Below are 57,671 nucleotides of genomic sequence, written 5' to 3'. Positions count from 1 at the left end.
CCGACGGGAACACTTCGGTGCTTGTAAAACTGCAGCGCGATTCCTCATCCCTGCAGGATGTGGTGGTTACCGGTTTTCAGCGTATTGACAAACGCCGGTTTACGGGGTCTGTAAGCCAGGTGGATAAAAACCTGATCAACCGGTCGGGGTATATGGATGTATCCAAGATGCTCCAGGGCGCTGCTGCGGGGGTAAGTGTTTCAAGTCCTTCGGGCACGTTTGGTGCTACGCCCAAGATCCGGATCCACGGGAATGCCTCCATCAGTGCCAACCAGGAACCCTTGTATGTATTGAATGGAGTGCCTATCAGCGCACCGGCCAATGTAAGTGTAAACCAGCTGTATTCCGGTGATCCGGCCAGCCTGCTGAGTTCTGTGATCGCTGGATTAAACGCCAATGATATCGAAGATATCTCCATTCTTAAGGATGGTTCAGCTACCGCCCTTTATGGTACCCGGGCGGCTAACGGGATCATTTCCATTACAACGAAAAAAGGAACAAAGGATGCAATGAATATAAGCCTGAGCTCTGCGCTGAGCGTGGGTTTGAAGCCGGATATTACCCGCTTTAACCTGATGAACTCCAAGCAGCAGATAGACCTGGCACGGGACCTTTATAACTACGGGTATCTTTCTGTTTTAAACTATCCTACCTCAACGGGCGCCTTCACTGATCCGTATTTCCGGTATGCCGAGAACCTGATCAGTAAAGACCAGTTCAATAAAGAAGTAAATGATGCTGCCTACCGGAATACCGACTGGTTTGATGTGTTGTTCAAGAATAACATCACGCAGGAACATTCGCTTTCCTTATCGGGTGGCGGCGGAAAAGCTACCTATTATCTGTCGGGAAGTTATGCCGGAGATAACGGTGCCTCCATCGGCTATAATTTGAAGCGGTATACAACGGATCTGCGTACCATTATCAACCTTACGAGTAAGCTGGACCTGGATGTGGATCTGGCGGCCAACTTCAGGAACCAGATGGCACCCGGTACTTATAATAGTACAGAGCCCAACGGTGAGGTATCCCGCCCTTTTGAATTGAACCCCACCCTTTATGCCATCAACACCAGCCGGGCAATGACGCCTTACAATGAAGATGGCAGTTACAAATATTACCGCAGAAATTATGCGCCGTTTAATATCCTGGATGAGTTGAACGAAAATTTCACCAAGGTGAATGCGCAGGGTGTGGCGATTACGGTAAAGCCCACTTATAAATTTACCAAGGACCTTACGTTTGAAGTACTGATGTCGGCAAGAAAGAATATTGCAGAAATCAGCCACGTAATGACCGAATATTCCAATGTGGCAGCTACCTATCGTACTACCTATCCCGATCCGGTAAGAACTGCAAACCCCTACCTGTTTAAAGATCCCACGGATCCTTTGTCGATTCCGGAGACGATTCTTCCCCGCGGTGGTTTGCTGGACCGGTATAGCAGCCGCGGCATGGAATTATATGGCAGGGCCACGTTGAATTATGTAAAACGCTTTCATGAAGATCATCGCGTAACCTTCTTTGGTGGTATGGAAATCCGTTCCAACAATTATACCAGCGACAGTACCCGGGCTTATGGATACTTGTATTACGGAGGAAAGATCATTTCTCCAACACAGCTGGCAATGAAATACGCAATCCTGAACGATCAACGTTATTACAAAGAAGCCTATGTAAACGAAAGGGCCGTTGGCGGTTTTTTAAATATCCAGTATACGTTAAAGAACCGGTATAACCTGGATCTGATGGGCCGTTCGGACGGCAGCAATATTTTTGGAACCCTTACCCGTTCCCGTTTCCTGCCCAATTATAATGTGGGTGTGTCCTGGAATATTGACCGGGAAGCCTTCTTTACCAATACCAACCTGGGCCGTATCTTCGATCATGCTACCCTGCGGGCAAGTTATGCGTTAAGAGGAAATGCCTACAATACTTCCCCGATGCTGAATGGTCAATTTGTAAATGCCGTTCGGATCGATGATATAAACAGCCAGATTGGTCTGCGCATCTATTCTCCCGAATTGTACAACCTGGCCTGGGAAAAGGATTACGTTACAAACGTGGGACTGGATGTGTCGTTCCTGAAACGCTATAACGTGGTGGCTGAATACTATACCCGTAAAAATATGAACCTGGTGGCGCCCAGCAGCATGCCTTTTGAGGAAGGCTTTGCCAGCAAGGCCATTAACTGGGCTTCGATGAAGAATCAGGGTGTGGATCTGACATTTAATGCAATCAACTGGTTGAACAATTCCAAGCTGCGTTGGGGTACCACGCTTATTTACGGCTATGTGAAAAATACCATGATCGACGGAGTGTTACAATCGCCGCTGTTGGTGAACGTTACCAAGCCTACGGGCTATGGCGTAATTGGTAAACCACTATATGGATTGTATGCGTATAATTTCGCAGGACTGGATGCTTCGGGGCAGCCAACCTTTGGCATTGGCAATACCGGCCGTTCTGTAAACATGATCGTATCCTCGCTTACCAATGATTCGCTGGTTTCTTATATGGGACCAAGAGAGCCCACCACAACCGGTTCTTTCGCCAATACCTTTGGATATGGACCTTTCGAGCTCCGGATCTTCTTTACATATAGTTATGGCAATAAGGTATTCAGAAATCCTATGGTACAGCGTACCTACGCAGATGCGCAGGCGGTGGCCCAGGATATCGATGCCCGCTGGAGATCCTCCGGTGATGAGCTGATCACCAATATCCCCGGATTGGTTTCCAATGTGCAATCTGCTTATCTGGGTTCCGCAGGTTCCTTGAATGAGTTTGCCTATAACCGGAGTACTGTAATGGTGGCCAAGGCCGATTTATTAAGACTGAGTGAGGTAATGCTTTCGTACGATGTGAATCCAAAAGTATTGAACCGTACGCATGTGGTAAAAAGCCTGCGCTTCCTTGCATCCGCGAACAATATCTATTTCTGGGCCGATAAAAAACTGCGTGGAATCGATCCGGAAAGCCTGATCACGGGTGTGGCGCTGCCAAATCCTAAAAGTTATTCCTTAAGAATCTTAGCGCAATTTTAGACTATTTAATAAGAGAAAATATGAAATCCAGATTTACTTATATTTTATTATTGGCATTGCTTTTTTCTGCAGGGTGTAAGCGTTTCCTGGACACGCCTTACGATAACAGGGTAAGGCCGGTACTCACGGAGCAATTTGCGCAGGTATTAACCGATGCGTATCCGCTGCGCCATGAAATGTTTACCGATATATTAACGGACGATTACCAGTACTATGCCACCCTGGCACAGGCTTCAATCAACGACCGCTTTTTGCCGATGTATTTGTACAAGGATGATTATCCGCAGAACATTCCTTCAACCGGTCCGGAAAATGCCTATAACGAATTTTACGCAAAAATTTACCGTACCAATCTTGTGATCGAAGGGGTGATGGGCTCCGAGCGTGGAACAGAGCAGGAGAAAGCAGCGGTAATGGGAGAGGCCCTGATGTTGCGTGCTTACTGTCATTTCATGCTGGTAAATCTTTTTGGACAGCACTATAATGCAGCTACCGCCGACAAGGACCTGGGTGTAGGCATTATTACTGCAGTAAGCCAGGAAAATAAAGCACTCGTAAAACGCAACACAATTAAGGAAGTATATGACCAGGTTGAAAAGGACGGTGTTGAAGGAATTGCGCAGCTGAAAAAAGGCGGCAATGCGGTTTCAAAAAATCCTTACCACTTTTCCCTGGCAGCGGCCAATGCGTTTATGGCGCGCGTAAAGCTTTACAAGGGCGAATGGAATGAGGCGGTGAAATATGCGGATGCAGTCATAGCAGAAAAAGGCCGTATTACCCGGAATCTGCAGGCCGACCTTGCACTGATGAGCCAGTTTAACCGGGAGTATTATGCAACCATGTTTATGGATCCTCCTACGCATCCGAACATCCTGATGAGCGTATATGCGGGAGGACTTACCTTTCTGACCCCCACCGGCTATACCCTTTGTGGGTTCTTTCCCTCGGATTCCGTACGGAAAATGTATACGTCCGTTGACCGCAGGGCCAGCATCCTGATCAGCGTAGGTACGGTGATCGATAACCAGGCGGTGTGCACCAAATATAATACGCAGCCGAACAACCCGAATAGTTTTGTACGGGCCGCTTATTTCACCACTGAAGAGGTGTTGCTGAACCGGGCGGAAGCCGTGTTAAGAAGCGACGGTGGTACCGTTAGTGATGCATTGGCAGATGTCAATGCCTTACGCAGTACCCGGTATACCAACTATGCGCCGCTGCAGGAAAGCGATTATACCAGGGAAACGCTTTTGAAACTGGTTATGGATGAGCGAAGAAAAGAATTGTTAAACGAGGGGTTCCGCTGGTTTGATGTGAAACGCCTGAACATTCCGGTGGAGCATGTATTGGGACGGGGATTGCCGGTGGCCGCAAAGCTTGACGCAACCGATCTGAAAAAGGCACTGCAGATTCCGCTTACCGAGCAGCTTGGAAACCCGGGTATTCAATTAAACCCACGCTAAACAACGATTATCTGAATCATATAATACATCGCATTATGAAAAAAGTATATTACGGGCCGCTTTTGTTTTTAATGAGCACGGCGCTGATATTGACCTTCAGCTGTAAGAAGGAGCGCGCGCTGGAGCGGGAGGCCCCTGTGGATTACCTGGAAGAAATTAAATCGACCGTTAAAAATCCGCTGGATTCCATTATTGATACGGTGCAAAGGGATTATGGGGTAAAGGTGTTTTACCAGTTTACCCCCCGTATCATTGATCCTACTACATTCTTTACGCCTACATCCTATAGCCAGGCCCTGGCATATACCAATACCGTGGTACGGAAAATGTGGCTGGGACCATTGAAGCAGCGCTTCCCCAAATTCTGGGCAGAGCAAAAACCCATCGAATTCCTGGTAGTGGGAAGTGCCATTAAATTTAACAGCATCTCTTCCGGCGGGGCAGCCGGCGCAGGCTTAAATGGCCAGTTTTACCGACTGGGTATGGGGGCCGTGGACAATATGAATTTTGGAGCGGCCATCGGTACCGTACGGAATATGGTCCGCGAGCATATGTGTATCCTTTTCCATGAGCATGCCCACCAGATGGATCATAAATATGGTAGAGGGTATGAATATGACCGTGTTTCCCGGGGCGACTACTATGGTACACCCGGGTATGCCAGCAGAACGGATGCACAGGCGCAATTGGATGGTTTTTTCAGGAACTACGGCGGCTATGCGCCGGAGGAGGATTTTGCTACAACGGTGGAAGCCTGTCTGCGTTTTTCAAAAGATTCCATTATGAAGATCGTAGCCAAAAATGCCAAACTGCGTACCAAGTATGATATGATCTACAAAAAATACCTGGACATGGGTATGGATCTGCACCAGATGAAAGTTTACCTGGATTCTGCGGCCATTGCACTTCAATAAAAATTATTAAAAGAACGTAATGAAAAGAAAGAATATACTATTGGGAGCCTTTGCGTTGCTGCTGGTGCTGGGATTCGGATCCTGCCAGAAAAGCGACTTACCGCTGGATGGAACAGTTTCGAAAGAACGGATCGCAGCGCTTCAGAGCAATCTCAAAAAGGCGTTGCATGATACCACGCAAGGCTGGGTGATGATGGTTCAGGGATTGAATGCGAATGTAAGGACCGCCATGCCGGTGTTATTAAAGTTTGATACATTAACCGGGGATGTAACTACCCGGACCCTGTTTTCAAAAGATAAACAAAGTTCCAAGTTTGTATTGTCTGCAAGTACCGGAGTGCCGTTGTTATCCTTCTCCACGTTTTCATATATCTCGCAAACATATACCGCGGCAAATACAGCCATTACGGATTTCTTCTTTAAAGTACTGGATGTAACGGCGGATTCGATCACCATTCAGCCTTTCCGCAAAGGGAATATTTACCAGTCGGAGGGAGGGGCCATCATGAAGCTGTTCCGTGCCAGTTCCGATAAAATGAAATGGGCACTCGACCTGCTCAATGCACCGGGCAATACCGGCAATATCTTTACTCAAACCTCCCTTTTTGGAAGAGATCTGGAAGTGCGGCTGAAAGCCAGTTTTGCTACTGATTCCATCAGAAGCCGTACCGGATTTTATTCATGGGGAGGCAGCCTTAATGTGGTAAAATCCAATACACCCATTACACGGACGTATCCGACCCTCAATCCGATCGTGATTGAATTTTATACGACCTTCCCGATTCCGGCCAATGCTGTGCCGCTGGATGTAAATACGGTGGTAGGCGATGGTTTGATCTACTGGCAGCCCACTACTGCATTAACACCGGCAGACTATTTCTTGAACGGACCGAATGCAACGATTAATTTTCTGAAAACAGACTATCTGCTGATAAAGTCGATGACTGCAAACAGTGTGGAAGTATACGCGGTAGATGCAAGCGGCAATGTCTGCATTACCGGGCGCATCGGCGATTAACATGATCGTTTATCTGATTTATATAAGGCTGTCTCCCGGGACAGCCTTTTTATTTAGCCCATTTATTTAATAAATCAAATTGCCGCATCAGGTGCTGTTGAGAAGGGGCGGGGGCGATGGCACACTTAAATCAACGCCTGGTCAATAGCTGCCGCCGTAGCCTCCGTAATGTTCTTCACGCCCAGTTTGGCGAATAAGTTCTTCTTGTGAAATTTTACAGTATCGATGCTTACATAGATTTTGGATGCAATCTGCTCCATCGTAAATCCCTGAACGGAATAGATAAGGATCTCCCGCTCGCGTTTGTTTAACTGGATGATGGGCATTGCTTCCCAGGTATCCGTTGCAAGATTGAATTCAAAGGCCTGTTTCAGTTCTTTACTTTTAAACCGGATATGGCCGGATGTTGTATGGGAGGAAAGGGATACCAGGCAAAGTGCGATCCATGGATTGGCATGCTGGTCTAAAAGCAATGGCTTTAATTTATGATTGATCATTAACAGGTTCCCCGTGGGCTGTTTAAGATGAAAATCATAAGAGATGGAAAACTTGAGACGATCGTCTTTCGACAGATTGCCGAAAAATGCAAAGCCGGCTTCATTGATTTTTAAAAGCAGTTCCAGGTCTTCCTGCGGAACATGTTTCAGGTAATACAGAAACCCGTCTTCCAGTACCTGCCGGGGTGTGTTACCACAAAGAAAAATCGGATTGTCGGATACATAGATAAAGCCCCTCTTGTAATAGTCTACCAGGTACACACTCTGGTAAGTGACCTGGCTGATCGATTTCGCAAAATCGATCAGGGGACGTACTTTCTCATAATCTTCCTCTGCAAGATGTTCGTTAAAATGAATCGGCTTAAAAAAATCCTGCACATCTATGCCCATGGGTACAGTCTTTGTGTCATCAAAAAATCAATTATTACGCTGGTCCCATTATGGGGTACGGTATGATCTGCTTCCATTCTGAAAGATAATTAAAAATGCAGACAAAGAAAGACCGGGACAGCGGTTCCGGTTATGAAAACAAACACAGCCGCTTTCTTACTGGTGATTTCTACACATTTGTGTAGTGGTTGAATGCGATTCCTCTGACCTCCCGGCACGGGAGATGCGACAGGGATCTGTAACGCTACCGGCTGCCCCACTTATGTGTAGTTTTTTAAAAAATATGCCGGGTTTTACACCCGGGAACAGAATTTCATGGTAGCTTTATCGTTCCTGATGAAAAATAATTGCCGGAGCCGCTTTTAAGCACCCCTTTATTTCATTCAATTGTTTAATGATATAAAGCAGATACCTGTTCCGAAGCAATGAACATGCTGCAGCTCATCCCTGAATTATTTTGAATGCCGTTGCAACCTATGATAACACCTCGGTCACCCGGGCGGCTGAAATTGCACTCCAACGGTTGATTGCGGTTCGCAGATCCCTGCCGGGAAACGCGGTGCAATCATAAGTGAAGACGATGCTACGGCAGAACCGCAGGCCGCAGTTACTGCATGGCTTTTTAGCGCGAAGTTCAGTTGCTCCGGTTCCAGGGTTCCTTTGAAGCAAAAATCTGAAAACCGGCATAGATATAAGGAAAAGAACTTTTGTTGTGCATTTAATCGGTGTATGAACGCGTAATTTCCTCCTGCTCAAACTACGGGAATTCTTCATGCCGTCCGCTGATGGAAAAAGCGTGTTGCCAGCGTGCCGGCCTCTTTTTTGTCAGTTCCATGTCTGTATCCAGTTCAGGTATTGCTGCCGGTAAGTGTTATCATTTAACTGCGTTACGATCTTTTCCGGTACTCCCGGTGCCCAATCGTAGTCGCTTATATGGTACAGCAGGAATACCTCACGCCCGGCCATGGTATCAAAAAAGCCCTCGTTGCGCAAGCGCAGTAAAACGGCTACGCAAATTTCCTGCAGTTGTTCTCCAAAGGGCTGCGCCTGCTGTTGGTTTATCTGCCATAACTGGCGGCTGATGGCATCAAAAGCAGCGGCCGCACCTTCCATTTCGTATTTCCATTCTACCGGTTCAAAGGTATAATATGGAAGGGCGTCTGTATCGGCAGCTTTCTCCAGGTACTCCAGCGTATTGGCTGCAGGGCAGAGCGTAACCGCATCTTCATCACTGTAAAGGGCAAATGAATAGATCCTTTCCTTATCGCTCCGGTTTATCAGTTCCGTAAAGGCAGTGCGGGTAGCAGCTTCAATAGCCGCAAAGAGGTTGCTTATTGTTTCTTCCATATTATTAAATAAAATGATCGTCAACGTTGTTCCAATTCCTTCTAATACAGCGGGCTCCTGTAATAATCCTGTAGAACCGGTTGTTTCAGCTGTGGTAAAGATAATTTTTTGTTGGGCCATATTTTTTATTGTAGACGCAATGTAGACACCTGGTTTTTTGTTTTGTAGACTGTTTGTGGATGTAATTATTTGGATTTCAATCGATGGGGGCAACATCTTTGTATGGTATTACCCATCTGTTGAAAATGCTTTCTTGAATTTTAAATACAAATGCTGTTAAACCGGAACATATGAAGAGGGCGAGCTTACTCGTTTTATGCAGTCTGCTTTTGTTTACAGGGGCTTTTGCACAAAGGGAGTCCGGTATCCGGACCGCGGCATGGTTGCAGGCCCGTTTGGAATTGTATTTTGAGAGCCGTGTCACCATGAAGCAGTTGACGACCCGGCGTTATGCCCGTTTTAAAAGCGATCTGATACATTCGGAATTTGATCATGGAATGAGCCCCGCCGAGCTGGAGGCAAAGTGGGGGAGGAGCTACACCAGCAGGCGATCCTACCTTCCGGGTGGTTTTCTGATCCCTTTACAGGATTGGAACCATATAACGGTAAATTGCCGTTTTTTTGCAGCCGGAGGAGGCACCATATGGGTAACGGCCCAGTTTACCGAAAGCGGCAGCCGGGAGTCTTACGCCCGGTATATCCGGCTTGTAAAGCAGGACGGCATTTATCGCATTGATGATGTATGGGAGGCGGAATCAGCGCAGGGGATTATCGGTGATTACAATGGCGACGGACAAGCCGATACGCTTTGTGTGCGCTTTGCCAGTAGCATAGATGGGCAACCGATACTGATGGATACCATGCTGGAGTACGACAGCCTTATCGCAGCCGTTGTTCGAAAAAAACCGCTGCTGCAGCTCGTGGCTCCGGGGCTTCGCCCGCTGGTATTGAACCAGGGTCAGTTTTATGTGCTCGGACTGGATTATGGGGCAAACATCGGAAATGTGAACCGGCTGCCCGGTGATGAATTGGCGGTGGTGATCCGGGGTGCAGACTGGTCGGCCATTAACCGGATCGTCGTATTTACATATAAAAAAAACGGGTGGATCCGGATCAGGGAACAGGAGATCCGCGAAGAAACGCTACCCCGGATACGTTCCGACGGGATACCACCCAGCTACGAACAGGAAAAATGAAAAGATATACGTATCGCGATCTCGACAGTGATTTCAGCGATCATTTCGAAAAAAAGCGAAAACAATACGAACTGCTCGGCTGCCTGCCGGGTGGGATGTGTACAAGAGAATGGCTGATTGAGCATACCCTGCAGCTGCTTGGGGAGCTTACACCAGTGCTGGCCGTTGTGCTGAATGCAGAACTGGAGGCCGGTAACCGGATCCGCACCGTGTGCCGTTGGAGCGCCGGTGGGCCGCTGGATATCGTTTTGACCGCTCCTTTTGTCCGGAAATATAAAGCAAAACACCTGAGTTATCTGCAGGTGAAGGATCCCTGGTCTGGTTCCGGATTGGTTTACCTGCAGTATACTACACCCAGCGCACCCGGGCAGCGTTTACTGGCAGCAACCAGTTCCGGAACAGGCAGGTATTAACTAAGGAGAGCAGTTCTGCCTTGAATTTTGATTTGCTATTTTCTGGTTCTGTAATAAGGCGGACACAATTTTAAATAAAATAACAGTCTGCAAAACCGAACGCGCGTATGACAGATTTGCAACAACTCGAACAACAATTCCATTTCCGTTACCCGGAGCTGTATCACCGGCTTTATGCCGATGGGATGCTGAACTGGGGCACCGCAGGGCCGGATTGGATCAGCCGGCAATATCCTTTGTTGCGCCAGGATCCGCCACTCTTACTCTTTGCCAACGACTTTGAACTGATGCCGCTTGATGACATCCGCAGCCAGATGGAGGAGTTTGCCGATCCGGACTATTGGATGCGCATCCGGCCGGGACTGCTTTTTGTACCTTTTGCCGGCAATGGCGCCGGTGACCTCTATTGTTTTCTGGTAACCGAAAAAACGGCCGATGACATCCCGGTCGTATTATTTTGGCACGATGCTAACCGTGCATCATACTTAGCCAGGAACCTGCAGGATTTTATTTTCCGGACCATGCTGGAAGCTGTTACAGTGGTGGATACTGAGGATTATGGTTTATTGCCGACGAAAGGGTTTAAAGAAGACTTGCAGCGCTTCCTGCGTACACACCGGCCCTACCTGAAAGAGCGGCAGTGGCAGCGGCTAACGACGGTCTATAACCGGGAAAGCGCCACAAAATTCATCCTGGATGAACAGGAGCTAATGGCGCTGCTGGAAGAAGAAGCCGGATGGACACTATGGAACGGGGAATTCCCGTACCAGCAAACCAGCTAGGCTCCCACACGGTTTTGCGGAAGATGCGGAGCCGGAACAGGGGCGCATATTAACGACAAACCCTGGTAGTAATATAAAAACAATGCACCGTATCGAACGGTTTTAAAAACAAATAACATGCATGCAACGATCCGTTGGGTTATTGAACAACTGAATGTCCATATCCGGCAGGCCTGGCAGAGCGGCGATAAGTACGATTTTATAGATCCTGCTGCTGAACTGTGCGGGATGCTGGAGCGGCTGGAAACACCCGGTGACGCCCTGGAACCGCTTTTTATGCTTATAGAAAACAGCCCGGATATGGATTATGGCGGGCCGGGACCGCTGGGTGCTTTTTTAGAATCCCTTTCGGGGGAGGGGTATGAAGAACAGCTGATAGCATCGCTGCGTCGAAAGCCCACTGTATATACGCTTCACCTTCTGGATGCCTGCCTGCTTGATAATAATGATACCGGTCAGGCAACTTACCTGTTCCTGATGACGGAGATTGCCGCCCACACGGAGCATCCGGGAAACATCCGCGAGGAGGCGCGGGCACACCTGGCGCATGCTATGACGCATATCTATCCCTCATCCGCTGAGTTAAGCAGCGGGCTGGTGGTGGCCCAAACGCTTCTGTCGGAAACGGCAACCCAACGGCAAAAACAACAACAGGTAGCCGCTGGTGCAATACCAACAGCTGCTACGGTGTTTTATAGTGGTATCCGTTTTAAACTGATTAACCGGCAGCAGGCCGGTGCATGGCTACCGGTGGTAAATGATATTCCCGGTATGGGCCCGCTTTACGATTTGTATGATGAACAATATTTTCCACTTTTTGAGGACAACGGTTTTTTTCTTCTGGCAGAGGAAGATGTGGTTGCAGATCAGCTGGCATGGACGGGTGGCGGACCGGAAGGAATATGCGTACTCGGTTTTATCTTTTTGAAAAACCTCCGGCTGAATACACACCTGATTGTTTTTGATACGGCCCGTTCCCCGGTCCTTATTGTACATGGAGATCTGCAATGTCCGCGTATATGTCTATCGGGTAACCGGCATTATATGGGCGGCCGGGTAACGGCAGACCTGGTTTGGGCCCGGCCCGGGAATGGCTTGCTTTGTTTGGATGGGCATAGCGAAATACACCTGATCCTGGCGGATGCGATGCAGGTCTTTGTGCGTGCATTGAAAGAAGATACGGTACTGATCAGTATGATGGGAATGAATATTTATGTAAAAGATCCCGGCGGGCCCGAATGGCTGCAGCGGCCTGGTACCGGAGCGCTGGAAGCTGTTTTTCTTCCCGGGTTGCTGGTAACGGATGCCGATGGCTGCTGCATATTGCGGGAAGAAGGCTCCGGCACCCTGCTGGACCAGATCAAACAACAAAAGAAAATTTTCCAATGAGCTGGAAATGGGGCACGGCGCTTTTGCTGTTAGCAGGTTTTTTAACAGGGTTATACTCCTGTTATGGTACCCGGAGAACACTGCTTATGGAAAACAGGGTGCATCACTGGAAACTGTATTTTGTTAAAAAAAGCAATTTTTCAGTGGGCACCTACCGGCATTTTGAATTGTATTACAAGAACAGGCCGCTGGTATTGCCCAAGGCGGTAACAGACGGGCAGCGGGATATAAACACCTTTGAAGCGGCCTCTATCATCGATAACCGCAGCAATGCGTTTGGAACGGCCGTCGTAACATTTGAGGGCCACTTTACAGATACCGCAGGCGTAGGGTACCGGCAGCTGGTAACCCTGCACATCCGGCCCTTATTTAACGATGACCTGCAGGTGTACAATCCCTGTAACGGAGCAACGGTGGTGATTACCCCATGACCGGTAACGATATTGCAGCGCATCCCTGAATGATATTGAATGGAACAAAACATGTGTGCGTATAATAAATATACCAATCGGTATATTTTGTATATTTGTGGCAACTATGCAAATCTTGTCAAAATCGGCGCGAACGCGGCAGTGGATCATTGAAAGAGCGGCTTCCGTTTTTAACGAGCGGGGGTATGCCGGAACTTCTCTTGCAGATCTTACCGATGCAACGGGGCTGACAAAGGGCAGTATTTATGGGAATTTTGAAAATAAAGATGCGGTGGCCCTGGCCGTTTTCGATTATAACTACAACCGGGTTGCGGCGTATCTGAAAGCGAAAATACAAGCTACGGATAATGCCATTGAACGGTTGCTGGTGTACCCGGATACATACCGCAATTATTTGAAAGTACCGTTTTTACGATCGGGCTGTCCGATCCTGAATACCGCAGCAGAAGCAGATGATACCCATCCCTTGCTGCGAAAAAAAGCAGCCGGTGCTCTGGCATTCTGGAAAAAGGCCATAGAGAACCAGGTAAAGCGAGGCATTGACCGGGGGGAGATAAAACCGGGCACCAATCCAACCCAGGTGGCAGTGGTCCTGATTTCCCTGATTGAAGGCGCCTTTATGCAGGCGAAGGTTACGGAACGGACTACGGAGCTAAAGATAGCGATGGACTACCTGGAGGAAATGATCCGGGGTTTAAGCGTATGATTTTTTTGACCATAAATATACTGATCGGTATATTTTTAAAAACCGTTTAATGGTACTATTCGAAAAGTTATTGGAAAGCAGGATGAAAGTGCGTTTTCATGATTGTGATCCGTTCAATCATTTGAATAATTCGAGGTATATGGATTATGTGATGACGGCGCGGGGCGACCAGGTTCAGGAACATTACGGCCTGGATATTTATAAGATTGCAAGGGAAGAGGGCCTGGGCTGGGTATCGGCGCAAACACAGATCGCTTATCTGGTTCCTGCCGATCTCATGGAAGAAATTGTGATTCAAACGCAATTAACCGCCTTTTCCGGCCGCAGTTTAATGGTGGAGGCGCTTATATGGAATGCAGATAAAAGCGTATTAAAGGCTCTTGTATGGACGCGGCTGGTGCACTACGACCTGCACGCTAAAAAAAGTCATCCGCACTCGGCGGCATTAATGCAGCTTTTTGAGCAAGTGGTAAACCCGTTTGTGCCGGAAACGGATTTTGAAACCCGGGCAAGGGATCTGAAAAATAAAACTGCCGGGGTGTAAAAAATATACGGCAGGCAGCATTACAACGAGGCAGCGCCCTGTGCCTGCTCCGGCTGCCGGCTGATAGGAATAGCTACGGGGAGCTGTTGGCGGCAGTAATATTGATCCGGATGTTGTATTTTGTGACAGGACTTGAGCACTTATCCGGTCTGTATCTGAAGGCCCGATTTACGGATATGGAGGCGTAATGTTGCAGCAGGTTTAAAAACTGTTTTTATGAATTTTATATTTTCAAACAGGATCGTTCTGGAAAATGAAGTGGTGATCTTACAACCGCTCGTTGTGGAAGATACCGGTCATTTGCTGTCCATTGCTACAGAAGATCCTGCATTGCTTCAGTTTTCACCCAAACCGATCTATACGGAGGAATTATTGACGGAATATATTGCGAAGGCCGTTGCGCTCAGCGATCAGAAAACGCGATATGCCTTTAGTATCTATAGTAAACCGGAGCAGTGCTATGCCGGCACTACTGCATTCCTGAATATATCAAACGAAGACGACCGGCTGGAGATTGGCGCTACCTGGATCGGGAACCGGTTTCATGGAACCGGTTTAAACCGCCAGTGTAAATACCTGCTGCTTCAATACGCCTTTGATGTGCTGCAGGCCCACCGGGTGGAATTTAAGACCGATGAACGGAATCTGCGGTCAAGGCGGGCTATCGAAAAGATCGGCGGCCGGTTTGAAGGGGTGCTCCGGGAGCATACCGTGATGTATGACGGGTACCGGCGCAATACCTGTTGTTACAGTATTTTAAAAAGCGAATGGGATGCCATGAAGCACTCCTTTTTGCCAAACGGTTCGGGGGAAGTTTCATAAAAGCGCATTACCGCAATATGCCGGAAGGGCGGGCGGGTACCGCCTCCGGGCAACTTAGTATCGGCAGGCCTGAGGCCGGATAGCCCTGTCTTTCATGTGTTTTGATCACGCTGTTTTGTTTACGGCTTGCAGCCCATAAAATATCCTGGGAAAACGACGGGCATACAGATCTGGCACAGAGGTGCTGGGACAAATAAGGGACATTAACCAAAAATACCCTAAAATGGGTATTTTTGAACGGGGGCAGTCCAGTTAACTTTGTGCCGTCAAAGCGTGGTTTTAATAGAGCCGCCATAAGTTCAAACAATTTCCGGATCTACCTAGTCATTTCCGGTATCCGACTTCTCCCGTAAATATACATTGTAAATAAAATGCCAAAACCCCGGTATCCCCAGGGATACCGTCGGCTCTATACCTGAAGGATACCATGCGGCAGGCTTCCGTGCACAGGTTGCACTGTTGAATTCACTGCCAATTGGAACTGGTGGAAACGATTGCATAGCCGGAGTAAGATTTTTGATGAAATCTTATATTATATTTGGGGAGACAGATTGTAAAACAGCATCCGGACCTTCCTGAACAGGGCAGTAGTATTGTAGCAGATGGAATCGTGCTATATGAAAATGAGAACTGCGCGCGGGCAGGGCTCCGGTCGTTTTTAAACCAATGTGCTTTATGTCGCAGCAGCAGGACATTTTATTGATCGACCGGTTAAAAGAGAACGACAATGCTGCGTTTGACGAACTCTATTTAAAATATTTTAAGGTCCTTTGTGCAAATGCCTTTTTCTTCCTGAGAAATGAAAACGAGGCCAAGGACCTGGTGCAGACCTTATTCCTGGATATATGGGAAAAAAAATTGTATGAGCATTTCCACAAAGATGTGAAAGGCTATCTTTTTTTTGCCGTAAAAAACCGCTGTCTGAATTTTATCAAAAGCCGGAAGGTGAAGGATGCCCGGGCGGAGATGTTTAACCGGTTTCAGGGTGCGTCGCTTCAGAAACCCGAAGAACCGGAAGATATGACCGGCCACCAGGACCGGCTGGAGTCCTTATTGGCGGATATGAAGGGGCAGAAAAAGGCGGCGCTCACCATGGTATATTTTAAGGAAAAGAAGTATAGTGAGGCTGCGGAGGAGCTGGGAATTGGTGTAAATTCCCTGAAGACCCACCTGAAAAGTGCCTTAAAAACGTTAAGATTAGGAATGATCGGAAAAAAATAATTAACCCGGTTTGGGTTTTTGTTGTATTTATTTGAGCATGACCATTGATTACGATAAAATATTGGTACTCTATCTGGAGCATCTGACGGGAACCATCAGTCCGGAAGATGCCGTGCTGCTCCGTCAGAAACTTCATACAGACGGTTCTGTAAAGCAGATCTGGGAACAATTGGAGCGCGAAGGGCAAACACCGGAGATGGAGCAGTTCCTGAAGAACCTGGATCCGGAAATGGAGCTCCGGAGTCTGAAAGAGCGGATGCAGCCGGTGTTACCGGTTAAAACCTCCGGTGGTCGTACTATACGAAGGATGCTTTCGGTAGCCGCAGCGCTGCTGGTGCTTGTTTTTGGAACCTATTATTTATTCAAAGAAAAAAAGATCACCGATACCGGGGCCATTGCCTCCCTGATCCGTGAAAACCGGAATGCGGTCAGTCTCCGGCTTGGATCCGGGGAATCGATCGATCTGAACCGGGCACCGGAAGCCATGCAGATGGGGCAAACGGTATTAAACCTGGATTCTAACAGCCTGAACTTCCGCTCGGCAGATACGGCGGTGAACCTGTTGTCGATACCCCGAGGAGAAAACTATACGCTTCATTTATCAGATGGAACAGTGGTAACCCTGAACGCCGATTCAAAGCTCCGGTTCCCGTTTCGCTTTTGGGGACAAACGCGGGATGTATACCTGGAAGGGGAAGCCTATTTCAAAGTGGCCAAGGATCATAAGCATCCTTTTATTGTGCACACCCCCCTTACTGAAGTAGAAGTGGTAGGTACGGAATTCAATGTAAATACCTATAAGGCCGGAACCGTATCTACGGCGCTGATCGAAGGAAAAGTACTTACAGGAACGCCCGGAGGAGCAACACAACCCCTGTTACCGGGGCATGCCGCGGTTTACAATACATCCCGCGGATTTAAGATAGAGGAAGTGGATACCGATGATGTGGCGGCCTGGGTAAAAGGCGTATATTATTTCCATGATCTTCCGTTTCATGAGCTGGTTACGATGATGGCGCGATCCTATGGTGTGGCCATATCCGTTGATAATTCCGCGCTCTCCGGCAAATCAGTTTCCGGTGTAATGGATAAAAACAATCTTCCGGAGCTGCTGGAAGATCTGAAAACGACCGTTGGCATCAAATACCATTATTCGGGTCATACCTTGCATATTTATTAGCATGTAGCGTTCCTGGCCAGGTTCCTGACCGGAGCCCGGTGTGGCAACCTGATTTTTGCGACTGTTTGCCGAAGATGTAAAACCAATCGGTGATGGCATTCACCCGTTTTTCAGAAAAGTTGTTATTGAATAAGAAGCGCGGTGCTTCCATGTGAAATATCAACAAGTATGAAACGGACAACAAAAAGAAACGGATTACTATGCATGATGGTGATGACTGTTTTGATTGCCTGCGGTAAGCCTTCGTTCCAGGATTTGAAAAACAACGGGAACGGGAAACCTCCTGCACACACGTACTACGTGGCTGCCGATGGCAATGATGCTGCCAATGGAAGTTCGCAGGCTCCCTGGAAAAGCATCAATAATGCCCTGGCAAAAGTGGTAGCGGGAGATACGGTACAGGTGCGGGGAGGCATTTATTATGAAAAGATCAGCTTTACACGCTCCGGCATTCCGGGGATGCCGGTGGTGCTGAAGGCCGCCGGTGAAGCGCGCCCGGTTATTGACGGTAGCAGGATCAGCGTAAACGGCTGGGAAGCGCTGGTAACCATCTCCAATACGCAGCATATCGTAATGGAAGGTTTTGATATTCGCAACCTTACCACTTCAGTGAAGGGCGCGGATCCGGAAGGGATCCTTATCAATGGCAGCAGTAAACACATTACCATCAGGAATTGTAATATTTATGATATTAAGCATACGGCCACGCTGGAAAACTGGCGCAGCGCCCATGCCATACTGGTGCTCGGGAACGGTGCACAGCCCATCACGGGTATTGAGATCTCCGGATGTACGGTACATGATACAAAAACCGGCACCAGCGAGAATATTACCCTGGCCGGTAATGTGGATGGGTTTACGATTGCCCATAATAGGGTATACAATACAGAGAACATCGGCATCATTATAGCAGACGGGGGTGGATTAAATCCGGGCGGTGATCCGGCAACCAATTTTGCCCGTAACGGTGTGGTGAGCGATAATGAATTGTATAACGTGAGTATGGCCAACAGCACCGATGTGTGGGGACTTAATAATTATGGAGCGATTGCCATTTATATATGCGGCGGTGCCCATACGGTTGTTGAACGGAACCGGGTATATAACAACGACAGGGGGATCGGGCTGGTGAGTGAGAACAATGCTTATCCCACAAAACAGGTGATCGTACGGAATAATTTTGTGTATAACAACTGGCGTACGGGAATCTATATGGGTGACTACCTGAATTTTACTACAGCGGGCACCTATAACTGTTATGTAGTGAACAATACACTTTTTCAAAATAATAAGACCACAGGCGCCTTTGGCGAAATAGAAGGAGAGATCCGGTTGACGGAGCGTTGCTTTAACAATGTGATCCGGAACAATATTATTTATGCAGGCCCGGAGGATGTGTTCGTTCATAAATATACCGGCACCGGCGCCGATAATATGATCGACAATAACCTGTATTATACCCGGGGCACGCCGCAATGGATCTGGAACAGCACCAATGGAACGGCGCTGAAAAGTATGGAAGCCTGGAGGGCCGCAAGCGGTGGCGATGCCGGATCGGTTTATGGCCTGGATCCGCTATTGGTAAATCTTACGGTACCCGATCTGCATTTGCAGGCGGGCTCTCCGGCACGCAATACCGGTGTGGTGATCAGCGCGGAGGTTAATGGTACTACCGATATAGACGGCAGACCCCGTATCGTAGAGAATCGCATCAGTAAAGGCGCGCAGCAATAATAAGGTAGCCGGCGCACCGGAACAGGAACCTGCAGCGCTGTATATACAAAATAGCAGGTGTTCGTAGCACCGGCAACCATGTGGTTTTTACATTGCGATAAATGGCTTGCTTTAAAGGGTATGTTACCGGCAACCTATTTGGAAAATAAAAAAGATGGAAATTATTTGCTGTTTTCTTCACCCGGTTTTATTTATTTGTTGTAGTTGAAATGAGGAACGCGCTTGTCATCCTCTTTTCTTAAATCGAGATAAACTATTTTATGGGTAAAAATTGTTCTAAAGGTTACTTTAACAGAACCCCTTTTCTAAAATTTTTACTGTGCTGCTGTTGCTGTTTGCAGCTCGGTATGGCAGTGTATGCGCAAAAGGGTTCCCTTCAGTCTGCGGTTACCATACGGCAGCAAAACGGTACCTTGTACCAGGTATTTCAGTCGGTAAAAAAACAAACCGGACTTGTATTCTTTTACAGCAACCAGATACTGAACGACAAAGAGAAGGTCAGTATTGATTTTCAGAACACCCGGCTGGAGGCAGTGCTGGACTATCTCTTCCGAAACCGGAACATTTCTTACCAGGTAAAGGGGCAAAAGATCCTGTTGAATGAAAAGCCCCGGGAGCCGGTAAAGAATGTGGAAAAACCTATAAAGGTTGTACGCAGGGATACCGACAGTAACCTGGTGAAAGGCACCGTAATGGATGTGGATGGGGTGCCGATTGCCGGCGTTTCGGTGTTGCTCCGGGGAGAAGAAAACCGGGGTGTGGTCACCAATGAAATGGGGATCTTTACGATTGATGCCAAACCCGGTGATATCCTGGATGTGTCGATGGTAGGCATGGTGCCCCAGGAGGCGGTTGTACCCAATAAGGGCCTGCTGAAAGTAACGCTTACCGCCAAGACCGATGCCATGAAAGACATCGTGGTAGTGGGTTACGGAAAACAAACAAAGCTTACGGTTACGGGTTCCGTAGCTTCTGTAAACATGAATGATATGCGTACGCCGGTACCCAATCTTACCAATGCACTGGCCGGTAAGGTAGCCGGGATCATCTCGGTACAGTCGAGCGGCGAACCGGGCTATGATAACGCTACGTTTACGATCCGGGGAGTGGGTAGCTTTACCGGCAATACGTCTCCGCTGATCATTGTAGACGGAGTACAGCGCGATGATGTAAACAGTACCTATGGCGGGGCATTCAACAATATCGATCCAGAAGATGTGGCCAGCATTACGTTATTGAAGGATGCTTCGTCCACGGCCATGTATGGTGCCAAAGGCGCTAACGGGGTGCTGATCATTACCACAAAACGCGGTGTGGCCGGAAGACCCCGCATTTCACTGAAGGCAGAAACCGGTCTTACCGGTTTTACCAAAAGGCCGGAGATGCTGGATGGTGTCAGCTACATGGAATTGTATAACGAGGCACGCACCAATATGGGACTGGGAGCGTTTTACAGCCAGGAGCAGATCGATAAAACAGCCAGTAAGCTGGATCCCTACCTGTATCCTGATGTAAACTGGATGGATGCGGTGTATAAAAAGTACGCATCACTTACCAACGTAAACCTGAATGTATCCGGTGGTGGTGAAACCGTGCGGTATTTTGTGTCGGGTTCTTTTTATAACCAGGTAGGCCCTTATAAGGTAGAAAAGCTCAATGATTTTAACCCCAATCTTTCATTTAAACGCTACGATTTCCGGACCAACCTGGATGTAAACCTTACACCGTCTACCATCTTGCAAATGAACCTGGGCGCTATGCTGGTAAATGCGCGGTATCCCGGTATTACTGCGGGCGCCTTGTGGTACCAAACCTATGCCACCACTCCGGTTGCTTTTCCTACCCGGTACCCGGATGGTAAATGGGCAGGCCCTACCAATAACGGCGGCAGCAACCCGCTGAACGAAGTACAGAATAATGGCTACGCTACCGAATTCCGGCCCACGGTACAATCGGTATTTACACTTACACAAAAACTGGACGCCATTACCAAAGGGCTGTCGGCCTATGGCCGTTTTTCGTTCGACAGTTATGGAGAATTTGACAACCGGCGTAAGGGCATCAATGACCTGTATCTGGCCACCGGAAGGGATGATAACGGCGCGCTGGTATATGTGCAGAACCGCATCGGACAGCAATTCCTGGGGTATGAGCAGGCGGCAACCGGTGAACGTACGATGTACCTGGAAGGCAACCTGAATTACGACCGGGCTTTCGGAGCACACCGCATCGGCGCCATGGTGTTGTTCAATATGCGGAACCGGCTGGTGAGCACCGCAGGAAATGTGATCAGCTCCATTCCCTATCGGAACCAGAGCCTGGCTGCGCGTATCAATTACGGGTATAAAGACAAATACCTGCTGGAAGCCAACGCCGGGTATACGGGTTCTGAGAATTTTGAAAAGGGACAAAAATTTGGCTTCTTTCCTTCCATCTCCGGAGGATGGGTGGTTTCCAAGGAACGGTTCTTTGAAGGCCTGAGCACGGCTGTTTCGCTGTTAAAGTTCCGCGCGTCTTATGGCATCGTGGGAAATGATAATATCCTCGGGTCCCGCTTTCCTTATCTTACCCAACTGGGGGGCGGAGGTGCAACCGGGTTTGGCCTGAACGGAGGCTGGGCAGGTGGCATTACGGAAAATATTATAGGTGTGGAGAACCTGACCTGGGAGCGTTCCTATAAAACCAACCTGGGGATCGAGATCGGCCTGTTTAAAAAAATAAATATTACGGCAGACTATTTTGCAGACAACCGGAAGAATATCCTGGTACAACGGGGAACGGTGCCTTCCATAACCGGTTATGATATCAACAAAACCCAGATATTCGCCAACCTGGGTGAAGGACGCAACACCGGGTTTGACGGAAATATCGAATACAATGACCAGGTTGGCAAAGTAGGATTGCGTGTGTTTGGTAACCTTACCTATGCCGTAAATAAAATAAAGTTCCAGGATGAAGCGGTACGGCAATATGCCTACCAGCGGGGAACCGGTCATATGTTTGGAGAGTTTACGGGTTATATAGCGGATGGATTGTTTATTGACCAGAATGATATCAGCAGCCGGCCCGTCCAGCAATTTGGCGTGGTAGCCCCGGGTGATGTACGGTACCTGGATTTGAACGGAGATAAGGTGATCAATGCCAGCGACTGGACCTACCTGGGTAAATCCTGGTTTCCGAAATGGCTTTACGGAACCGGTTTTACGGTGAGCTATCAGCATTTTGATCTTTCTGTATTATTCCAGGGTATAGCCGATGTGGGCATTATGGCAAACGGCGAGTACATACGGGGCGATGGTGCCGGGGCGGATGGTGCAGGGGTGATCCCGTTTTCGGGGATCGGCCAGTATCCCAACAATGTAATGAGCATTGTAAAGGACCGTTGGACGGCAGCAGATCCCCGTCAGGATGCCTACTATCCCCGGCTGACGGTGGCCAGTGTCACCGATAACAATTACCTGAGGAGCTCGCGCTGGTTAAAGGACGGATCGTACCTGCGGTTAAAGCAGGCTTCCCTGGGATATAATTTATCATCGGAGCAGATGAAGCGCTATGGCTTCAATTCGCTGTACTTCTACCTGTCGGGTCAAAACCTGCTTACGTTTTCCAAATTCAAATTGTGGGATCCGGAACTGGGATCCAATGGTGCCAAATATCCCATCACACAGATGTACACATTCGGGATCCGGGCCCAGTTTTAATCACTACTAATCTCAATTAAGATGAATAACGTTTTTACATATGGTCTTTCGCTCTGCTGTATGGTACTTTTCTTCAGTAGTTGTTCCAAGTATCTTGATAAAAAGCCGGATAACCTGCTAACTTCTGATATCGTATGGCAGAAACGGTCTACGGCAGAATCCTACCTGAACCAGGTATACAGTCATATACAACCCACTACGGACGACTACAAGGAGCTGGGCGCCAGCGATGAAACCTCCTGCAGTATTGCCGGTGTTGCCGTGCGCAAAATGATCACGGGTAACTGGAGTCCGCAAAGCAACTACTGGCCCAACTGGCCGCTGTTTTATGAAGGCATCCGGCAGTCTATTGTTTTTGAAGAAAATGTAGACCGGGTACCCGCTTCCGAAATGGGGGATGAATTAAAAGCCCAGTATAAAAGTGAGGCCCGCTTTTTAAGAGGCTGGTTTTACTGGAATATCCTGCGGCAGTATGGGCCGTTCGTATTACTCAGAAACACCCTGGGACTGAATGAAGACTTTAGCAAGTATACAAGAGCGCCCTTCGATTCCTGTGTGGCCGAGATCAACCGGCTGATGGACCAGGCGGCGGAAGGATTGCCAAAAGTGTGGGACCGTTCTTCCGATTACGGCCGGCCTACAAAGGGCTCCTGCCTGGCGGCAAAGGCGCAGGTGGCATTGCTGGCCGCAAGTCCGCTCTGGAATGGCAACGCAGCGTTTAACGGTTTCCGGAATGCGGATGGTACGGTACTGGCTCCCCAGGGATATGATGCCAATAAATGGAAGATCGCGGCCGATGCAGCCAAAGCAGTGATCGATCTGAATGCATATAAATTATATGTGAATACAGACGACGGGGATGCGGTGTTTGACCCTCTCATTTCCTGCCGGAATATTTTTATCTCCAACTGGAATAATGAAATCATTTTCTCTTCGAACCTTGCGGGCGCTTATTGGTACTGGGCGCATGAAAAGCGCTGCGCTCCGGGCCCCGGCGGTATCAATATGCAGAACGCCACACAAAACATCGTGGACGCCTTCTATATGCGGAACGGCCGTACCATTGATGATCCCAACTCGGGCTACGCGGAGCAGGGCTTTGCCCAGCAGGATGACCCGGCGCAGTGGGGACTGGCAAAAGATGGTATCAACAGGGGATATATAAAGGGCAACAGCAATATGTATGTGAACCGCGAAGCGCGTTTTTATGCAGCGGTTTCTTATAATGGAAAGCCGGTCTTGTCGGCCCCCACAACGGACGACCGCAATTTCTTTTCCTCCGATCAGAACAAGGACGGCAGGGGAAGGTCTGAATTTTATTACTCCGGGAAGTCGGGTGCGGTAGCTGTAAACAGCAGGGATATTACCGGTTATAATGTACAGAAATCGGTGAGCCCCGCCACCAATATCCGCAACGACCAGGCGGCTTACCGGCCCTTTATCCATATGCGGTATGCCGAGATCCTGTTAGACTATGTGGAGGCATTAAATGAATACGACGCCGGCAACCCGGATATCCTGAAATATTTAAACATGGTCCGTACACGGGCAGGACTTCCGGGGCTGGAAACCGTGTATCCCGCGGTGATTGGAAATAAAGACGAAATGCGGAAAGTGATCCTCCGTGAGCGGCAGATCGAACTTTGTTTTGAAGGCGACCGCTATCACACCCTGATCCGCCGCCTGCTGATGAATGATCCCAAAATACAAACCATCTACCGGATGAATGTAAATGCCAATGATAATAATCAGGGATTTGGCTTTGCAGATTTTTATCAGCGGAATGTATTGGAAACAAGGTTTTGGGCAGACCGGATGTACCTGTTTCCTATTTACCAGGATGACCTGGATAAAACCAGGGGTATGGTACAGAATCCCGGCTGGTGATAAATTTAAATTGATGACTGCTTTAAATAATAAGAGAATGCAAAAAAGATTTTTTTCCTTCCTGATGGCAGTGGCGCTGCTGGCAGCCTGTAAAAAAGATTCGGGTGGCAATGAAGTTTCAGGTGCACCTGCTATTGAAAGTTTTACGCCCACAGCAGGAGCGGGCAGAACAGAAATCCTGATCAACGGAAAAAATTTTTCCGGCGATACGTCTCGGATTACAGTATCTATAAACGGGAAGCCGTTAAAAGTGATCGGGGCAAATGCGAACCAGATCATGGCCCTGGTTCCCAAGAAAACCGGTTCCGGTCCGCTGACGGTTACCATCAACGGACAGGCGGTAACCAGCACCAGTCCGTTTACATACCAGTTCCTGCGCACGGTATCTACTTTTGCCGGCAGTGGTACACCCGGGTATTATAATGCCAGGGGTACAGATGCCCAGTTTCATCTCTCAGATCCGGTAAACAACTGGTACCGGAGCCTGGGAGTCGTGGTCGATAAATCGTTGAATGTATATGTGGCGGATCCCGGTAATCATTGCATCCGGAAAATAGACCCTTCGGGTAATGTAACCCTCTTTGCCGGTGCTCCTGGCGTATCCGGGTATGCGGATGGAAAAGGGGCGGCGGCAAAATTCAGTTTGCCTTACGGACTGGGAATTGATGCGGATGATAATATTTATTGTGTTGACCCGGGCAACTGGGATATCCGTAAGATAACGCCGGACGGAACGGCCACTACGCTTGGGTTTGGGTCGGGAAGTCCATGGGGCATTACCGTAAATAAAGCTACGGGTATGATTTATTATACCTGTACGGATGCCGGTAGTATCTACAGTATGCCGGTAGCAGGCGGTTCCAGCAAGTTGGTTGCAGACGGGCTTTCTTACCCCATCGGTATTGCCGTAGATAAAACGGGCAACCTTTATGCGTCGATCAACGGCGAGCATGTGGTGCGGAAGTTTGCTGCCGGAACCTGGGCTTCTTCCATAATTGCCGGCACACCCAATGTGGCGGGATATGCCAACGGAGCGGGTAGTAAAGCAAAGTTTGCCTATCCCTGGGGCCTGGCCATTGATGAGGAAGGCAATCTTTATTTGGGTACCAACGGAACCTGGAACGGCGATCCTTCCGTTGGCGATCAGTCGGTGCGGATGATCCGGGCCGGTACCTGGGAAGTGGATGCTTTTGCCGGAAGCGCTGTTTCCGGTTATGCAGACGGTATTGGAACCAATGCCAAATTCTCTGCGCCTATCGGGGTAGCCGCCGATAAGAACGGAACCATTTATGTGTTGGATAAGAACAATAACGTAGTACGGAAGGTCGTATCTGAATAACAACAGCAAGTTTATATTGCACTGTACTTAATAAACCTCAGCGCACTCCGTGGTTAAATTTCACCGCAACGTATGCCGTGAATCCGTAATGATCGCAACAAGAACCGTGCGGCGCGTTATAGCAGATCTCTTAGCGATCTTCGCGTGAACCTTAGCGCACTCCGCGGTTAAATTTTACCGCAATGTACGCCGCGAATCCACAATGATTGCAACAGGAACCGAGTGGCGCATTATAGGGATCTCTTAGCGAACTTCGCGTGAATCTTAGCGCACTCCGCGGTTGAATTCCCACTACGAGCTACACCAATTTAATTCCACTATCTGCTAAAAAGCCTCCAATACAAAAAGGCCGGCAATTGCCGGCCTTTTATTTTCCTGTAAGGTTGGTATATTATCGCATGAACAGCAACTCCCGGTATTTCGGCAGGTACCATTCTTTATCGTCTACCAGTAATTCCAGTTTATCTACATGATAACGGATCTGGTCGAAGAATTTTGCTTTTACCTGGCTTTCGTAGGCAATGGCCTTGGTACGTGTATCTTCAATTGCATTGCAGATCTTACGTGCTTCGATCATTTGCTCTACCAGGTCGCTGGCTTTATTAATGTGCTCAGAGATCTTATCGAGGATCTGTTTCTGGTTGGCGTAAGCCTCTTCCGGAAGACCCGCATCTTTCAAGCCGCGGATATTGTTAGCCAGGAGCGTTTGATAACGGATCGCCGGCGGAAGGATGATGCTGGTAGCCATCTCGCCCATGATGCGGCCTTCGATCTGTACTTTCTTAATGTATTTTTCCAGTTCGATCTCGTGTCTTGCTTCCAGTTCAGACAGGGAATAGATGCCGTTATCAACAAACAGTTTCTTGTTTTTGTCGGTAACCATGGCATCCAGGGCCAGCGGTGTTGTTTTCAGGTTGGGTAACCCTCTTTTTTCCGCTTCTTTTTCCCATGCTTCGCTGTACCCGTCGCCTTCAAAATGTACTTTTTCGCTGGCAACGATGTATTCGCGGATCACCTGCATGATGGCGATCTCTTTTTTCTCGCCTTTTTCGATCAGCGCATCTACTTCTTTCTTGAACTGCTTCAGCGTTTCTGCCATGATGGTGTTTAACACGGTCATGGGGTTGGCGCAGTTTGCAGTAGAACCTACAGCGCGGAATTCAAATTTATTTCCGGTAAAAGCAAAAGGAGAGGTACGGTTCCGGTCGGTATTGTCCATAAACAATTCCGGGATCGTTTTATGGATATCCAGTTTCAGCATGCTTTCATCCTGCTCATCCATTTTATCAGAAACGCGTTCTTTTACCTCTTCCAGTACCTGCGACAGGTATTTTCCGATAAATACGGAAATGATCGCAGGAGGCGCTTCATTAGCGCCCAAACGGTGATCGTTGGGAGCAGAAGCAATAGAAGCTCTTAAGATATCTGCATAATCGTGTACCGCCTTAATGGTATTTACAAAGAAAGTAAGGAACATTAAGTTGGTCTTGGGGGTTTTGCCCGGTGCCAGCAGATTTACGCCGGTATCGGTAGCAAGACTCCAGTTATTGTGCTTACCGCTTCCGTTAATGCCGGCAAACGGCTTTTCATGAAACAGCACTTTCAAACCATGACGGGGAGCAATGCGGCTCATGGTATCCATCAATAAGGTATTGTGGTCTACCGCCAGGTTGATTTCTTCATAAATAGGAGCGCACTCAAACTGTGCGGGTGCCACCTCGTTGTGACGCGTGCGCAGCGGAATACCCAGTTTGTAACATTCGTTCTCAAAATCGCGCATAAATGCATATACACGCTCAGGGATTGCGCCAAAATAATGGTCTTCCAGCTGCTGGTTCTTTGCAGAGTTATGACCATAAACGGTACGGCCGGTCATCACCAGGTCGGGCCGTGCATTAAACAGTCCTTCGTCAACTACAAAGTATTCCTGTTCCCATCCCAGGGTACCGGTTACTTTTTGAATATTGCGGTCAAAATAATTACATACGTCCACTGCCGCTTTATTCAGCGCTTCGATCGACTTTAATAAAGGAGCTTTATAATCCAGCGATTCGCCGGTATAGGAAATAAAGATGGTAGGAATACACAGGGTTCTGCCGTAACCGATCTCCACGATAAAGGGAGGAGAAGACGGATCCCAGGCGGTATAACCTCTTGCTTCGAACGTAGCTCTTAAACCTCCGTTGGGGAAAGACGATGCATCCGGCTCCTGCTGGATCAGTGCAGCACTGTCAAATTCTTCAATCGGCGTACCATCTCCTTTTAATGTAAAAAAGGAATCATGTTTTTCAGCCGTAGTTCCTGTCAATGGCTGAAACCAGTGTGTATAGTGGGTTACACCCTTGGTTTCTGCCCAGGCACGCATGCCCGTAGCAATCTGATTGGCCACATTGCGATCGATTTTCTGACCTGCATTAATAGAAGCCTTCAGGCTTTTATATGCTTCATCACTTAAAAACTTTCTCGCGGTTTTCAAATCAAATACATGAGAACCAAAAACCTCCGTAATCTTGGGGGTGATCTTACCTACATCCGTATTGTAGGTATGCAGCTCGGAAATTGCGTTGAATCTTAATGACATTGAAAAATAATTTTTGCAAAAATAAAAGGAAAGCGGCATTTATTTGATGAAAAATTTCTATTTTTTAAATAAATTTTTGACTTTTTATTGTTTTGTGATTAGCGGAATGGTGTTTTTTCTTTAAAAACAATACATTATTTTATTTTAATATTCATTTTTTCGTAAGTCGTTCCCAGCAAATACCTGTTAAAATAGCAGGCAGGAACAGGGGAAACAGAATGGACCGGTAACGTACTACAGCGCCCAGGTTATTAACGGTATAACCAATCATAAATAATACACTGACCGTAAATGCCAGCAGGAACAGGCTAAAAGGCCGGAAACTTCGCTTTTTCCGGGGAATGATCAGGAAAAGCAGGATGCAGATCCAGGTGAGCAGGAGCTCCAGGAAGGCGGGAACAATAAGCACCTTTTTAAGGTCGGCTATAAAAGGGCGGAAAAGTACTATGCCGGCAGCCTGGGGAAACTGGCGTATAAAGCCTGCGAGATCTGGTTGTAAAGGTTGTACCGGTATGCTGGACTGACCACCGGTTAGTGCCCGGAATGCCTCCTGTTTACCGGCAACAATGGCCGGAAAATCCAACGCCGGATGCAGGTATTTTGCTGAAAAAAAGAGGATCAGTCCCAAACTGTATAGACCTGTAAACACCAGCACGCGCTGGTTTGGAAACCGCCGGGCCAGTACCCAGCACAAAAGGGCCGGCAATAGTACCAGCAGTACATGATTCCGGAGCGCAAACAACAGCAGGAAGGCGCCCAGCAGTAACAGGTATCCTTGTATTGGTTTTTTTGAAGTAACCCGGAAATAAAAAATATAGATAACCGTGCTAAGAGCCAGAAAGGTAAGCCCGTCCTTATGAAGTCCGCTGGTCCAGTACAAAAAGGAAGGAGCCAGGAAGCAGGCGATGATCAGCAGCAGGCGATTGCCACCGAGGTGATGCTGCATTACCCGGTAAAGGGCAACGGCACCAAAAAATACCCAAAAGCAATAAAAAATGATGTTTACAAAGTAACTGCCAAAGCTAAAGCAATTAAATACCGATTCGATACGGATATACGTGTTGTTTTTCAGATTGTTCCAATAAGAAGCACCGGAGGTAAAAAAGTTTTCAAAGCCGGTGCCGGACCCGTCGTAAAAAAAGCTGGTGATGTACTGGCGGGGAAATGTAAGCAGGGTTTTTGTTTCTTTCAGGCTTTCTGTATGCAGTACCCAGGTATCGGTATTACCGGGGGAACCACCGGCATACCAGTTGATCCAGCCATAAATGACGCCCATGCCCACTTTTAAAAGGAAAAGAGCCGCCAGTTGAAATCCTGAAAGTCCGCTGTTGTTGAAAAAACGGATTTTGGGAATACACCAGGTAAAAAGCAGGAGGTATGCCGCGAAGAGAAAAATTTCCAAAACTGCGCATTTTAATGATACAATAATAATTCAATAATTGCAGAAAACAGGCAACGCGGCTTATTGCCCGGGAAACGGGCATTATCTTCCCGTGATGTCTCCCGCAGGGGACGTCCGGGAAATGAGTGTTGTATTCCCGGGTCCCTTTCAGGAGACCCGGGAATGAAGGAATGATACAATGATAATTCAATAATTGCAGAAAACGGGCATTACCTTCCCGTGATGTCTCCCGCAGGGGACGTCCGGGAAATACGGTATTGTATTCCCGGGTCCCTTCAGGAGACCGGGAATGAAGGAGATAATAATTCAATAATTGCAGAAAACGGGCAAAGTGGCTTATTGCCCGGGAAACGGGCTGTTCTTTCCCGTGATGTCTTCCGCAAGGGACGTCCGGGAAATGAGTATTGTATTCCCGGGTCCCTTTCAGGAGACCCGGGAATGAAGGAGATAATAATTCAATAATTGCAGAAAACGGGCAAAGTGGCTTATTGCCCGGGAAACGGGCTGTTCTTTCCCGTGATGTCTCCCGCAGGGGACGTCCGGGAAATGAGTATTGTATTCCCGGGTCCCTTCAGGAGACCCGGGAATGAAGGAGATGATAATTCAATAATTGCAGAAAACGGGCAAAGTGGCTTATTGCCCGGGAAGCAGGCCGTTCTTTCCCGTGATGTTTCCCGCAGGGGATGTCCGGGAAATGAGTATTGTATTCCCAGGTCCCTTTCAGGAGACCCGGGAATGAAGGAGAAGAAAACAGGCAAAGCGGTTTATTGCCGGGAAACGGGCATTACCTTCCCGTGACCGCTCCCTGGAGGAACGTCCGGCAAACAGGATATTGTATTCCGGGAATGAATGTTAGGTAACCGGCGGAAGGTTTCTCCTTAAGAATGACCGTAGTTTTGTAAATTCGCTGCGATTTTTCAATACTACATAAAATCAGCTATAAATAGATAATGGAAATTACTGTAAAAACCGCAGAACAGCTGCGTTTAACGAAAGAAGAGTTTGAACTGATTAAGGAAAAACTGGGACGCACGCCTAATTTCAATGAGCTTTGTGCCTTCTCTGCCATGTGGAGCGAGCACTGCAGTTATAAAAATTCTATTAAATGGCTGAAAACACTTCCACGCGACGGTGGCCGCATGCTGGTAGCCGCCGGAGAGGAAAATGCCGGGCTGATGGATATCGGCGACGGACTGGGGGTGGTATTCAAAATTGAATCGCATAACCACCCCTCGGCGCTGGAACCCTTCCAGGGAGCGGCAACGGGTGTGGGCGGTATACACCGGGATATTTTTACCATGGGCGCGCGCCCTATTGCAGCCTTGAACTCCCTGCGTTTTGGAAAACTGAATGAAGCAAAAACACAGCACCTGCTGGCAGGAGTGGTGCACGGGATCGGGCATTATGGCAACTGCTTCGGGGTGCCTACCGTGGGCGGAGAAATTTATTTTGATCCTTGCTATCATACCAACCCGCTGGTCAATGCCATGAGTGTGGGGATCGTAAAAGCGGGGGAAACGGTATCGGCTACCGCAGAAGGTACCGGCAACCCGGTTATTTTTGTGGGCAGTGCTACCGGAAAAGACGGTATCGGCGGGGCTTCTTTTGCGTCGGCGGATATCACGTCCGAAAGCGTGCAGGAATTGCCTGCGGTACAGGTGGGCGATCCGTTCCAGGAAAAAAAGCTGCTGGAAGCCTGCCTGGAAGTGATCCAAACCGGGGCGGTTGTAGGTATGCAGGACATGGGCGCCGCGGGGATCATTTGTTCCACGGCAGAAATGAGTGCTAAAGGCGGTGTGGGTATGCGCATCGACCTGGACAAGGTGCCTACCCGTCAAAAAGATATGAAGCCCTGGGAACTGCTGCTGAGCGAAAGCCAGGAGCGTATGTTATTGGTGGCCGAAAAAGGAAGAGAGGCTGAAGTAAAAGCAGTGTTTGAGAAATGGGATCTGCCGGTTGCCGTTATTGGCGAGGTAACGGATGACGGATTGCTGAATTTTTACATGCATGGCCAGCTGGAGGCTTCAGTGCCTGCCGAAGAGCTGGTACTGGGCGGCGGCGCCCCGCAGTACGACCGGGAATACAAAGAACCGGCCTACCTGCAAAAGATCGGGGCGTTTGACGGTGCTTCTGTAGCGGAGCCGGCTGATCTGAAAGCCGTGGCCGAACAGATCGTAACCCTGCCTTCGATCGCATCCAAACGCTGGATCTATAACCAGTACGACAGCATGGTGGGAACCGTGAATACCTCTACCAACGCTCCTTCGGATGCGGCTGTTGTTACCATAAAAGGTACAAAAAAAGGATTGGGCGTTACTACAGATTGTAACAGTCGTTATGTATACGCCGATCCGTATAAAGGTGCGATGATCGCGGTAAGCGAAGCGGCCCGTAACCTGGTGTGCAGCGGCGCATTACCGCTGGGGGTGACCAACTGTTTGAACTTTGGGAACCCGTATGATCCGGAAGTATACTACCAGTTTGTAAACGCCATCAAAGGTATGGGCGATGCCTGCCGTAAATTCGATACCCCCGTTACCGGGGGAAATGTGAGCTTTTACAACCAGAACCCGGACGGACCGGTAAATCCCACACCAACCATCGGTATGGTAGGATTGCTGGAGGATATCGATAATAAAATGACGCTCGACTTTAAAAATGAAGGGGACGTGATCTATCTGTTGGGAAAACAACCGGAGGATCTGGGGAGTTCTGAATACCTGTACCATATACATGGTATTACCCATTCACCCGCACCTTATTTTGAACTGGAGGAAGAATTTGCCTTGCAGCAGTCGCTGGCGAAGGTGATTAGTAATAGAGCGATCGCATCCGCACATGATATTAGTGAGGGTGGTTTGTTTGTGACGTTGCTGGAAAGCGGGTTTAACCGGGCGCTTGGCTTTGATATCAACACCCATGCAGCGCTCCGTAAAGATGCGATCCTGTTTGGGGAAGCACAGAGCCGTGTGGTAGTAACAGTTACAGCCGATAAAGCGGCGGCATTTGAACAGCAGCTCAGTGTTCCGTTTGAGAAAATCGGGGTGGTTACTTCTGGTGACGTAACCGTTAACGGTGCCAACTGGGGTGCTATCAGCGAATGGAAGGAAAAATATGACACGGCCATCGAAAGCTACCTGGCAAAGGAAACTGCCGGGGAAGCGATGGGCGGACTGTAATTTAGTTTAAAGTTCCATGTTTCACGTTCAACGTTTGACCTGAAACATGGAACCCTAAACCTGAAACTAAAGAGATATGAACATTGCAATTATCGGTGGCGGTAACCTGGGCACAGCCATCGCCGAAGGGCTAATCAAAAGTAAATTCTGTAAGCCTGAAGCCATAACGATTACTAAAAGAAACCCGGCTACTTTAAAGGAGCTGGAAAAAAAAGGCATCAATATAAGTGCCGATAACAGCGCTGCCGTAAAACAGAGCGAACTGGTAATCCTGGCTGTAAAGCCTTTCCAGGTGGCGGCAGTGATTGAAGGGTTTAAAAAACAACTAACGGCAAAGCATACGATCGTTTCTGTAATTACGGGGGTTTCCCTCACTGATCTGCAGGAGATGATCAAAAAGCAGCTCCCCGTTTTCAGGGCCATGCCCAATACGGCCATCGCCATCCAGGAAAGTATTACCTGTATCAGTTATGCGAATGCTACCGAAAAGGAGGCTTCTTACGTGGTAGATATGTTCAATACGTTGGGCAAGGTGGCCCTTATTGATGAAAAACTGATGGATGCCGCTACGGTGCTGGGCGCCTGCGGAACCGCTTTTGCATTGCGCTATATCCGCGCTAATATACAGGCTGGTATTGAGATCGGGTTCGATGCCAAAACCGCCAATCTTATCGCTGCACAAACAGCAAAGGGCGCTGCAGAATTACTGCTGAAAAACGGCAGCCATCCCGAGCAGGAAATTGATAAAGTAACCACGCCCAAGGGTTGCACCATTGTAGGTCTGAACGAGATGGAACACCGGGGCTTCAGCTCCTCGCTGATCCGTGGCGTAATTGCCAGTTACAAGAAGATTGCCAAAGATTAATTGAGCGATCATGAAAAAGGCGTAGATGCTTTGGATATTTGTGCTATTGCTGGCGGCTGCCTGTGTATGATCCTCCCCGAAAAGGAAAGGAGCTGCGCTTTCTCAACCAAACAAACACGGGGATTTATATTTTTATAGACAGTCTGGATGTCCGCAATGACCACATCCATTATTTAGATACCATGCAATTAAATGGCCGTTGCTATATTGTAAATAAGGCCAGTCATTTAACGCCTTTTGGGGAGTGGTCCGGTTTTATTGCAGATGATCTGATTGAAGCTGTTCGAAAACGCGGACAGTCAACAATTGCATTCTATGTATTAAAAGACTCCGATATTGGAAAGCCTGTTGGATCGTTATTTTCTCAGAAACAAGTACATAAAGTAATATTTCCCCATCAACAGCTGGAGTATCCTTCAATAAAAACAATATCCATCAATATATTGACTTATTATGGTGATTCATCAGTATTTAGCCATCGATATGATCTGCAATACTGACCCGGGCAAAATGCTTTTTAATTCGCCCGGCGTTAAAAAAATGAATCATCTGCAATGGTATTTGTCTGTAACTGGTTTCGCTTTTAAAGGATAAATTAAAAGCATAAAATTCCGGGCAATTTCTGGCAGGAGCGGTTGGCATTTATGTGTTTCAGCGTTTCAGCGGCAAAAAAACCATATAAATTCCCACTCCACGTTTTTTTTACAAATGATTTCCTAACTTTGCATGACCTTTCAAATTTTCCACAGGATTTTATGGGTCATAGCGGGCTGATTTGTTTTTTTCAGAGAGATCATGCAGGCTGGATATTGTTGAAACAGGTTGAATTTTATTCGTGAAATGATTCTTGTTAAGGAATGATTTATTGATTTTAATATACCATTATGGCTAAGTACGTATTTGTAACCGGAGGCGTGTCCTCCTCATTGGGAAAAGGAATTATTGCCGCATCGCTGGCAAAACTGTTACAGGCGAGGGGGCTGAGGGTTACGATACAAAAATTCGACCCGTATATCAATATTGATCCCGGTACGCTGAATCCTTACGAGCACGGAGAGTGCTATGTAACGGAAGACGGTGCTGAAACGGACCTGGATCTGGGTCACTATGAACGCTTTCTGAACATTTTTACTTCCCAGGCCAATAATGTGACCACGGGGCGGATCTATCAGACCGTGATCAATAAGGAGCGGGAAGGTGCATACCTGGGCAAAACGGTACAGGTAGTACCGCATATTACCAATGAAATCAAACGCCGGATGATGGAGCTGGGCACCACCGGCGAATATGATATTGTGATCACCGAAATCGGTGGTACCATCGGCGACATCGAAAGCCTGCCGTTTGTGGAAGCCATCCGCCAGCTGCAGTGGGAGCTGCCGGATGAAGACACGGTTGTCATCCATCTTACCCTGGTTCCCTACCTGAAAGCCGCAAAAGAATTAAAGACCAAACCCACCCAGCACAGTGTACGGATGCTGAGCCAGGAAGGGGTACGTCCCGATATTATTGTATGCAGGACCGAAAAGCCCCTTACGCCGGAACTGCGCCGGAAAATAGCACAGTTCTGTAATGTGCGCCAGGAGGCGGTGATCGAATCTGCCGACCAGTCAACTATTTATGAAGTGCCCATGGCCATGCTTCGGGAAAAGCTGGATATTACTGTTTTGAAAATAATGGGCATAGCGGATTATAAAGAGCCGGAGTTGCTCAGGTGGCGTGCGTTTCTCGATAAGCTGAAATACCCCAAATCCATCGTGCGTATCGGTCTGATAGGAAAATACCTGGAGCTGCAGGATGCCTATAAATCGATCCTGGAAGCCTTTGTACATGCCGGTGCGGTAAACGAATGCCAGGTGCAGATCGTAAATGTACACAGTGAATATATTACTCCGGAAAACGTGTCGGAAAAGCTTGGCGGACTGGATGGGTTACTGGTAGCACCGGGCTTCGGACTAAGAGGGGTGGAAGGAAAAATTACGGCGGTACAATACGCCCGTGAACATGGACTACCCTTTTTTGGAATTTGCCTGGGTATGCAGATGTCGGCTATTGAATTTGCGAGGAATGTGATCGGCTTAAAAGAAGCCAACTCTACCGAGATGGACGAAAATGCGGCCGATCCGGTGATCGATCTGATGGAAAGCCAAAAGAATATTACCGAAAAAGGTGGCACTATGCGTTTGGGCTCTTATGCCTGTGAACTGAAAGAGGGCAGCCTGGCTGCTTCTATTTACGGAACGCTGCAGATCACAGAACGCCATCGGCATCGCTGGGAGTTTAACAATAAATACCTGCAGGCCTTTGAACAGGCCGGCATGGTAGCCAGCGGTAAAAATCCGGAAAGCGGGCTGGTGGAAGTGATCGAACTGCCTTCACATCCGTTTTTTGTTGGGGTTCAGTTTCACCCCGAACTGAAAAGCACCGTGGAAAACCCGCATCCCATTTTTGTGAAATTTGTGGAAGCTGCGGTGGAACATGCCGCCGCCAACAGCGTTGCATCGAAAAAAGGAGAGGTCCTAAACGTTGATTTATAAACACTTATTATACACGTACACATTTAGTCGCCTGGTTTCCGGGCGATTTTTTTATAAGGGAACGTCATAAAAAAACAGTAACTCCGGCGATGAACAGGGGCATCCCTACTTCCGGATATCCGGGGTGATCATTCAAAGAGGGCAAAAAACAAAGATGGAGCCCTAAAAGACAAAGCCGGGGGATTTGTCCTATCTTTGCCGCCTCAAAAAATACACGTAAGTAATGAATTTTGACCGGAATACGATCATTGGGTTCGGACTTTTAGCCGTACTCTTTTTCTTCTATTTTTACTACAATAATCTACAACAGGGCGAACACCAGAAAGAACAGGCAAGAAAGGATTCCATTGCCAACGCACTGAGGCCGAAACTGGATACGGCAGCGTTGCGGCAGGACTCACTCCGGGCCGATTCTCAGCGTCATGCTACCAGTGCCGGTATGTTTTTAAACGCGGCACAGGGCACGGAGCAGCTTGTAACGGCAGAAAACGAAGTGTTCAAAATTGTCTTTACCAATAAAGGAGGTCAGCCAAAGTTTGTACAGCTGAAGAAATTTAAAAATGCGTTGGACAGCCAACAGGTAAAACTGGCGGCTACGGATTTTAACAAGATCAGCTATGCGATCAACACTGCGGCTAATCAAAGTGCGCAAACCGGCGATCTTTATTTTAGCAGTGGGAAGGTAACGCCGGGCCCCGATGGTACCCAGGTGGTTACATTTGAATTGAAGGGTGGCGATAGTACGAATGTTTCCAACGCTATCACGCATCAGTTCATTATTCATCCCAATCAATACAAGATCGATTTCAACATCAACCTGTCGCAACCGGGTACGCTTTTGTCGCAAGGTGTGATGAATATGGTTTGGCAGTATGATGCGGCACAGCAGGAGTCCGATATTGAGTTTGAAAAACAAAATACACAGATCGGTTACATGGAGGATGGCAGTTTTGATTACCACACCATCGGTCGGAAAGATCATGTGAACTTTGATAAAAGCGTAAACTGGATCGGAGTGCGTCAGCGGTTCTTCAATACCTTCCTGGTGGCAAAGGATAATTTTACGGGGGGAAAGATCTCCTGGACCATTCCGCCGGATGCCAATAAGGAAGTGGTAAAGACCACCGCAAATATGCAATTGAAGGTTCCTGCAGGAAATGCAGCCACGGTGCCGATGAGCATTTACTATGGCCCGGCCGACTATAACATTTTAAAGAAATACGATAACGGCTTTAGCAAGCTTGTAAATCTGGGACAGGGCATGTATGCTTTTGTACGTCCGTTGAACCAGTATGTGATTGTTCCGGTATTTGATTTTTTCAAAAGCATTGTAAGCAACTTCGGATTGGTAATTGCCCTGCTGACCCTGGTGATCCGGTTGCTGATTTCTCCGCTTACCTATAAAAGCTACCTGAGCGGTGCAAAGATGAAAGCGCTGCGCCCGGAAATTGCCACACTTAAAGAAAAGTTTGGTACCGATCAGCAGGCAATGAGCATGGAGCAGATGAAACTTTTCCGCGAAGCCGGCGTAAACCCGCTGGGGGGCTGCATTCCTGCCCTGTTCCAGATCCCGATCTTCTTTGCATTGTACAGTTTCTTTAATGCCAGTGTTGACCTCCGGGGAGCAGACTTCCTTTGGGCGAGTGATCTGTCGGCCTTTGATGACCCGATCAAATTTGGTGTTCATATTCCCCTGCTGGGCAGTCACCTGAGCCTGTTTACCATTACGGCAACGGTTACCAGTTTACTGATCTCTATTTATAGCATGAGCATGTCGCCGGATCAAAGCAATCCGATGATGAAGTATATGCCGTATATCTTCCCGGTATTCCTGTTGTTTATCTTTAACAGGCTGCCATCGGCGCTTACCTGGTATTATACCGTATCGAACCTGATCACATTGGCACTGCAGTTTGTGATCCAGAATTATATCATCGATCATGACAAGATCCTGGCACGGATACAGGAAAACCGTAAGAAGCCCAAAACAAAAACCAAGTGGCAGGAGCGGCTGGAGCAGATGCAGGAACAGCAAAAGCAAATGCAGGATCAGCGGAAGAAGAAGTAAGCGGTTGAGTGATCCTTCTTCAGCCCTCAGCACTTAGCAGAATGCCTGAAGAAAAATATACAGCGTTGGTTTATAGCAAAAAGTAGCATGAGAAAAGAGCTGCAATACAACGGAAGAAGTTTCGAAGTATTGCAGCTCTGTTGTTTTGGAAGACGGGTATCAACGCGGGGCTGAGACAAGGCTGTATATCAACAGGCGTTAATGGTGCTATATGGAAGTGATGGCAAGCATGCTTACGGGTATGCTGTCCCGACGAGTCGGGATAGTTTCAGGATCCAGGAGAACAATGGGCAGAATCTGAAATAAATGCAGCTGGACATTGTCCGCTATGATGAATGCTTAATTAATTTCCGATACGAAAAAATTTACTGTCATTGGCGGGGCACGCTAATCGGTGAGGTGATGGCAAGCCCGCTTGCGGTCATCCTGTTTTAACAAAGGCGCAGCGCGCCGTGCATCTCTGTAACCCAGAGGAGTGAATGCGCTTTTTAGCCGCAGCGCGGCGGTAATATTACGACGGGACGCGAAAGCACCGTATACTATACCGGTGCGCTGCACCTTCATCACCGGGTATGCTATTGCTAAAAGGATCAATGCAGCTCCGCAGCTTTTCTAATAGCAAAATTATTCTGAGCTGCGATTGTTACAGACAAAAACCGGTTAACGGTGTTGTGTTGTATCCGGTGACACGGAAGGATCCATAAAATAATGCGGGATCCATTCCGGGTATTTGGCCGCTTCGGTTTTTAATGCTTCGGTAACGGGAACCCGGAACAGCTCAAGATAACGGGTGAGGTTTTTTTGAGTAGCCCTGCACAATGCAATAAAAAAGGCGCTGCGGCGTTTGTCGTTGTCTGGTTCTAATTTATGCCGGTCGGGGGGTGCCGTTAATACGGCACGGAAATCTTTGTGAAGATTGAATATGGGTTGCCAGCCCATTTCATCAATAATGGGAATAAAAACGCTGAGGTACAGGAATGGATCTTTGCCCAGGTCTTCATAGGTTTGCTTCGACGTTAAATAGGCCTGGATCTTTTCGCGTACGGCTGCCCTGCTTGAAATGGCTTCATGGTTATACAGGCCCTTGCCCAATACTTTGTCAAACGCATACATGGTATAAAGGTTTACCGTTACTTCGCCCAATTCGTCATGATCGATTCCCCAGAACTGGTGCCGGTGCCCCAATTCATGAAAATGTCCCCATGATCCTTTTTTACGGAGTGAATCTGCTTGAAGCATCAGCAGGCAGCTCTCATCATCCGGCGCCATAATCCGTTAGGGGATCGTATACATATAACCATAGGCCACATTCCGGTCGATAATGATCCGTTCCGGATGCCTTCTTTTTCTGGGAATGATCGCTAGATCTGCATCCGCATCCATAATGCTGTCCCAGAGCTTCATTAATTTTTCCGGATCAGTAAGGTTCCGGATCCGGGATGAAGGAACCGTAAGGATCAGCTTATCGGTGGCCAGCTCCGCCCAGGGGGCTGGTGCATGGCGGATCGCTTTCTGCCAGTTGGCCGGGGTGGTTTTCCCCAGCTGGAAATACGGTGCATCCACGGCTCCGGAAAGGGTTACCCTAAGCGGTTGTCCTTTATCGTTGTCTGGTATTTTTATATAGATCAAACCACCAAATGATGAATGCATGATCGTGGTGTCTTTACGCAGGTGAATACTGGAGGCCAGGTTATAAGGTGTACGGTTGATTTCATCTAAGTGGATCAGGGGATCATTATGCGCCCCGATCTGCGCTTCAATTTTCCGCAATGTGTCTTTAACTGAAAGGATCACTTTTACAGGCGTGCCAGCGGGTGCATATAAGCCGGTGCTGTACCAGCGTTTAAATGAGCTGTCCGGCTCTTCAAGATCATTATTGTTGTGAAGCGGCGTGAGGGTTATTGTGCGGGTGACTTTTTTTGCTGAAGAAGGCACTGTGCCTGGAAAATTTTTTACTTCGGGATCAACATAGGATGAATCCTTTTCTGCAAGGGTTGACCGGTACGCACACTGCAGGAGATAGGTAAGGTGTTTTTTCCAGTCGCTTTTATAAAGCGGGGTCTCCCGGTTTAAGGAAATCATACGGGCGGTATCTGCCAGGTTAAACATCCGCATAATGGAGTCATAAGCGGCGGGAGCAGATACGGAATCCTTTGTATTGATCGAAAGATTAAGGATCACGGAGGGAACAATATCGCTTTTGTCTTTTATATAATTTGCATAGCGGTTGCTGCGAATGTCTTCAAGAATATACCGCAGGTTTACATAACGGGGTACGGAATCCAGCAGTAATTGATTTTTATTGGAAGCAGGGTAAGCAAAGTTGGCCACATGGTAAAGGTCTGCGGGGTATAACAAGGTTTGCAGCAGGAGGGTGTATTTCGAATTGGCACTTGCCTGGAAGCGGTGAAATAAGGGAGAGGCCAGCACAAAACAACCTCCGGCTTCCATAAACGACCGGATGTTCCGGAGTTGTTCTTTATCTCCGATATCTTCATTACAAAAGATGAGGGAAATATCCGGGGCAATGATGCCGTTTGTAACGGCCTGCGGTGAATGATTTTTTTGAACCAGCCAGTTTTGAAATGCTGGTAATGAACCGATCAGTCCTGTTTTTGAACCTTGATCCTGTTCAGACCAGGCAAAAATATTCAACAGTAGCTGTTGTACGCCTGCACTGTCCAGCAGCGGCCGGTTCAGATAGGCATCGGAACCCAGGATCAGCAATTTACCCTTGCCTATACGGCTGCTCATAATTATGGGAACAAAAACGCTGGTGGCGTCGTCTCCCAGGTTGGCGGTAGCGATGACCTCGGGTTTGAAGGAGAGCGGATAGGTGGCGGCAGCAAAAGCAGCATCCGGCAACGGTATCTTTTTTACATCGTGCAGCAGCAGTGCCCGGTCGGTTTGTTCCTGGGCATAGGTGTTTCCGCAAAAAAAAGTCAGCAACAGGATCAGCCGCATCATGAGCGACGGTCGATTTTTCATATGCATCAGTTTTATAAAAGACATACCCGGCAATAAACAGGAACCGGGGCATCCGTGTCAATCTTTAAATCAGGTACTACCGGTCCAGTTCCATTTTTAGTTTTTCTTTCAGCTCTTTCACCAGCGGATATTTTTCAATCATTTTCTGGTATTGCTGTACGGCGGTCAACGGCCGGGGCTCATTATTTTCGGGCGTTTCCACGTTTTCCCGCTTGGTAATGTAAAACTGGAGCTGGGAGTTGGACAGCCGCCGCTGAAGAAACTCGGAGGTCTGTGTTTTACAGGATTCAATAAACCGGTATTCAATCGCATTGGCCGTATACACGTAAAAGGAATTTTCATCCAGCACCTTTAAGTGTGCCAGGTCGAAGCTTTGCGCTGCGGAATTTTTATTTTCCTTTAAAACCACAATAAAGGCCGCCCAGGCTTCTTCCAGGGATTCCTGTGAAAGCGGACGGTCCACCTGCTCTACGTGGGTATCTCTAAATTGTTGCCGGAGCTTTTCGAGGTTGCCGATCTTTCGGCTGGTGGTTTCCGCTTCCCTGGGCTGCGGGGGAGGCGGTACCGGCCTGGGAGCCGGTTCTTCAATGATAAGCCTGCTGCCGGAAGGCTCACTCTTTGCAACGGGAATGGTTGTTGTTGAAGCCGGCGCCGATGGTTTTACCAACACCGGCTGTATGCTCCGGAAAGGAACGGCCGTTGCTTTTTCAGTTATTTTTTTTTTATTCAGCCCTGCATCACCGGCCGTTAATTCCATCGCTTGCTGCAGGTAGCAAAGTTTGATTAGGGTAAGTTCTACATGCAGCCGTTTATTCCTTGCCGAGCGGTAGTTGATCTCCGACTCATTCAGCACATTCAGCGCGCTGATGAGAAAGGCCACCGGTGTTTTTTTTGCGGTATCAAGATATTTCTGCTTAAAGCTTTCTACCGTATCCAGCAACGCCACTACTTTTTCATCTTTACTCACCAGGAGGTTGCGGATAAAGGCCGCAAAACCGTTCAATACCAGGTCGCCTTCAAAACCCTTGCGGTTGATATCATCATATAAAAGCATAGCTCCTGAAAGGTTCTGCTGCAACATATCATCCAGCAGTTTAAAATAATAATCTTCATCCAGGATATTCAGGTGCTCCAGCGTATTGGCATAATTCAGTTCACCATTGGTAAAGCTAACGATCTTATCCATAATACTAAGCGCATCGCGCATGCAACCCTCACTTTTTTGTGCAATGGTTTGCAGGGCGGCCTGTTCTGCCGTTACCCCTTCTTTTTCGCAGATAGCCTCCAGGTGCTCCACCGTGTCGTTGGTGGTAATGCGCTTGAAATCGAAGATCTGGCAGCGGCTCAGGATCGTTGGCAGGATCTTATGCTTCTCTGTGGTGGCCAAAATAAAGATGGCATAGGAGGGCGGTTCTTCCAGTGTTTTCAGGAAGGCGTTAAACGCCGAAGAACTGAGCATGTGCACCTCATCGATAATATATACCTTGTAACGGCCGGCCTGGGGAGCAAACCGTACCTGGTCTACCAGGGTGCGGATATCATCCACCGAGTTATTACTGGCGGCATCCAGCTCATGAATGTTCAGGGACGTTCCCTGGTTAAAGGATACACAGGAATTGCACGCATTACAGGCTTCACCATCTGCGGTAGGATGCTCGCAGTTGATGGTTTTGGCCAGGATACGGGCACAGGTGGTTTTCCCCACACCACGGGGACCGCAAAACAAAAACGCATGCGCCAGCTGGTTCTGCCGGATCGCATTTTTTAAGGTGGTTGTAATATGAGCCTGCCCCACTACGGTGTCAAAGGTCTGGGGTCTGTATTTCCGCGCTGAAACAATAAATTTATCCATGAAAACTCCTGGTATTATCCGACAAATGTAACATAATTGGGGGTGGTTTTGTTGCGGGAGATTTGGATGTGGAAAAAAGCAGCAATCCGGCCTGGCCGTTCCCAAAAAACAAGGCAGATCTTGTGGTAACCGCCGGCTTTTTGGCTGGTTACGGATCTGCTACCTGTATTCCTTCTGCGAAAAACCAGTTTGCGGTTTTAAAACCGCAACGTTGGCGCTTAAATTAGGGCGCCGGTATTTTTTTACCGGGAAATACGAAGCGGTAATGACAAAATAGTTTATTAAAAACAGGTGTATATCTGGGAACCCAGGCAGCAATGTATGAACATGCTGAACGCATATAAAACAAGGAGATATACCAGGTGCAGAAGGGTTTTCCGGTATCGGATAAGGGAGGGGACAAGGCGTGGTATAGTAGGCTGATGGCCGCTCCGGAGCTTATTGCCAAAATTGTTTAATGGTTGGTTAATTTAACGAATCGTGCGGGCATGTTTGCGGTTTAACATTGCATTGTCGATTGCAGAGTGTCCAATTTTGAATGCGAACGGCGTTAGCGAAACCATCGCCTTACCATACGCCCGGACTCAATAACCGTTTAATTGTGTTAATATGCATTCTACTGTTATTAAATGTTTATGAACTGATTAGGAATTAGAAAGAAAATGTATCTATTTGTTGTATTGATTAGGAGCAGCGGTGTTACACCGTTTGCCAGGAAAAAAAGAAACGGTATGTGCTGGTTGCCTGACATTTTTCTGATGCAACATATTCATTAAATCTCATAGGACCTGGTGCAGCACCCTTCGGGGTTGAAATGCAGCACAGGGAAGGGTAAGCAGCTTTTCAGAAAAGCCTGCCATAGATGATCCATGCGGGTTGTTGAAGGACTATTGGCTATCGCTAAGGTGGCCATCTGTCATCATAGCGCAGCCTGACGTACCCCCGGAGGGTATAAAAAAGCTCTCAAAAAATATATTCAAAACGCAAACCTGTTAATAATAAAAATAAAAGCAAAACGCAATGATGAAAATGACGTTTACGTACCCGGGCACGTCAAAGAGGCTTCGATTGCTCCTGACAACAATCGGATGTTTACTGCTGTCTCTGGCCGGGTTTTCGCAAGGGAAAATAACGGTTGTAGGTACGGTGGTAGATACTGCCAACATCCCGCTACCGAATATCAGCATTACCGTACAAAACAATGAAAAACAGGGAACGGCCACCGATGTAAATGGCAAGTTCGTGTTGGAAGTGACACCGGGTAGCATGCTGGTATTTACCGCGGTAACATATAACAATGCTACCTACCGGGTTCCTTCCACACCGGAGCAGGACCTCCGCATCACGCTAACGACAAAGGAAGTATCCGCAGATGAAGAGGTAATTGTGACTGCCTACGGAAAAAAAGTCCGCCGGGAGTCCGTAACAGGATCTGTGGCCACGATTAAGCCCGACCAGTTAAGAACACCGGCCTCCAATCTTACCGCGGCGCTGGCCGGGCAGGTTGCCGGTATCATCGGGTTTCAAAGCAGCGGGCAACCAGGTTTTGACAACGCTGATTTTTTTGTGCGGGGTGTTACCACATTCGGGTACCGGCAAAGCCCACTGATCTTAATTGACAATATCGAATTAACATCAGATGATCTCGCGCGCCTGCAGGTAGATGATATTGCCGAGTTCTCCATTTTAAAAGATGCCAGTGCCACGGCACTCTATGGCTCTCGAGGAGCAAACGGGGTAATACTGGTAACCACTAAGCGGGGAAAAGTAGGCAAGCCTAACTATAATGTACGCTACGATAATTCTGTTTCGACGCCTACGCAGACGCTGAAATTTGCCGATCCGGTCACCTATATGAACCTGTACAATGAAGCGTTGCTCACCCGGAATCCTTATCAGCTCCCGAGATTTGATGCGGACAAGATTTATTTTACCCAGCGCACCCTTGATGGCGCTCCTGATGGTAATCCTTATGTATACCCCGCAGTAGACTGGCTGGACCTGATGTTTAAGAAATATTCACAAACAAAAAAATTAAATGCCAGTGTCTCCGGCGGAAGTGAATCCACCCAGTATATGGTGTCCGGCTCTTACAGCGAGGATAACGGGCTTCTGAAAGAAGGCGCCCAGAGCATATTTGACGGTGGCATTAAATTCCGGAATTACCAGCTGCGGTCCAATGTAGATGTAAAGCTCACCCGTAGCACAAAGCTCAGTGTGGATCTCTGGGGGATTTTCAATGATTATAACGGACCCATCACCAATGATGCCAGTGGGTTTGCTACCGATCTGTATTATTGGGCCACGCATAGCAGCCCGGTGTTGTTCCCGGCCTTTTTTGCCCCGGACAGTGCCAACCGGTATACACAGCATATCCTGTTTGGTAATTTCAATGGTAATTCACCCGACCGCAGCGGAGATAACTTTTTACCTACACAGGGGGTAGGATATTCGAACCCTTATGCGCAGATGATGCGGGGATACCGGACGCGGAACAATTCCCGCATCAGTGCTACGGCCCGTTTGAGCCAGGATCTGAATATGATTACCAAGGGACTGAATTTTAGTGGGTTCTTTACCACGAACCGCTTTGCCCAGGTGCAATATTCAATGACCTATAACCCGTTTTATTATACGGTAAATACGTACAACAGAGCTGCCAACCAATATGAGCTGTTCTGGCTGAACAATAAGTCCGGACTGACGTTTAACGGAAACGGCGCATCCGGATCTAATGCAGTGGCTACAGAATACCTGGATATTTCTGCGGGAGACCGGGGTTCCAGCTCTTTTATCCAGATGCAGGGTATTTTGAGCTATGACCGGAACTTTGGAGATCACAGCCTTAACGGATCGCTTGTGATCAACCGGCAGCAGACACTTGATCCATCCAATGTGGGCGACTATACAAAAGTTTTACCCACCCGGAATCTTACCTACGCAGGAAGCGCCCGTTACGGGTATCAGAACAGATACAACCTGCAGTTTGATTTTGGGTATAACGGATCCGAGCGTTTTGATCCCTCGCACCGTTTTGGTTTTTTTCCCAGTGTATCGGGAGCCTGGAATGTAAGCAAGGAAAAATTCTGGAGGAACAGCAAACTGGGCGACATTGTAACTATGTTTAAGTTAAGGGCCAGCTATGGCAAGGCCGGGAATGATGATATCGGCTCTCAACGCTTTTTCTATCTATCCAATGTAAATCTCGAAAACACTGGTGCCGGAGCTGTTTTTGGTACCAACAACGGGTACAGCAGGCCGGGTGTAACCATAACGAATTATCCGAATCCTGAGATCTCCTGGGAGATCAGCCGGATCAGCAACTACGCGGTGGAATTTACCTTGTTTAATGCACTCGATTTTATTGGGGAATACTGGATCCGTAAAACAACCGATATCCTGCAAACAAGGCTTATTCCCAGTAGTATGGGACTGGAGGCCACTCTGAGTGGTAACCTGGGTAAGGCACGTTCCCAGGGACTGGATCTTACATTGAATTACAAGAAAACGTTTTCCAACGGGATCAGCCTGGTGGTAATGTCGAACAGCACTTTTTCAAAGGCAAAATATGACTATTATGAGGAGCCCAATTATGGAACGGAATACTGGCGGCGTCAAACCGGGCAGTATGTGGGCCAGCGCATGGGCTATATCGCCGAGCGGTTGTTTGTGGACGACCAGGAGGCGGCAGCATCACCTACACAAATATTCGGAACGTCTGGAAGAGGTGCCCGCGGTGGTGATATCAAATACCGCGATATCAATGGCGACGGCGTTATCAACAGTTCCGACAGGGTTGCCATCGGATTACCCAACAGTCCGCAGGTGACCTATGGTTTTGGCGCTAGTTTAAATTATAAAAGTTTTGATCTGAACTTCAGGTTTACCGGACAGGCACGTGCCTCACTTTACATGAACCCCAATGCGATCAGTCCTTTTGTTAGTGTTACCGGTGGGTCGCCCACGCAGATATTGCAGCAATTTGCGGATAACCACTGGTCCGAAGGCAGCCAGAACCTGTATGCATTGTATCCCAGGTTAGGTACAACAACGGATGATGTTGCGAATAACTCGCAGGTCAGTACCTGGTGGTTAAGAGACGGAAGCCTGCTGCGGTTAAAATCTACGGAATTGGGTTACACCCTTCCGCAGAAATGGCTTAAGCGGGTTTCGGTTAAAAATGCGCGGATCTATTTAAGCGGCATCAACCTGTTACGTTTCAGCAGCTTTGATCTGTGGGAACCGGAGTTGTCGTTAAGCGGGTCTGCTAACAGTGCCTTTAACTATCCATTATTAAAGCAATACAATTTAGGGATCAACATTCAATTATAAAACCAGGAAGAGAATCATGAAAAAGAACAGCACTATTATTTTAGCGGCCCTTATGCTTTCCGTAAGCCTGGCCGGTTGTAAAAAATACCTGGATATTGTTCCGCAGAATGTTGGAACGCTTGACTATGCATTCCGGAACCGGAGTGAAGCCGAAAAATATCTTTTTACGTGTTACAATACCTTGCAACAGCGGTCCAATATGGTGAACGATCCCTGGTTTGCAACGGGAGGGGAGCTGGTATTGCCACAGGAGTACCTGGGACAAACCAATCTTACCGCGCCCGGGTTGCAACTTGTAAAAGGCGGTGTGCAAAATAAAGATAACCCGGTATTGAATTATTGGGATGGAAGCGGATCCGCTCCCAGTTACTATGATGCCATCCGGCGTTGCAATACCTTTCTGGAGAATGTAGACAAACCGATCGATCTGCAGCCCTTCGAGAAAGAGCGCTGGATTGCGGAAGCCAAATTTTTAAAGGCCTATTATCATTTTTTCCTGGCCAAGATGTATGGCCCGATCCCAATTGTAAGAGGGAATACACCGGTAACGGCGCCCACAGGGGAAACCCGTCCCCAACGGGATCCGGTAGATTCGGTGTTCAGTTATGTGGTGCAGCTTTTAGATGAGGCCGCCGAGGGGCTGCCCATACAAATTGATAATCCGGATCAGGAGCTGGGGCGCATCACCCGGGTGATTGCACTGGCGTTAAAAGCCGAAGTACTGGTAGCCCAGGCCAGTCCTTTGTTTAACGGTAACCCGGATTACGCCGGATTTAAAAATAAAGACGGGTCACCGCTTTTCTCCTCCACGCCCAATAATGCTTTATGGGCAAAAGCAGCGCTGGCTTGTAAAGAAGCGATTGACCTGGCGGAATCGGTTGGGCTGGGTTTGTATACCTATATTATTCCACCGAATATCCCGGCCAATCTTTCGGATTCTTTGGTAAAGGAAATGAATTTCAGGGCGGCAATTACCGAAACCTGGGATAAGAATAAAGAGCTGGTATGGGCATTGAACGGCACGTTTGGCTGGCAGCAGCAGATGTTTCCTAAACTGGTATCCGGCGCCGTGGTTACCCGGGGGCAAAATACCATTGCCTGTCCTTTTTCTGTTACGGATCTGTTTTATACCAGGAATGGTGTTCCGATCGACGAGGACAATACCTGGGATTATGCCAACCGCTTTACTGCTGCAACCGGCGATGCAAGCCGCCAGCACTATATAAAGCAGGGATATGAAACGATCAAAAATAATTTCGACCGGGAAGTGCGGTATTACGCCAGCTTCGGCTTCGACGGTGGTATCTGGTTTGGTAACGCCGTTTATACACCGGCAGGCAGCCTGTTAAGCATCCAGGGAAAAGGCGCCAGCAGCATCTCGGGCGTTTCCAATGCCGAATCCGGAAATGTATTTGGTATATGGCCTAAAAAATTATGTAACTATCTTACTGTAAATAATACAACCTCCTACACGGCGTCTAACTACCGGTTGCCCCTGATCCGTATGGCCGATCTGTATTTACTGTATGCCGAATGCCTGAATGAAGCAAACGGACCTTCGGAGGACGTATATCATTACCTGGATCTGGTGCGGGCCCGTACCGGCCTTAAAGGAATCGTGGAATCCTGGACCAAGTATTCCAATAACCCGGGCAAGCCTTTAACCAAGGATGGTTTACGACAGATCATTCACCGGGAACGTCGTATAGAACTTTGTATGGAAGGCAAAGCAGGCTGGGATCTGAGAAGATGGAAAGAATACCTGGAAGTGGCCACCCGGCCCATACAGGGATGGACGGTAAGCCAAACGACAACGGCGGGATACTATCAGCTGACCACATTTTATGTACCGTCTCTATCAATAAAAGATTATTTGTGGCCTATTTCCGCAAATGAATTGCTGGTGAATCAGAACCTGGTACAAAACCCGTACTGGTAGCCGCAATTATTTTTTATAAGGATAAGCAATCAATGAATTTGACGCTGGCAATAAAAAAGTAAAACATGTTACAAATAAAGCGAACTATATATACACGGAGTATTGGGTTTATCATTCCCGTTATATTATTATCTGCAATCTGGAGCTCCTGTAGTCATAAGAACGAATTCGTAGAAATGATCTCAACGGATAAAACCAAACCGGCCCCGGTGCAGCAATACACGGTTACCGACTTTAACGGTGGATCCTATATCGTTTACGACCTTCCGAAGGTTGACAATATTCTGTATGTGAAAGCCAACTATGACCTGAGCGGAGGAACGTCAAGACCGCAGGAAACCAGGTCGAGTTATTTTTCCGATACCCTTACGGTTGACGGGTTTGAGGCCGCCCGGGAATACGAAGTAAAGTTGACAGTGGTAAGCAGGGCCAACGTAGAATCGGACCCCATAATTGTTAAGGTACACCCCAAAACGCCGGTGTACCAGCTGGTGGCAAAGTCGCTTACCATGACGCCCGATTTCCAGGGCGTGCGGCTTCAGGCGCAAAACGCAGATAGTAAAACAGTGGGAATTGTTTTTCTGGATAATGCCATCGGTAAGCTAAGTATCCGTCAGCAGAACTTTACCGCATTCCCCAACATCTCCTATGCAATAAGGGGGTATGATACGCTGGCAAGGGTATATGCTTCTTATGTTACGGATAAATGGGGGAACCGGTCGGATACCATTTTCAGCACGGTAAAACCCCTGTATGAAAAAACACTGGATAAAACCAAATTTGCGGCCTATGCGTTGCCCAGTGAAACGCCTATTTACAGCAGCTCCTATCCGCTTAAAAATCTGTTCGACGGTAACTATACCAATTTCTGGCATACCACGCAGGCCACCAGCCAGCAGCTGCCGGTATATGGAACCTTTAAGCTGGGCTCCTATGTAAAGCTGAGCCGGTTTAAACTTACACCCAGGAATCCGAGCTATGAGTTCCGCCATGGCTGCCCGAGGATTTTCAGTCTTTGGGGATCTGAAGTAGATAATCCTGCCGACTTCACTGTACCGCTTTTTGCAGAAGAGGGCGCAAAAGTTGGCGACTGGGTAAATCTTGGTAACTATGCCTGGCCTGATCCGCCGTCAGGCGCACCGCCCACAGCGCCTACAGCGCAGGACAAAGCATTCTTTAATGCAGGGTCGGAGTTTGAAGTTCCGTTTGCAGCTCCAAAGGTTAAGGTGTTACGCCTGGTGGTAAGTGAAACCTGGACGCCCGGTAACTTTACCCATGCTGCGGAAATCGATCTTTTCGGAGACGACCGGTAGGCGGCAGTTGTTATGGCAACAGGTCTCATCGTATTCAATTTCTATAAACGCCGGAATATTGAGTGAACCGGTGTAAAAAATAAACCATTTAAAATGAAATTCTTTATCAGTGTTTTTATATTCAGCCTTATACTTGTTGCCGGTTGCGACAAGGACCAGTATGCGTATAAAAAATTCATCGGAAATAGTGAAGTCGTGTATGCAGGACTGGCACAGGAGATCGGTACCCGCAGCGGGAATCTGCGTGTTCAGGTGGAGTGGAAAAAAAGTATCGATCCGGCGGTGGTGTCGTACACGGTCTACTGGAACAATAACCTGGATTCGGCTATAGTACCTGCAGCAGCTATAAATGCAGACGGTATCTACCGGTACATTATATCCGGTCTTCCGGAATATGTGCAAAGTTTTAAAATGGTTACCACAAACGACCGCGGCGACCGGTCTATCGGACAGGCCATTAATGGTGTGCGCGTTTTCGGCCCCTACTACCGCTCATCTCTTATTAATCAACGGCTCAGCTCCCGGAAGTTTTTTGGAACCGATTCTGTGCGGCTGTATTTTCTTAAAACAGATTCAACAAAAATCTTTTCCAAGATCCGGTATACAAGAAAAGATGGAGGATTGGACAGTGTTTATTTTAAACAGGATTCTGTAACTATACCGTCCTATCAGCCGGGATCGAAGCCCGCTATTCATTCGTATTATCGGCCCACGGCAACAGCCATTGATACATTTAAAACGCTGGCGCCTGATAGCTTAACGGCTTTTTAAACATAGCCCATATCGATATCGAGAATGATTTTTGCAAGCCAGGCAGCGGTTCATACAGCTGTCTGGCATTTTTTTACGGATCGTTATGCGCAAATCAGTAGCCTCCGTAAACGTATCACTGTTCTCACAGGTTGGACGGGTTGTCACAGACGAATGAGTAGTGCTGTTGTTGAACTCATCTGTGCAAATCAGTGGTATCGGCGGGCGCACCATCTTTTCTACAAATTGTTCCGGTAGATTTTCTGGTAAGAAAGCGGACTCTTCCCCGTTATATGTTTGAAGCAGCGGTGAAAGGAAGTAGAATTATTAAACCCGCTTTCGTAACACAACAGTTTTACCGGGCTATCGGTTTCAACCAGTCGTTTACAAACATAGCCGATGCGCAATTCCGTGATAAATTGCGAATAGGTTTTGCGGGTACGTTGTTTAAAATACCGGCAAAAGGCGTTGGGACTTACACTGGCTATTTTGGCAATCTCATGCAACGGTATTTTCCGTTTGAAGTGTTTCATCGTATATTCATAAACGGCATTGATCCGTTGCTCCTCCAGGATGCCCGCCCCGGCAAATACCTTTCCCGAAGAAAGAAAGAGAACCTCGGTCCATCCGGCAATTTTTGAAAGCAGGGCGATCAGCGAAATAATGCGGTAAGGCCCGTTTATATGCAACAGGTATTCAAAGGAGTGCACCAGCGGCTTGATCCGGCCCTGCACCAGCATACCCTTTTGAGCGCTTTCCAGCAGTTGCCGGATGCTGCTGTTTTCCGGGAGTTTTAGAAAATCCCGGCCCCAGAAGGTTTCAAGAAAATGGATCGCAATCACATTGATCGGTGCAGCGCTGTTTTCAAAATACCGGTCGTCAAACCGCCAGTAATGCGGCACATTGGCCCCGATCAAACAGAGCGTACCCGCCGCAAAATTGCGGACATGATCCCCCACCAGGAGTGTACCCGTTCCCTGAGCGATATAAATGAGCTCCACCTCTTTATGACAATGCCAGCGATTATTTACCGGCGCCAGGTCCCTGCGGACTTCGAAGGAAATGCCCGGCTGCGTGGCCATTTTTAATACATACGGTTTCATCCCGATCTCGTGTTGACAAGTAATAGTAAGCGAAATATACATCAGAATCTTATTGCGTTTAAAGCGGATGCCAAAATAGCTTAGTGTTTGGATAATATGGGCAGCCCTTTTGCATTAAAAACGTCTTTATTTGCAGGGTGTGCAAACGATTGAACAAATAACTTAAAATAAACTGTATGACGTATTGCTTTGTGAAAAAAAGGGGGAGAACCGCCAAATTACTGGTACTGTGTTCTTTCCTGTTTATGCTTCCTGTTCTCTTACAGGCGCAGAAAAATGTTCCGATAAAGGGAACCGTAGTAGACGAAAAGGGTGCTCCCGTTGCGCAGGTTTCAATAGCACTGAAAGATTCTGATCGGGGTACTATGACCGACTCTTCGGGGCGGTTTTCGATCCAGGTTCCCGATGGAAAAGGTACCCTGGTTTTTTCGGCCGTTGGTTTTGCCAATGCTGAAAAAGTGCTGAGTGAGGACCACACCGTTGATGTAGTGCTTAAACAGGCATTGAGCGATCTTGATGAAATTGTGGTGGTTGGATACGGAACCCAGCGAAAGCGGGATGTTACCGGCGCAATTTCCTCGATCAGCTCCAAACAGATAGAGGAGCGGCAGCCCGTCAATTTGTTTGATGCGTTGCAAGGGCAGGCCGCCGGGGTTTTGGTAGTGAATGACGGGGGCGGGGCTCCGGGTGCCGAGGGCTCGATCCAGATCCGCGGAGCTTCCACTCTTAACGGTGGTAACGGGCCTTTGTACCTTGTGGATGGTGTCATTAATCCTGATGGCGCCCGCATCAACCCGATGGACATTGAGCGGATCGAAGTATTAAAAGATGCTGCATCCGCGGCTATTTACGGGGCACGTGCCGCCAACGGCGTAATCATCATTACTACAAAAAAAGGCAAAGAAGGCCGGGCCCGCATCGACCTGAATTATTCCCGCATTTTTGGAAGACTTGCACATAAATTACCACAGAATAATTCCGCCGAAGTACGCGAATTCAGAAGAATACAATCTGCCAACCCCACAGGTGGTACCGGTGGAAATACCGATTCGCTGAACCCGGGTTTTAACGCCGATAACGACCTGCAACAGTTGCTGCTGGGGAACCTGGGCGACCGGCAGCAGGTGAACCTGGGCATCAGCGGCGGACAGAAAGGGCTCAGCTATTATACCGGGGTGAATTATCTTAATGACAAGTCGATCATTTTGAACAGTTATATCAAACGGGTACAGGTGCGGAGCAATATTGAATACCAGGCTTCACCCCGGCTCAAATATGTGAGCAATGTTTCTATGATGTACCAAACAGGCAATGAAGTACCGGTTGCGCGAACGGTGGTCGTTGCATTTGACCGGCCGGCATTTTCGCTGATCTATTACCCGGATGGATCGTTAACCAGCTATGTGGGCTCCAAACGGAACCCGGTGGCCAATGCCATATATGAAACCAATAAAACAGATGTGTTCTCCATCCAGTTTGCAAACTCGATGCAGTACAAGATCACAAAAGACCTGTTGTTTACCACCACGTTTAATGCCATGCTGGATAACCGCCAGAACTTATTGTTCTCTCCAAGATATGTTTCGGCCAATAAAGACCAGAATACGGGTGCCAACGATATGCAAAAAACATTTTCCTGGGAATACCAGTCGTTTTTTAACTACAGTAAAACATTTAACAGCGATCATAACCTGCAGGCCGTGCTGGGGGTGAGCGCGGATAAAAGACGCTTCGACCGGGCACATTCTGAATATGCCAATGTGGTGAGTGAAGAAATCTTTATTACGCAGCCTTCCTACCTTACGGCTTCCAAAACTTACTCGGATGCGGACCTTACCGCAGGAGCCAATTTGTTTGCAAGAGCAAACTATAGTTATAAAGGAAGATATACACTGGCCGGAATTTTCCGCCGGGATGGTTCATCCCGTTTTGGTAGTGAATCCCGCTATGGTAACTTTTATTCTGCTTCGGCAGGATGGCGGTTTTCCGATGAACAGTTTATGTACTGGGCAAAAGATGTATTATCGGATGGCCGGTTCCGGATCGGTTTCGGTCAGGTGGGTAACGACCGTATCGGTTCAAACGACTACCTGAATAAGATCACGTTCAACGGAAGTTATGCCGGTGTAGGCGGGGCTTATACCACGCCCACTTTCGGAAATGAAACGGTGCATTGGGAAACAACGCAACAGCAAAATGCCGGTCTGGATCTGACCTTCTTCCGCGGAAGATTAACGTTTACGGCCGACTATTACGTTAAAACCACCAAGGACCTGCTGTATGAAAAAGCCCTTCCCGGTGAAACCGGTTTCGATAATGTAAAGGTGAATATTGGTACATTGGAGAATCGCGGGTTGGAATTTTCGGCCAAGGGTACTCCTGTTCTTGCAAAAAACAGCAAAGGCATTACCTGGGAAATCGGAGGTAATATTTCTTTTGAAAAAAGCATCATTAAAAAGCTGGGTGATGGATTACCGTTTATCGTAGCCAACAAATGGTATATCGAAGAAGGCGGAAAGATCGGGAACTTCTTCGGATGGAAGAACCAGGGCGTATATGCTTGGAATGAGTCGAATGCATATAGCGATAACTGGGACCGGTTAACGGTGGTACTGGGCGGTGATGGAAAACCGTTGTATGAAAACGGAGTGCCTGTATATACATTCAACGGACAGCGGTATACCGGTGCTGTACACCAGTTGTATGATCCGGGAGGAAAGTTGCGCGGGGGCGACGTGATCTGGGAAAATATCAATAAAGACAGCCTGATCGACGACCGCGACCGGCAGATCCTGGCCAATGCACAACCCAAGTTTTACCTGGGTATCCTCAACAACCTTAACTATGGGCAGTTTTCATTGTCATTCCTGGTGAATGCATCGTTTGGAGCACATGTATACAATGCATTGTTAGCGGCACAAAGTTATCCCTCCAATACCGGTGCGGGAAGTCCGGAAATGGTGTACAATGTATGGAGAAAACAGGGTGATATTGCCAAATACCCGTATTATCCGGAATTTAAGAACAGGGGAAATGAGAAAAAAGATGCCAACAGCATTTTTATTGAAGATGCTTCTTTCATAAGACTTTCCAGCCTGCGGCTTTCATATATGTTCCTGCCCAGTCTCACCAGGAAAATACTCCTCAAAGGAGCAACCGTTTATGTATTTGGTACCAACCTGCTTACCTGGACCAACTACCGGGGATACGATCCGGAGTTCAGTGCTACCAATGTACTGCAGCCGGGTTACGACAATGGAAAGTATCCCAAAAGAAGAGAGTATGGGTTTGGAATCAATGTTAACTTTTAAATCGACAAAATGAAAAAGCTCAATTATATCATCATCATCATTTGTATCGTTGCGGTTGGTAGCGGTTGCAAAAAATTTCTTGATCTTTCGCCGCAGTCGGAGGTGGCGCAAAATAAATTCTATAAAACCTTATACGATGTAAATGCTGCTGTAGCCGGGATGTACTCCGGGTTCCAGCAACAAATGATCGGCGAAGCACAGTATAAGGAGCGGGCACTGTTCTGGGGAGATTACCGCTCGGATAATTTCGACCGTTTTTTAAGCTATACCACAATTACCACCACGGAGGTTACCATGAATGCGCTGACAACCGACAATGAGTTTTCTGATTGGTCGGGGCTGTATACTGTAATCGGAAGAGCGAATGCCAATATCAAATACATTCCGGGTGCCGCTGCCACAGATAGCAGGGTTACGCAGGCGGTGATCGATAAGGCATTGGCCGAAAGTTATGCCATGCGGGCCATCAGTTATTTTTATATCGTACGGGTATGGGGCGATGCACCGATATGGACCACGCCGATGGAAAGTTTATCCGACTCATTGGAAAAGCCCCGTGTAGCGGCTTCCAAAGTGATTGATGAACAAATCATCCCCGACCTGACCAATGCCTATTCCCTGGTTACAAAAAATCAAACTGCTTCTGTATGGACACTCGGGGAAGGCGCTATCTGTGCCATACTCGCAGATGTATATATGTGGAAGCATGACTATGCCAATGCTATTGTATGGATCAAGAACCTCTTCAAGGCCAAAGGACCTACAGGGGCTTTGTACGCCGGTGTTAACGGCACCAACCTTCAGCCCCAGGCCTCCTGGAAGAACCTGTTTACGGTGCCCAATACCAGCATCGAATCCATCTGGAGTATTCACTGGGATTTTCTGAAAAACGACTGTGCCTGCATGACCACTTCATGGACCGCCAATAACAAACCGATCGCTATGGATATTGATCTGTATAACAACTGGGTGATGCCGCAAACAGTGGCTGCGCCTGCTCCTGTAGACATCCGTCCGAAGCAAACCATTGATCCCTATTCAGCAAGCAACGATCCCACCCGTTCCAACCGCGACCGGTTTATAAAATGGTATGCCTCACCCGCTAACCCAACGAAGGCCTCTACCGCAACCGAGCTGGCCACCTATTATTTTAAGGAAGCTCCGGTATATTTTCCAATGTATCGCCTGGCGGATATGTATCTTTTGTATGCAGAAGCGTTGAATGCCACAGGCGATCCGTCCAATGCACTTAAGTACCTGAATTTTGTACGGGTAAGAGCAGGTCTTCCGGCGTATGTGGAGGGCAGCGCACCGGTGGCTGATCAAACAGGACTGGCCGATGCCATCCTGAAGGAGCGTCAGTTGGAGCTGGTGGGTGAAGGAAAAAGATGGTTCGACCTGGTTCGTACAGGCAATCTGGTTAAGATCAT

The 57,671-nt window shown here is 48.0% G+C and carries 36 protein-coding genes and 1 pseudogene (2 of these 37 only partly in view); 30 read left to right on the top strand and 7 right to left on the bottom strand.

Going from position 1 to position 57,671, the window contains the following annotated elements; translation table 11 throughout:
* The 4 genes in view from LQ567_RS23725 to LQ567_RS23710 are tightly spaced (at most 35 nt apart) and all read left to right on the top strand, a layout consistent with a single transcriptional unit that may run on beyond the window.
* On the top strand, positions 1 to 3,047 hold the 3' portion of the coding sequence (locus LQ567_RS23725; protein WP_231008397.1) for a SusC/RagA family TonB-linked outer membrane protein. It extends 274 nt beyond the left edge of the window; 3,047 of the gene's 3,321 nt are visible here — the last part of the coding sequence; its start codon lies off the left edge, out of view; the stop codon is at positions 3,045 to 3,047.
* A gap of 20 nt (positions 3,048 to 3,067) precedes the next feature.
* Positions 3,068 to 4,510: a RagB/SusD family nutrient uptake outer membrane protein gene (locus LQ567_RS23720; protein WP_231008396.1), complete on the top strand. Its 1,443-nt coding sequence runs from the start codon at positions 3,068 to 3,070 to the stop codon at positions 4,508 to 4,510.
* A 35-nt stretch (positions 4,511 to 4,545) separates the two neighbouring features.
* Positions 4,546 to 5,424: a putative zinc-binding metallopeptidase gene (locus tag LQ567_RS23715; protein ID WP_231008394.1), complete on the top strand. Its 879-nt coding sequence runs from the start codon at positions 4,546 to 4,548 to the stop codon at positions 5,422 to 5,424.
* 19 nt (positions 5,425 to 5,443) lie between these two features.
* Positions 5,444 to 6,442, top strand: coding sequence for a DUF4302 domain-containing protein (locus LQ567_RS23710; RefSeq protein ID WP_231008393.1), 999 nt, complete (start codon positions 5,444 to 5,446; stop codon positions 6,440 to 6,442).
* 125 nt (positions 6,443 to 6,567) lie between these two features.
* Here LQ567_RS23710 and LQ567_RS23705 read toward each other — a convergent pair whose 3' ends face one another.
* Both LQ567_RS23705 and LQ567_RS23700 read right to left on the bottom strand, forming a co-directional pair.
* Positions 6,568 to 7,329 (bottom strand): response regulator transcription factor, encoded by a 762-nt coding sequence (locus tag LQ567_RS23705; RefSeq protein ID WP_231008392.1) that lies wholly within the window; start codon positions 7,327 to 7,329, stop codon positions 6,568 to 6,570.
* 825 nt (positions 7,330 to 8,154) lie between these two features.
* Entirely contained in the window at positions 8,155 to 8,796 is a 642-nt protein-coding gene (locus LQ567_RS23700) for a DUF4303 domain-containing protein (RefSeq protein ID WP_231008391.1), read from the bottom strand.
* Positions 8,797 to 8,966: 170 nt separating this feature from the next.
* On the opposite strand from LQ567_RS23700, the gene LQ567_RS23695 reads away from it, so the two are divergent.
* The 14 genes from LQ567_RS23695 to LQ567_RS23630 all read left to right on the top strand — a co-directional run bounded on the left by LQ567_RS23695 (position 8,967) and on the right by LQ567_RS23630 (position 26,021).
* On the top strand, positions 8,967 to 9,872 hold the full coding sequence (locus LQ567_RS23695) for a hypothetical protein (protein ID WP_231008390.1): 906 nt from the start codon (positions 8,967 to 8,969) through the stop codon (positions 9,870 to 9,872).
* Positions 9,869 to 10,285, top strand: a complete 417-nt coding sequence (locus LQ567_RS23690; RefSeq protein WP_231008389.1) for a hypothetical protein — start codon at positions 9,869 to 9,871, stop codon at positions 10,283 to 10,285. The genes LQ567_RS23695 and LQ567_RS23690 overlap by 4 nt, the downstream gene beginning before the upstream one ends.
* Before the next feature lie 107 nt (positions 10,286 to 10,392).
* A complete protein-coding gene (locus LQ567_RS23685; protein ID WP_231008388.1) occupies positions 10,393 to 11,067 on the top strand; it encodes an SMI1/KNR4 family protein in 675 nt (224 codons plus the stop codon).
* 117 nt (positions 11,068 to 11,184) lie between these two features.
* Positions 11,185 to 12,456, top strand: coding sequence for a hypothetical protein (locus LQ567_RS23680; protein ID WP_231008387.1), 1,272 nt, complete (start codon positions 11,185 to 11,187; stop codon positions 12,454 to 12,456).
* Positions 12,453 to 12,887 (top strand): hypothetical protein, encoded by a 435-nt coding sequence (locus LQ567_RS23675; protein ID WP_231008385.1) that lies wholly within the window; start codon positions 12,453 to 12,455, stop codon positions 12,885 to 12,887. Before LQ567_RS23680 ends, LQ567_RS23675 begins: the two co-directional genes overlap by 4 nt.
* Positions 12,888 to 12,993: 106 nt before the next feature.
* On the top strand, positions 12,994 to 13,593 hold the full coding sequence (locus LQ567_RS23670; protein WP_231008384.1) for a TetR/AcrR family transcriptional regulator: 600 nt from the start codon (positions 12,994 to 12,996) through the stop codon (positions 13,591 to 13,593).
* A gap of 49 nt (positions 13,594 to 13,642) precedes the next feature.
* The gene (locus LQ567_RS23665) at positions 13,643 to 14,137 is read left to right on the top strand and encodes an acyl-CoA thioesterase (protein WP_231008383.1); all 495 of its coding nucleotides are present in this window, start codon (positions 13,643 to 13,645) and stop codon (positions 14,135 to 14,137) included.
* Between the two features lie 216 nt (positions 14,138 to 14,353).
* A complete protein-coding gene (locus LQ567_RS23660; protein ID WP_231008381.1) occupies positions 14,354 to 14,959 on the top strand; it encodes a GNAT family N-acetyltransferase in 606 nt (201 codons plus the stop codon).
* Positions 14,960 to 15,634: 675 nt separating this feature from the next.
* A complete protein-coding gene (locus tag LQ567_RS23655) occupies positions 15,635 to 16,180 on the top strand; it encodes a sigma-70 family RNA polymerase sigma factor (RefSeq protein ID WP_231008379.1) in 546 nt (181 codons plus the stop codon).
* A 37-nt stretch (positions 16,181 to 16,217) separates the two neighbouring features.
* Positions 16,218 to 17,360, top strand: coding sequence for a FecR family protein (locus tag LQ567_RS23650; protein ID WP_231008377.1), 1,143 nt, complete (start codon positions 16,218 to 16,220; stop codon positions 17,358 to 17,360).
* A gap of 168 nt (positions 17,361 to 17,528) precedes the next feature.
* Positions 17,529 to 19,094, top strand: coding sequence for a DUF1565 domain-containing protein (locus LQ567_RS23645; protein ID WP_231008375.1), 1,566 nt, complete (start codon positions 17,529 to 17,531; stop codon positions 19,092 to 19,094).
* Positions 19,095 to 19,441: 347 nt separating this feature from the next.
* On the top strand, positions 19,442 to 22,795 hold the full coding sequence (locus LQ567_RS23640) for a TonB-dependent receptor (protein WP_231008373.1): 3,354 nt from the start codon (positions 19,442 to 19,444) through the stop codon (positions 22,793 to 22,795).
* Positions 22,796 to 22,816: 21 nt separating this feature from the next.
* Positions 22,817 to 24,682: a RagB/SusD family nutrient uptake outer membrane protein gene (locus LQ567_RS23635; protein ID WP_231008372.1), complete on the top strand. Its 1,866-nt coding sequence runs from the start codon at positions 22,817 to 22,819 to the stop codon at positions 24,680 to 24,682.
* 37 nt (positions 24,683 to 24,719) lie between these two features.
* Entirely contained in the window at positions 24,720 to 26,021 is a 1,302-nt protein-coding gene (locus LQ567_RS23630) for an IPT/TIG domain-containing protein (RefSeq protein ID WP_231008370.1), read from the top strand.
* Between the two features lie 391 nt (positions 26,022 to 26,412).
* Here the strand turns inward: LQ567_RS23630 and LQ567_RS23625 are convergent, their stop codons facing one another.
* A complete protein-coding gene (locus LQ567_RS23625) occupies positions 26,413 to 28,602 on the bottom strand; it encodes a glutamine synthetase III family protein (protein WP_231008369.1) in 2,190 nt (729 codons plus the stop codon).
* A gap of 151 nt (positions 28,603 to 28,753) precedes the next feature.
* Positions 28,754 to 30,004 carry a hypothetical protein gene (locus LQ567_RS23620; RefSeq protein WP_231008368.1) on the bottom strand — a complete coding sequence of 417 codons (1,251 nt, stop codon included), beginning with the start codon at positions 30,002 to 30,004 and terminating at the stop codon, positions 28,754 to 28,756.
* Between the two features lie 462 nt (positions 30,005 to 30,466).
* Here LQ567_RS23620 and LQ567_RS23615 point away from each other — a divergent pair, with 462 nt between their 5' ends.
* From LQ567_RS23615 to yidC, 6 genes are all read left to right on the top strand, one after another.
* Positions 30,467 to 30,802, top strand: a complete 336-nt coding sequence (locus LQ567_RS23615; protein WP_231008367.1) for a hypothetical protein — start codon at positions 30,467 to 30,469, stop codon at positions 30,800 to 30,802.
* Between the two features lie 152 nt (positions 30,803 to 30,954).
* Positions 30,955 to 33,183: a phosphoribosylformylglycinamidine synthase subunit PurL gene (gene purL, locus LQ567_RS23610; protein ID WP_231008366.1), complete on the top strand. Its 2,229-nt coding sequence runs from the start codon at positions 30,955 to 30,957 to the stop codon at positions 33,181 to 33,183.
* A 76-nt stretch (positions 33,184 to 33,259) separates the two neighbouring features.
* Positions 33,260 to 34,048 (top strand): pyrroline-5-carboxylate reductase, encoded by a 789-nt coding sequence (proC, locus tag LQ567_RS23605; RefSeq protein ID WP_231008365.1) that lies wholly within the window; start codon positions 33,260 to 33,262, stop codon positions 34,046 to 34,048.
* A gap of 182 nt (positions 34,049 to 34,230) precedes the next feature.
* A complete protein-coding gene (locus LQ567_RS23600; RefSeq protein WP_231008364.1) occupies positions 34,231 to 34,548 on the top strand; it encodes a hypothetical protein in 318 nt (105 codons plus the stop codon).
* Between the two features lie 384 nt (positions 34,549 to 34,932).
* The gene (locus LQ567_RS23595) at positions 34,933 to 36,585 is read left to right on the top strand and encodes a CTP synthase (protein ID WP_262909697.1); all 1,653 of its coding nucleotides are present in this window, start codon (positions 34,933 to 34,935) and stop codon (positions 36,583 to 36,585) included.
* A gap of 223 nt (positions 36,586 to 36,808) precedes the next feature.
* A complete protein-coding gene (gene yidC, locus LQ567_RS23590; protein ID WP_231008362.1) occupies positions 36,809 to 38,653 on the top strand; it encodes a membrane protein insertase YidC in 1,845 nt (614 codons plus the stop codon).
* A 660-nt stretch (positions 38,654 to 39,313) separates the two neighbouring features.
* Here yidC and LQ567_RS23585 read toward each other — a convergent pair.
* Positions 39,314 to 41,104, bottom strand: a pseudogene (locus tag LQ567_RS23585) (M60 family metallopeptidase).
* Positions 41,105 to 41,717: 613 nt separating this feature from the next.
* Complete coding sequence (locus LQ567_RS23580) at positions 41,718 to 43,493, bottom strand: DNA polymerase III subunit gamma/tau (RefSeq protein ID WP_231008360.1); 1,776 nt, start codon at positions 43,491 to 43,493, stop codon at positions 41,718 to 41,720.
* Between the two features lie 1,068 nt (positions 43,494 to 44,561).
* Between LQ567_RS23580 and LQ567_RS23575 the strand changes: the two genes are divergently transcribed.
* The 4 genes from LQ567_RS23575 (at position 44,562) to LQ567_RS23560 (ending at position 51,848) form a co-directional block, all read left to right on the top strand.
* Positions 44,562 to 47,825, top strand: coding sequence for a SusC/RagA family TonB-linked outer membrane protein (locus LQ567_RS23575; protein ID WP_231008359.1), 3,264 nt, complete (start codon positions 44,562 to 44,564; stop codon positions 47,823 to 47,825).
* A 16-nt stretch (positions 47,826 to 47,841) separates the two neighbouring features.
* A complete protein-coding gene (locus LQ567_RS23570; protein ID WP_231008358.1) occupies positions 47,842 to 49,764 on the top strand; it encodes a RagB/SusD family nutrient uptake outer membrane protein in 1,923 nt (640 codons plus the stop codon).
* 65 nt (positions 49,765 to 49,829) lie between these two features.
* Positions 49,830 to 51,077 (top strand): DUF5000 domain-containing lipoprotein, encoded by a 1,248-nt coding sequence (locus tag LQ567_RS23565; protein ID WP_231008357.1) that lies wholly within the window; start codon positions 49,830 to 49,832, stop codon positions 51,075 to 51,077.
* A gap of 93 nt (positions 51,078 to 51,170) precedes the next feature.
* A complete protein-coding gene (locus LQ567_RS23560; protein ID WP_231008356.1) occupies positions 51,171 to 51,848 on the top strand; it encodes a DUF4998 domain-containing protein in 678 nt (225 codons plus the stop codon).
* A gap of 218 nt (positions 51,849 to 52,066) precedes the next feature.
* Here LQ567_RS23560 and LQ567_RS23555 read toward each other — a convergent pair whose 3' ends face one another.
* The gene (locus LQ567_RS23555; RefSeq protein ID WP_231008355.1) at positions 52,067 to 52,930 is read right to left on the bottom strand and encodes an AraC family transcriptional regulator; all 864 of its coding nucleotides are present in this window, start codon (positions 52,928 to 52,930) and stop codon (positions 52,067 to 52,069) included.
* Positions 52,931 to 53,106: 176 nt separating this feature from the next.
* On the opposite strand from LQ567_RS23555, the gene LQ567_RS23550 reads away from it, so the two are divergent.
* Both LQ567_RS23550 and LQ567_RS23545 read left to right on the top strand, forming a co-directional pair.
* Positions 53,107 to 56,241 carry a SusC/RagA family TonB-linked outer membrane protein gene (locus LQ567_RS23550; protein ID WP_231008354.1) on the top strand — a complete coding sequence of 1,045 codons (3,135 nt, stop codon included), beginning with the start codon at positions 53,107 to 53,109 and terminating at the stop codon, positions 56,239 to 56,241.
* 9 nt (positions 56,242 to 56,250) lie between these two features.
* Positions 56,251 to 57,671 carry the 5' portion of a RagB/SusD family nutrient uptake outer membrane protein gene (locus LQ567_RS23545; protein ID WP_231008353.1) on the top strand. The gene runs 154 nt beyond the window's last position, so the window shows 1,421 of its 1,575 coding nt (coding positions 1-1,421); its start codon is at positions 56,251 to 56,253; its stop codon lies beyond the right edge, outside the window.

The sequence above is a fragment of the Niabella pedocola genome, assembly GCF_021044425.1.
In the GTDB taxonomy this organism is placed as follows: Bacteria; Bacteroidota; Bacteroidia; order Chitinophagales; family Chitinophagaceae; genus Niabella; species Niabella pedocola.
This window is presented reverse-complemented; position numbering and strand designations above follow the sequence as displayed.

Coding starts and splice junctions, on each gene's coding strand:
- LQ567_RS23565 (WP_231008357.1), top strand. CDS start 49,830: ATGTTACAAATAAAGCGAACTATATATACACGGAGTATTGGGTTTATC.
- LQ567_RS23720 (WP_231008396.1), top strand. CDS start 3,068: ATGAAATCCAGATTTACTTATATTTTATTATTGGCATTGCTTTTTTCT.
- LQ567_RS23640 (WP_231008373.1), top strand. CDS start 19,442: ATGGCAGTGTATGCGCAAAAGGGTTCCCTTCAGTCTGCGGTTACCATA.
- LQ567_RS23670 (WP_231008384.1), top strand. CDS start 12,994: ATGCAAATCTTGTCAAAATCGGCGCGAACGCGGCAGTGGATCATTGAA.
- LQ567_RS23650 (WP_231008377.1), top strand. CDS start 16,218: ATGACCATTGATTACGATAAAATATTGGTACTCTATCTGGAGCATCTG.
- LQ567_RS23660 (WP_231008381.1), top strand. CDS start 14,354: ATGAATTTTATATTTTCAAACAGGATCGTTCTGGAAAATGAAGTGGTG.
- LQ567_RS23695 (WP_231008390.1), top strand. CDS start 8,967: ATGAAGAGGGCGAGCTTACTCGTTTTATGCAGTCTGCTTTTGTTTACA.
- LQ567_RS23555 (WP_231008355.1), bottom strand. CDS start 52,930: ATGAAACCGTATGTATTAAAAATGGCCACGCAGCCGGGCATTTCCTTC.
- yidC (WP_231008362.1), top strand. CDS start 36,809: ATGAATTTTGACCGGAATACGATCATTGGGTTCGGACTTTTAGCCGTA.
- LQ567_RS23680 (WP_231008387.1), top strand. CDS start 11,185: ATGCATGCAACGATCCGTTGGGTTATTGAACAACTGAATGTCCATATC.
- LQ567_RS23600 (WP_231008364.1), top strand. CDS start 34,231: ATGCAATTAAATGGCCGTTGCTATATTGTAAATAAGGCCAGTCATTTA.
- LQ567_RS23645 (WP_231008375.1), top strand. CDS start 17,529: ATGAAACGGACAACAAAAAGAAACGGATTACTATGCATGATGGTGATG.
- purL (WP_231008366.1), top strand. CDS start 30,955: ATGGAAATTACTGTAAAAACCGCAGAACAGCTGCGTTTAACGAAAGAA.
- LQ567_RS23550 (WP_231008354.1), top strand. CDS start 53,107: ATGACGTATTGCTTTGTGAAAAAAAGGGGGAGAACCGCCAAATTACTG.
- LQ567_RS23705 (WP_231008392.1), bottom strand. CDS start 7,329: ATGGGCATAGATGTGCAGGATTTTTTTAAGCCGATTCATTTTAACGAA.
- LQ567_RS23635 (WP_231008372.1), top strand. CDS start 22,817: ATGAATAACGTTTTTACATATGGTCTTTCGCTCTGCTGTATGGTACTT.
- LQ567_RS23710 (WP_231008393.1), top strand. CDS start 5,444: ATGAAAAGAAAGAATATACTATTGGGAGCCTTTGCGTTGCTGCTGGTG.
- LQ567_RS23690 (WP_231008389.1), top strand. CDS start 9,869: ATGAAAAGATATACGTATCGCGATCTCGACAGTGATTTCAGCGATCAT.
- LQ567_RS23580 (WP_231008360.1), bottom strand. CDS start 43,493: ATGGATAAATTTATTGTTTCAGCGCGGAAATACAGACCCCAGACCTTT.
- LQ567_RS23560 (WP_231008356.1), top strand. CDS start 51,171: ATGAAATTCTTTATCAGTGTTTTTATATTCAGCCTTATACTTGTTGCC.
- LQ567_RS23715 (WP_231008394.1), top strand. CDS start 4,546: ATGAAAAAAGTATATTACGGGCCGCTTTTGTTTTTAATGAGCACGGCG.
- LQ567_RS23685 (WP_231008388.1), top strand. CDS start 10,393: ATGACAGATTTGCAACAACTCGAACAACAATTCCATTTCCGTTACCCG.
- LQ567_RS23630 (WP_231008370.1), top strand. CDS start 24,720: ATGCAAAAAAGATTTTTTTCCTTCCTGATGGCAGTGGCGCTGCTGGCA.
- LQ567_RS23570 (WP_231008358.1), top strand. CDS start 47,842: ATGAAAAAGAACAGCACTATTATTTTAGCGGCCCTTATGCTTTCCGTA.
- proC (WP_231008365.1), top strand. CDS start 33,260: ATGAACATTGCAATTATCGGTGGCGGTAACCTGGGCACAGCCATCGCC.
- LQ567_RS23665 (WP_231008383.1), top strand. CDS start 13,643: ATGGTACTATTCGAAAAGTTATTGGAAAGCAGGATGAAAGTGCGTTTT.
- LQ567_RS23625 (WP_231008369.1), bottom strand. CDS start 28,602: ATGTCATTAAGATTCAACGCAATTTCCGAGCTGCATACCTACAATACG.
- LQ567_RS23595 (WP_262909697.1), top strand. CDS start 34,933: ATGGCTAAGTACGTATTTGTAACCGGAGGCGTGTCCTCCTCATTGGGA.
- LQ567_RS23655 (WP_231008379.1), top strand. CDS start 15,635: ATGTCGCAGCAGCAGGACATTTTATTGATCGACCGGTTAAAAGAGAAC.
- LQ567_RS23675 (WP_231008385.1), top strand. CDS start 12,453: ATGAGCTGGAAATGGGGCACGGCGCTTTTGCTGTTAGCAGGTTTTTTA.
- LQ567_RS23700 (WP_231008391.1), bottom strand. CDS start 8,796: ATGGCCCAACAAAAAATTATCTTTACCACAGCTGAAACAACCGGTTCT.